Annotated in this window: 54 protein-coding genes (2 of these 54 running past the window's edge); 32 read left to right on the top strand and 22 right to left on the bottom strand. The window is 34.2% G+C overall.

Annotation, left to right across the window (positions count from 1 at the left end):
- The 3 genes from AC1DVP_RS11430 to AC1DVP_RS11420 all read right to left on the bottom strand — a co-directional run.
- On the bottom strand, positions 1–366 hold the start of the coding sequence (locus tag AC1DVP_RS11430; protein WP_477183601.1) for an FAD-dependent oxidoreductase. 801 nt of this gene lie to the left of the window's left edge; only the first 366 of its 1,167 coding nucleotides appear in the window; its start codon is at positions 364–366; the stop codon falls past the left edge of the window.
- Positions 367–397: 31 nt separating this feature from the next.
- On the bottom strand, positions 398–1,165 hold the full coding sequence (locus AC1DVP_RS11425; RefSeq protein ID WP_477183600.1) for a helix-turn-helix domain-containing protein: 768 nt from the start codon (positions 1,163–1,165) through the stop codon (positions 398–400).
- 200 nt (positions 1,166–1,365) lie between these two features.
- A complete protein-coding gene (locus tag AC1DVP_RS11420; protein ID WP_477183599.1) occupies positions 1,366–1,815 on the bottom strand; it encodes a hypothetical protein in 450 nt (149 codons plus the stop codon).
- A 632-nt stretch (positions 1,816–2,447) separates the two neighbouring features.
- Between AC1DVP_RS11420 and AC1DVP_RS11415 the strand changes: the two genes are divergently transcribed.
- The 7 genes from AC1DVP_RS11415 to AC1DVP_RS11385 all read left to right on the top strand — a co-directional run bounded on the left by AC1DVP_RS11415 (position 2,448) and on the right by AC1DVP_RS11385 (position 8,732).
- The gene (locus AC1DVP_RS11415) at positions 2,448–3,368 is read left to right on the top strand and encodes an ABC transporter ATP-binding protein (protein ID WP_477183598.1); all 921 of its coding nucleotides are present in this window, start codon (positions 2,448–2,450) and stop codon (positions 3,366–3,368) included.
- A gap of 94 nt (positions 3,369–3,462) precedes the next feature.
- Positions 3,463–4,779: an ABC transporter permease gene (locus AC1DVP_RS11410; RefSeq protein WP_477183597.1), complete on the top strand. Its 1,317-nt coding sequence runs from the start codon at positions 3,463–3,465 to the stop codon at positions 4,777–4,779.
- 86 nt (positions 4,780–4,865) lie between these two features.
- Positions 4,866–6,029: a sigma-54-dependent transcriptional regulator gene (locus AC1DVP_RS11405; RefSeq protein WP_477183596.1), complete on the top strand. Its 1,164-nt coding sequence runs from the start codon at positions 4,866–4,868 to the stop codon at positions 6,027–6,029.
- Positions 6,030–6,117: 88 nt separating this feature from the next.
- Positions 6,118–6,837 carry a DEAD/DEAH box helicase gene (locus tag AC1DVP_RS11400; RefSeq protein WP_477183595.1) on the top strand — a complete coding sequence of 240 codons (720 nt, stop codon included), beginning with the start codon at positions 6,118–6,120 and terminating at the stop codon, positions 6,835–6,837.
- Positions 6,838–6,925: 88 nt separating this feature from the next.
- Complete coding sequence (locus tag AC1DVP_RS11395; RefSeq protein WP_477183594.1) at positions 6,926–7,444, top strand: N-acetyltransferase family protein; 519 nt, start codon at positions 6,926–6,928, stop codon at positions 7,442–7,444.
- A 171-nt stretch (positions 7,445–7,615) separates the two neighbouring features.
- Positions 7,616–7,834 carry a putative signal transducing protein gene (locus AC1DVP_RS11390; RefSeq protein WP_477183593.1) on the top strand — a complete coding sequence of 73 codons (219 nt, stop codon included), beginning with the start codon at positions 7,616–7,618 and terminating at the stop codon, positions 7,832–7,834.
- Positions 7,835–7,919: 85 nt separating this feature from the next.
- Positions 7,920–8,732 carry a Cof-type HAD-IIB family hydrolase gene (locus tag AC1DVP_RS11385; protein ID WP_477183592.1) on the top strand — a complete coding sequence of 271 codons (813 nt, stop codon included), beginning with the start codon at positions 7,920–7,922 and terminating at the stop codon, positions 8,730–8,732.
- A gap of 76 nt (positions 8,733–8,808) precedes the next feature.
- On the opposite strand, the gene AC1DVP_RS11380 is transcribed toward AC1DVP_RS11385, so the two are convergent.
- Complete coding sequence (locus tag AC1DVP_RS11380; protein WP_477183591.1) at positions 8,809–9,330, bottom strand: hypothetical protein; 522 nt, start codon at positions 9,328–9,330, stop codon at positions 8,809–8,811.
- A gap of 492 nt (positions 9,331–9,822) precedes the next feature.
- Here AC1DVP_RS11380 and mtaB point away from each other — a divergent pair, with 492 nt between their 5' ends.
- Entirely contained in the window at positions 9,823–11,151 is a 1,329-nt protein-coding gene (mtaB, locus tag AC1DVP_RS11375; RefSeq protein WP_477183590.1) for a tRNA (N(6)-L-threonylcarbamoyladenosine(37)-C(2))-methylthiotransferase MtaB, read from the top strand.
- A gap of 130 nt (positions 11,152–11,281) precedes the next feature.
- Here mtaB and AC1DVP_RS11370 read toward each other — a convergent pair whose 3' ends face one another.
- Both AC1DVP_RS11370 and AC1DVP_RS11365 read right to left on the bottom strand, forming a co-directional pair.
- Positions 11,282–11,998 carry a 3-ketoacyl-ACP reductase gene (locus AC1DVP_RS11370; protein WP_477183589.1) on the bottom strand — a complete coding sequence of 239 codons (717 nt, stop codon included), beginning with the start codon at positions 11,996–11,998 and terminating at the stop codon, positions 11,282–11,284.
- Between the two features lie 10 nt (positions 11,999–12,008).
- Positions 12,009–12,845 carry a DUF6929 family protein gene (locus AC1DVP_RS11365; RefSeq protein WP_477183588.1) on the bottom strand — a complete coding sequence of 279 codons (837 nt, stop codon included), beginning with the start codon at positions 12,843–12,845 and terminating at the stop codon, positions 12,009–12,011.
- Between AC1DVP_RS11365 and AC1DVP_RS11360 the strand changes: the two genes are divergently transcribed.
- From AC1DVP_RS11360 to AC1DVP_RS11350, 3 genes are all read left to right on the top strand, one after another.
- Positions 12,844–13,029, top strand: coding sequence for a hypothetical protein (locus AC1DVP_RS11360; RefSeq protein WP_477183587.1), 186 nt, complete (start codon positions 12,844–12,846; stop codon positions 13,027–13,029). The two genes, AC1DVP_RS11365 and AC1DVP_RS11360, sit on opposite strands and share 2 nt — an antisense overlap.
- Before the next feature lie 222 nt (positions 13,030–13,251).
- Complete coding sequence (locus AC1DVP_RS11355; RefSeq protein WP_477183586.1) at positions 13,252–14,721, top strand: PhoX family protein; 1,470 nt, start codon at positions 13,252–13,254, stop codon at positions 14,719–14,721.
- A 90-nt stretch (positions 14,722–14,811) separates the two neighbouring features.
- Positions 14,812–16,575: a cytochrome c peroxidase gene (locus tag AC1DVP_RS11350; protein ID WP_477183585.1), complete on the top strand. Its 1,764-nt coding sequence runs from the start codon at positions 14,812–14,814 to the stop codon at positions 16,573–16,575.
- 77 nt (positions 16,576–16,652) lie between these two features.
- On the opposite strand, the gene AC1DVP_RS11345 is transcribed toward AC1DVP_RS11350, so the two are convergent.
- On the bottom strand, positions 16,653–17,204 hold the full coding sequence (locus AC1DVP_RS11345) for a hypothetical protein (RefSeq protein ID WP_477183584.1): 552 nt from the start codon (positions 17,202–17,204) through the stop codon (positions 16,653–16,655).
- 216 nt (positions 17,205–17,420) lie between these two features.
- Here AC1DVP_RS11345 and AC1DVP_RS11340 point away from each other — a divergent pair, with 216 nt between their 5' ends.
- The 3 genes from AC1DVP_RS11340 (at position 17,421) to AC1DVP_RS11330 (ending at position 20,090) form a co-directional block, all read left to right on the top strand.
- Entirely contained in the window at positions 17,421–18,803 is a 1,383-nt protein-coding gene (locus AC1DVP_RS11340; RefSeq protein ID WP_477183583.1) for an MATE family efflux transporter, read from the top strand.
- A 69-nt stretch (positions 18,804–18,872) separates the two neighbouring features.
- Positions 18,873–19,781, top strand: a complete 909-nt coding sequence (locus AC1DVP_RS11335) for a prohibitin family protein (protein WP_477183582.1) — start codon at positions 18,873–18,875, stop codon at positions 19,779–19,781.
- Between the two features lie 81 nt (positions 19,782–19,862).
- Positions 19,863–20,090, top strand: a complete 228-nt coding sequence (locus tag AC1DVP_RS11330; protein ID WP_326402991.1) for a hypothetical protein — start codon at positions 19,863–19,865, stop codon at positions 20,088–20,090.
- On the opposite strand, the gene AC1DVP_RS11325 is transcribed toward AC1DVP_RS11330, so the two are convergent.
- The 3 genes from AC1DVP_RS11325 to AC1DVP_RS11315 are packed head-to-tail and all read right to left on the bottom strand — an operon-like array spanning position 20,091 to position 23,051.
- Positions 20,091–21,725 carry an ArnT family glycosyltransferase gene (locus AC1DVP_RS11325; protein WP_477183581.1) on the bottom strand — a complete coding sequence of 545 codons (1,635 nt, stop codon included), beginning with the start codon at positions 21,723–21,725 and terminating at the stop codon, positions 20,091–20,093.
- Positions 21,706–22,338: a lipid-A-disaccharide synthase N-terminal domain-containing protein gene (locus tag AC1DVP_RS11320; protein ID WP_477183580.1), complete on the bottom strand. Its 633-nt coding sequence runs from the start codon at positions 22,336–22,338 to the stop codon at positions 21,706–21,708. Before AC1DVP_RS11320 ends, AC1DVP_RS11325 begins: the two co-directional genes overlap by 20 nt.
- A complete protein-coding gene (locus AC1DVP_RS11315) occupies positions 22,338–23,051 on the bottom strand; it encodes a glycosyltransferase family 2 protein (RefSeq protein ID WP_477183579.1) in 714 nt (237 codons plus the stop codon). The genes AC1DVP_RS11320 and AC1DVP_RS11315 overlap by 1 nt, the downstream gene beginning before the upstream one ends.
- 132 nt (positions 23,052–23,183) lie before the next feature.
- Between AC1DVP_RS11315 and AC1DVP_RS11310 the strand changes: the two genes are divergently transcribed.
- Together AC1DVP_RS11310 and AC1DVP_RS11305 are read left to right on the top strand one after the other, a co-directional pair.
- Positions 23,184–24,125, top strand: coding sequence for an NAD-dependent epimerase/dehydratase family protein (locus AC1DVP_RS11310; protein ID WP_477183578.1), 942 nt, complete (start codon positions 23,184–23,186; stop codon positions 24,123–24,125).
- 220 nt (positions 24,126–24,345) lie between these two features.
- Positions 24,346–25,140: a hypothetical protein gene (locus tag AC1DVP_RS11305; protein ID WP_477183577.1), complete on the top strand. Its 795-nt coding sequence runs from the start codon at positions 24,346–24,348 to the stop codon at positions 25,138–25,140.
- A 55-nt stretch (positions 25,141–25,195) separates the two neighbouring features.
- On the opposite strand, the gene meaB is transcribed toward AC1DVP_RS11305, so the two are convergent.
- The 3 genes from meaB to AC1DVP_RS11290 all read right to left on the bottom strand — a co-directional run bounded on the left by meaB (position 25,196) and on the right by AC1DVP_RS11290 (position 27,541).
- A complete protein-coding gene (gene meaB / locus AC1DVP_RS11300; RefSeq protein WP_477183576.1) occupies positions 25,196–26,284 on the bottom strand; it encodes a methylmalonyl Co-A mutase-associated GTPase MeaB in 1,089 nt (362 codons plus the stop codon).
- 150 nt (positions 26,285–26,434) lie between these two features.
- Entirely contained in the window at positions 26,435–27,076 is a 642-nt protein-coding gene (locus AC1DVP_RS11295; protein ID WP_477183575.1) for an NAD(P)-dependent oxidoreductase, read from the bottom strand.
- A gap of 57 nt (positions 27,077–27,133) precedes the next feature.
- A complete protein-coding gene (locus AC1DVP_RS11290) occupies positions 27,134–27,541 on the bottom strand; it encodes an Rrf2 family transcriptional regulator (RefSeq protein ID WP_477183574.1) in 408 nt (135 codons plus the stop codon).
- A gap of 128 nt (positions 27,542–27,669) precedes the next feature.
- Between AC1DVP_RS11290 and AC1DVP_RS11285 the strand changes: the two genes are divergently transcribed.
- Positions 27,670–28,581 (top strand): AEC family transporter, encoded by a 912-nt coding sequence (locus AC1DVP_RS11285; RefSeq protein ID WP_477183573.1) that lies wholly within the window; start codon positions 27,670–27,672, stop codon positions 28,579–28,581.
- Between the two features lie 76 nt (positions 28,582–28,657).
- Here AC1DVP_RS11285 and AC1DVP_RS11280 read toward each other — a convergent pair whose 3' ends face one another.
- From AC1DVP_RS11280 to AC1DVP_RS11255, 6 genes are all read right to left on the bottom strand, one after another.
- Positions 28,658–29,242, bottom strand: a complete 585-nt coding sequence (locus tag AC1DVP_RS11280) for an NUDIX domain-containing protein (RefSeq protein WP_477183572.1) — start codon at positions 29,240–29,242, stop codon at positions 28,658–28,660.
- Positions 29,243–29,298: 56 nt separating this feature from the next.
- Positions 29,299–30,570, bottom strand: a complete 1,272-nt coding sequence (locus AC1DVP_RS11275) for an adenylosuccinate synthase (RefSeq protein ID WP_477183571.1) — start codon at positions 30,568–30,570, stop codon at positions 29,299–29,301.
- Positions 30,571–30,588: 18 nt separating this feature from the next.
- Positions 30,589–31,068, bottom strand: coding sequence for a transcriptional repressor (locus AC1DVP_RS11270; RefSeq protein WP_315150324.1), 480 nt, complete (start codon positions 31,066–31,068; stop codon positions 30,589–30,591).
- Between the two features lie 335 nt (positions 31,069–31,403).
- Positions 31,404–33,623, bottom strand: a complete 2,220-nt coding sequence (locus AC1DVP_RS11265; RefSeq protein WP_477183570.1) for a RelA/SpoT family protein — start codon at positions 33,621–33,623, stop codon at positions 31,404–31,406.
- A gap of 191 nt (positions 33,624–33,814) precedes the next feature.
- Positions 33,815–35,284: a serine hydrolase gene (locus AC1DVP_RS11260; protein WP_477183569.1), complete on the bottom strand. Its 1,470-nt coding sequence runs from the start codon at positions 35,282–35,284 to the stop codon at positions 33,815–33,817.
- Positions 35,285–35,438: 154 nt separating this feature from the next.
- A complete protein-coding gene (locus AC1DVP_RS11255) occupies positions 35,439–36,224 on the bottom strand; it encodes a TrmH family RNA methyltransferase (RefSeq protein WP_477183568.1) in 786 nt (261 codons plus the stop codon).
- 142 nt (positions 36,225–36,366) lie between these two features.
- Here AC1DVP_RS11255 and AC1DVP_RS11250 point away from each other — a divergent pair, with 142 nt between their 5' ends.
- The 5 genes from AC1DVP_RS11250 to AC1DVP_RS11230 all read left to right on the top strand — a co-directional run bounded on the left by AC1DVP_RS11250 (position 36,367) and on the right by AC1DVP_RS11230 (position 41,571).
- The gene (locus AC1DVP_RS11250; protein ID WP_477183567.1) at positions 36,367–36,969 is read left to right on the top strand and encodes a trimeric intracellular cation channel family protein; all 603 of its coding nucleotides are present in this window, start codon (positions 36,367–36,369) and stop codon (positions 36,967–36,969) included.
- 308 nt (positions 36,970–37,277) lie between these two features.
- Positions 37,278–38,255: a GNAT family N-acetyltransferase gene (locus AC1DVP_RS11245; protein ID WP_477183566.1), complete on the top strand. Its 978-nt coding sequence runs from the start codon at positions 37,278–37,280 to the stop codon at positions 38,253–38,255.
- Positions 38,252–39,331 (top strand): DegT/DnrJ/EryC1/StrS family aminotransferase, encoded by a 1,080-nt coding sequence (locus tag AC1DVP_RS11240; protein ID WP_477183565.1) that lies wholly within the window; start codon positions 38,252–38,254, stop codon positions 39,329–39,331. Before AC1DVP_RS11245 ends, AC1DVP_RS11240 begins: the two co-directional genes overlap by 4 nt.
- A gap of 3 nt (positions 39,332–39,334) precedes the next feature.
- Positions 39,335–40,819 carry an oligosaccharide flippase family protein gene (locus AC1DVP_RS11235; protein WP_477183564.1) on the top strand — a complete coding sequence of 495 codons (1,485 nt, stop codon included), beginning with the start codon at positions 39,335–39,337 and terminating at the stop codon, positions 40,817–40,819.
- Positions 40,820–40,950: 131 nt separating this feature from the next.
- Positions 40,951–41,571, top strand: a complete 621-nt coding sequence (locus AC1DVP_RS11230) for an acyltransferase (RefSeq protein WP_477183563.1) — start codon at positions 40,951–40,953, stop codon at positions 41,569–41,571.
- A 15-nt stretch (positions 41,572–41,586) separates the two neighbouring features.
- Here AC1DVP_RS11230 and AC1DVP_RS11225 read toward each other — a convergent pair whose 3' ends face one another.
- Positions 41,587–42,723, bottom strand: a complete 1,137-nt coding sequence (locus tag AC1DVP_RS11225) for a glycosyltransferase (protein WP_477183562.1) — start codon at positions 42,721–42,723, stop codon at positions 41,587–41,589.
- A 30-nt stretch (positions 42,724–42,753) separates the two neighbouring features.
- Between AC1DVP_RS11225 and AC1DVP_RS11220 the strand changes: the two genes are divergently transcribed.
- The 3 genes from AC1DVP_RS11220 to AC1DVP_RS11210 are packed head-to-tail and all read left to right on the top strand — an operon-like array spanning position 42,754 to position 45,354.
- Positions 42,754–43,878, top strand: coding sequence for a glycosyltransferase (locus AC1DVP_RS11220; protein ID WP_477183561.1), 1,125 nt, complete (start codon positions 42,754–42,756; stop codon positions 43,876–43,878).
- The gene (locus AC1DVP_RS11215) at positions 43,871–44,269 is read left to right on the top strand and encodes a sugar 3,4-ketoisomerase (protein WP_477183560.1); all 399 of its coding nucleotides are present in this window, start codon (positions 43,871–43,873) and stop codon (positions 44,267–44,269) included. The genes AC1DVP_RS11220 and AC1DVP_RS11215 overlap by 8 nt, the downstream gene beginning before the upstream one ends.
- Positions 44,266–45,354, top strand: coding sequence for a glycosyltransferase family 4 protein (locus AC1DVP_RS11210; protein ID WP_477183559.1), 1,089 nt, complete (start codon positions 44,266–44,268; stop codon positions 45,352–45,354). The genes AC1DVP_RS11215 and AC1DVP_RS11210 overlap by 4 nt, the downstream gene beginning before the upstream one ends.
- Before the next feature lie 6 nt (positions 45,355–45,360).
- On the opposite strand, the gene AC1DVP_RS11205 is transcribed toward AC1DVP_RS11210, so the two are convergent.
- Both AC1DVP_RS11205 and AC1DVP_RS11200 read right to left on the bottom strand, forming a co-directional pair.
- A complete protein-coding gene (locus AC1DVP_RS11205; RefSeq protein ID WP_477183558.1) occupies positions 45,361–46,254 on the bottom strand; it encodes a glycosyltransferase in 894 nt (297 codons plus the stop codon).
- Positions 46,254–46,937: a cell division ATP-binding protein FtsE gene (locus tag AC1DVP_RS11200; protein WP_477183557.1), complete on the bottom strand. Its 684-nt coding sequence runs from the start codon at positions 46,935–46,937 to the stop codon at positions 46,254–46,256. The genes AC1DVP_RS11205 and AC1DVP_RS11200 overlap by 1 nt, the downstream gene beginning before the upstream one ends.
- 268 nt (positions 46,938–47,205) lie before the next feature.
- Between AC1DVP_RS11200 and AC1DVP_RS11195 the strand changes: the two genes are divergently transcribed.
- The 7 genes from AC1DVP_RS11195 to gatB/aspS all read left to right on the top strand — a co-directional run.
- On the top strand, positions 47,206–50,220 hold the full coding sequence (locus AC1DVP_RS11195; protein ID WP_477183556.1) for a tetratricopeptide repeat protein: 3,015 nt from the start codon (positions 47,206–47,208) through the stop codon (positions 50,218–50,220).
- Between the two features lie 6 nt (positions 50,221–50,226).
- Positions 50,227–51,090, top strand: a complete 864-nt coding sequence (locus tag AC1DVP_RS11190; RefSeq protein WP_477183555.1) for a PhzF family phenazine biosynthesis protein — start codon at positions 50,227–50,229, stop codon at positions 51,088–51,090.
- A 53-nt stretch (positions 51,091–51,143) separates the two neighbouring features.
- Complete coding sequence (locus AC1DVP_RS11185; RefSeq protein ID WP_477183554.1) at positions 51,144–52,955, top strand: TonB-dependent receptor; 1,812 nt, start codon at positions 51,144–51,146, stop codon at positions 52,953–52,955.
- Between the two features lie 148 nt (positions 52,956–53,103).
- Complete coding sequence (locus AC1DVP_RS11180; RefSeq protein ID WP_477183553.1) at positions 53,104–53,553, top strand: hypothetical protein; 450 nt, start codon at positions 53,104–53,106, stop codon at positions 53,551–53,553.
- A gap of 261 nt (positions 53,554–53,814) precedes the next feature.
- The gene (locus tag AC1DVP_RS11175) at positions 53,815–54,084 is read left to right on the top strand and encodes an Asp-tRNA(Asn)/Glu-tRNA(Gln) amidotransferase subunit GatC (RefSeq protein WP_477183552.1); all 270 of its coding nucleotides are present in this window, start codon (positions 53,815–53,817) and stop codon (positions 54,082–54,084) included.
- 1 nt (position 54,085) lies between these two features.
- Positions 54,086–55,483, top strand: a complete 1,398-nt coding sequence (locus AC1DVP_RS11170) for an amidase (RefSeq protein ID WP_477183551.1) — start codon at positions 54,086–54,088, stop codon at positions 55,481–55,483.
- Positions 55,483–57,671: the 5' portion of a bifunctional amidotransferase subunit GatB/aspartate--tRNA ligase AspS gene (gene gatB/aspS / locus AC1DVP_RS11165; RefSeq protein WP_477183550.1), read on the top strand. The gene runs 1,141 nt beyond the window's last position; 2,189 of the gene's 3,330 nt are visible here — the first part of the coding sequence; it begins with the start codon at positions 55,483–55,485; its stop codon lies off the right edge, out of view. The genes AC1DVP_RS11170 and gatB/aspS overlap by 1 nt, the downstream gene beginning before the upstream one ends.

Here is a 57,671-nt window from a genome sequence, read left to right as displayed (position 1 = left end):
TTCCAGCAATATTTTCCTTAATGCCCCACGGTCTATTTCAGGACGAAAATACTTATTGTCAAAATCTTCATTCCGATTGGTTTCGTGGTCGCTGAAAAATATTTCTGCACATTCATTTACAATAAGCATTTTATGGGCGCCTGGGAGAAAATTAGTTTTAAAATCTTCAAATAAGCCTGTTTTGTGGATTGCCGCTAATCCCGATTTTTCATGCAGATCAAGCGGTGAACCCTGCACACGGGCATTTTCATCAAAATCTCTTTCATATACTTTTACATTGGCACCTTTAAGCTGTAAAAGTTTGGTTAATGTTAGTCCGCCTGGACCGCCTCCAACGATGGCTATTGATTTATTTTCTAACAGCATTTGTTTTAAATTTAGTTTTACAACAGCAAAACTACTTCTGTTTTAAAACGGATAATAGTATAAATCGGTCGTTTTCATTTTTGGATAATTCTTTCGGTATTGAGCCTGAAATTTTTTTTATTTTTTTTATGAAATGGTTTTGATCGGTGAAGTTGAGTTCTGGAAAAAGCTGTCCTTGGGCAATGTGATTTAAGGATGCTCTGAAACGCAAAATATCACAATATGTTTTTAATGAAAGTCCGAATTGCTGATTGAAATAACGGTTGATCTGCCTGCTGCTCCAAACTGCTTTTTCTGAAAGTTCTTTGACGCCCATTTCGCCATTGGATGAATAAATCAACTCGGAAAGTCTGCGTTTTCTTTCGTCAATTGCAGCAGGTAAAAGGGAGGCAATTTTTTTTGATGCTTTTTTGCAAAACGCATCAAAATCATTCAAATCATTCAAATCATCAGCATTGAAATTCCAAAAATCTGCCGGTAACATTTTTCCGTTATTCAGAATGTCTGCAATTGGTTCATGAAAAATATATTCCACGGCAAGCAGCTTAAAACTAATTGCAAACCTCAGACTGTTAGCAGATAGTAGGCCCTGTTCATATTGTTGCGTGCCCAGACCAATAAGCTGTATAGAGAAAGGTTCAGTATCTGATTTTATAAGGAATAAATCAATATGGCCATCGGGTAATCCTATAGTTTTCTTGTCACTGCCGGATTGATTGTGCAACGACCAAAAACTTGCTACAAAGTCAGCAAGCAGTGGCTCTGGTTCGATGAATTTGAAGTCAAGTCCGTTGTCCATTTTTTAATCGTTACTAAGTAAAAAAATAATTATTGAAACAATAAAAATGTTTATGCAGAACCAAATCGTAACGATAATTTGGATAAAAATTATAAAACTATGTTCTGTTATTTTTTAGATTTCAATTAAGCTGTTTGATGAATACAATGCCATATGGTGGCGTGGAGGCTTAAGAAAGCTTAAGTTTTAGGTTAATCTGCTTACAAAATTACGGTTGTCAAAAATATTTGAAGAGAAAGAATAAGCCCAATTATAATTACGGCAAAATTTATCCCAAGCCACCATCTGCGCATACTTATCCACTCTACGTTATCTATTTCTTTTTCTTCGGAAACTTGTTTTTCATTAAAAAAGGAATAAAGTAAACTTCGATATTTATAAGCATTATTTATATGTTTCTGTAATTTATGTGAATGTCTCAGTAAAAATCCGACACCAAAAATTCCAATAAATATTAAAAAGACAGACAGATACAAATCATTTTTAGCAAAAGGATTTTTATGAGTTATAATGCCTATAATTGCTCCCGAAATTGCGATTATAGTTGTAGTTACTGTTGAACGCTGCAGTTCATAATGCCTGATTTGTGATAACTGTTCCTGATACATTTTAAAATAAAAATCAAAATGATTTATTTCTTTATTATCCATGTTTAGTATTGTTTATTAGTCAAGTTTGGATTGCTGGCGTACAACTAATTATACTGTAATTAAATTGCGATAATTTCCCCAAATTTATAGGTTTTGTATAATAGAGCAGCGTTTATCTTTCAAATATAATATTTTAAATTAGTTTTTATTTAAACCAACAGCAATAATTATTTTTGAATTTATACAGTTTTATTTTAGAAAGCAAAATTTTTATATTTTTTTGATTAATCGAAAACTGTAATAGCACAAAGTTTATAGGATATCTGTTAAGTATTAGGCTTAATAGCATAATCTTTAATTCCAGATATTTTACCTCACTGCCTGCATATAAAAGAGGTGCGTTTAGTCCTGAATAAAAAACACTGCATGTTTCTTTTATTTCAAATGGAGTAATATTCTGTGTAGTAGCGGTTCGTAGGTACAGATTCAGTGGACGGGTGAAGTATGAAGAGTTCCAAAAAAAAGCAGTTTTGAATTCTATAAGCTTTGAAACGTCTGGAAACGGTTATTGTTTTTTTGTTGTCTTTTATCCTTAATGGCCTACGCAAGGCTCAGACTAGTGGGTTTTTTGTGTAATAATCCTGCCATAATCATTGCGAATTAACTACTTTTGCAATTCTAAAAAATTATCGGTGAGCAATATTCTTGAAGTAAATAAAGTCGTAAAGCAATATGGTGATTATGTTGCGCTTAACGAAGTGTCATTAACCGTACCCAAAGGAAGTATATATGGGCTTCTAGGGCCTAACGGAGCTGGGAAAACTTCCCTAATCCGAATTATCAATCAGATAACAATGCCCGATGGTGGCGAAGTTATCCTAGATGGAGAAAAGCTTCAGTCTAAACACATACAGCATATTGGATATCTTCCTGAGGAAAGAGGATTATATAGTTCTATGAAAGTGGGGGAGCAGTGTTTGTATTTGGCACAAATGAAAGGATTATCCAAAGCTGAAGCCAAAAAACAGCTCGAATATTGGTTTGACCGTCTGGGAATTCAAGGCTGGTGGAATAAGAAAATTCAGGAATTATCTAAAGGGATGGCACAAAAAATTCAATTTGTGGTCTGCGTTTTGCATAAGCCCAAATTATTGATTTTTGATGAGCCCTTTTCTGGATTTGATCCTGTAAATGCCAATGTGATCAAAGATGAAATTTTAGCATTAAGAGAGGATGGAGCAACCATTATTTTTTCGACTCACCGAATGGAAAGCGTAGAGGAATTGTGTGATCATATTGCATTGATTCACAAATCGAATAAGCTGATAGAAGGCAAATTAATTGATGTAAAAAGACAATTCAAGACAAATAGTTTTGAAGTAGGGATATTGTCAGACAATGTAGAAGGTTTGATGTTTGACATTACTCAGAAATTTAAAGTTGGCCAGGCTAATTTCAAATCTTTAAACGATGAAATAAAATTAGAGATTCAAATTGGAAATGCTTCCCCAAATGAATTATTGCATGTTTTAACGCAGCGTGGACAAGTAACCCATTTTGTTGAAAAAATTCCAAGCGTGAATGATATTTTTATCCAAACTGTAACAGATTAGAGTTTAGATGTTAAAGTTTAGAATTTAGATTGAAAAAATCCTAAGTTCTTATTCACAAATCTAAAATCTCATGTCTAAAATCTAAAATTTAAAAATGAGTATTATATCATTAATCATAAAAAGAGAGTTTGTAGCCAAGGTTCGTAATAAGTCATTTATTGTGATGACTTTTTTAAGTCCGCTGCTATTTGTTGCTATTACTGGATTTATTGTGTATTTAAGTTCCATGAAACCAGATACTAAGCTTATTGCCATTCATGACGAATCGGGTTTGTTTGTTAATGAGTTCATGGCTTTAAATAATGAGAACAGTGATTACAGATACTTGGATTATTCAGGAATCGATCTTCAGATTTTAAAAGACAGTATTACCAGAGAAAACTACGAAGCACTGCTGTATATTCCTAAAACGGATTCTAATAAAGAGTTAGAAACAAAAATTCAGTTGGTTTCCAACGAAAGTCCGAGTATTGGTTTTATCGAAAAAACACAAGGGATTATTGCTGATAAATTAACTAAGAATAATCTGGAATTGGCACATTTAGATACTTTGGCCATTAAAAAAGCTAAAGCGGAAGTGGTTTTTAAATTATCCAAAGCTTCTGGTGAAGAAAGTCTCAGAGGTTTGAATGAAATAAAAATTGGAATAGGCGGCGCTTTTGGTTACCTCATTATGATGTTTATTATTATCTATGGCAATATGGTGATGCGAAGCGTGATTGAAGAGAAAACCAATCGTATTGTTGAGATTATTATTTCTTCGGTAAAACCTTTCCAACTGATGATGGGAAAAATAATAGGAACTTCATTGGCTGGATTGCTGCAGTTTTTAATTTGGACTGTAATAGGTTTGACGTTAATGTTTGCAGCTTCTGCATTTTTTGGGGTTAATATTGGTCCAGCTGCTAGGGTTTCTCCTGAAATGATGCATGTAGCACAACAGGAATTATCGGGTACTGCCCAAATGTATATCAAAGAAATATGGAACCTTCCTATTGCGAGTATCTTGATTGGTTTTGTTGTATATTTTATTGGAGGTTATTTTTTATACAGCTCTTTTTATGCGGCTATTGGAGCAGCGGTAGATAATCAAACGGATTCGCAACAATTTCTTCTGCCTATTATCATGCCTTTGATGCTGAGTGTTTATATTGGTTTTTTTACAGTAATAAATAACCCGCATGGAACTGTAGCCGTAGTTTTTTCTATGATTCCTTTAACCTCTCCGATAGTGATGCTAATGCGTATTCCTTTTGGAGTGCCATGGTGGCAAATTGCAATTTCCGTATCTTTGTTATTCGGAACATTTTTTGGCGTAGTTTGGTTCGCCGCCAAAATTTACCGTGTGGGAATTTTGATGTATGGCAAAAAACCAAGTTGGAGAGAGTTATATAAATGGCTTAAATATTAGAATCTTAAGAATTTTAGTATCTCAAAAACTTAAAAAAAAACTTAGAATCTTAGTAACTTAGATTCTCAGACTCTTAAAATAAAAATATGAGCAAAATTCTAATTATTGAAGACGAAGAAGCGATTAGGAGAGTATTGGCTAAAATACTTTGCGAAGAAAATGAATCCTATGAAGTCGATGTAGCAGAAGATGGTGTTATTGGATTTGAAAAAATTAAAGAAAACGACTATGATTTGGTTTTATGTGACATAAAAATGCCAAAAATGGATGGCGTAGAATTACTTGAAGCCGTAAAAAAGATTGATACTGAAATTCCTATTGTAATGATTTCCGGTCACGGTGATATGGAAACTGCGATTAATACGATGCGCCTGGGAGCTTTTGATTATATTTCAAAACCACCTGATTTAAATCGGCTGCTGAATACGGTTCGAAATGCATTGGACAGAAAAAAACTGGCAGTTGAGAATAAAATCCTAAAGAAAAAAGTTAGCAAAAAATACGAAATAATAGGAGATTGCGAACCTATCAATTTAGTAAAGATAATGATTGATAAAGTAGCTCCAACCGATGCGAGAGTTTTGATTACAGGTCCAAATGGAACTGGAAAAGAATTAGTAGCTCATCAATTGCATGACAAAAGTGAACGCTCTGCTGCTCCAATGGTTGAAGTGAATTGTGCAGCGATACCAAGTGAATTGATTGAAAGCGAATTGTTTGGTCATGTAAAAGGCGCTTTTACTTCGGCAGTGAAAGACCGTGCCGGGAAATTTGAAGCAGCAAATAAAGGAACGATTTTCTTAGACGAAATTGGCGATATGAGTTTGTCGGCTCAAGCCAAAGTCTTAAGAGCTTTGCAGGAAGGAATAATTACAAGAGTAGGTGCAGATAATGATATAAAAGTAGATGTTAGAGTGATTGCCGCTACTAATAAAGATTTAAAAAAAGAAATTGCTGAAGGTCGTTTTAGAGAGGATTTATATCATCGTTTGGCAGTTATCCTGATTAGTGTTCCTTCTTTGAATGAGAGGAGAAGTGATATTCCAGCGCTGATAAGGCATTTTACGGTAAAAATAGCTAATGAGCATGGGAATGCTGTTAAACATTTTTCGGAACGGGCAATCAGCTTACTGCAGGAATACGATTGGACAGGAAATATTAGAGAATTACGAAATGTGGTAGAGCGCTTGATTATTCTTGGAGGAAATGAAATTTCCGAGAGTGACGTGAAGGCTTTTGCAAGCAAATAAAAGAAATTTAATGATTTAAAAATGGTATGATTTAAAGATTTGACAATTGTTAATCTTTTAATTATTTTAATTTTTTCAATAATAAAAAATGAAACTAAAGAAAATAAATCAAGTATTGCAGGAAGCCTTAATTGATAGCGGGTTAACTGAAGCTAATGAAATGCAAAAAGAAACTTTTTCGACTATAAAAAGCGGAGCTGATGCAATTGTTGTTTCTCCAAAAGGTTCAGGAAAATCAACAACTATTGTGATGAATGTCATTCAGCAATTGGTTTGTGAAGGCGAAGAATCACCACGAGCCTTAATTATTGTTGAAGACAAAACCAAGGTTCTTGAAATGGAAGAACTTTTCGAAAAATTTGGAAAATTCACCAACTTGAGAGTGTATGGCGTTCATGACAAAGGGGATATGGATTATGATAAAAATTATATTTCGACGGGCATTGATGTGCTTATTGGAACTCCAAATAAATTAAGTGACATGTTTTCTACGGCAGGGTATAATGTAAACCGATTGAGAATGTTTATTCTTGATGATGCCGACCCGATTTTGAAACTGCGCCATGAAACAAAAATTATGCGGATCTCAAATAGTATTGCCAAAACGCAGCGCATTATTTTTACCGACCAATTTACTGAACGGATTGAAATCTTGGCAGAAAAAATGTTGCTGGAGCCTTATATTTTTGATTTTGACGAAGAATATGATGAAGATGAAGAGGATTTAGATGAGGAAGAATCTGTAAATCCTGATGTAGATGATTTTGAAGAAGAAGACGAGGAAATTGATGATAATGAGGAAGAATAGTTTTTCGAAATAGAATAAGAGAGTATTAATTAGCTAGAAAACAAAATACGAAGTCAGCAACAGCTTTTGAGCAAGAATATTTTAAAAAATGACAAATATTGAAATCAGAAAAGTAACGCTAAACGATATTGACCTGCTGCAGAAAATTGGCAGAAAAACTTTTCAGGACACATTTTCAGAATCAAATTCCGAAGAGAATATGAAAAGCTATTTAGAAGAGGGGTTTTCTAACGAAAAGCTCACTGCGGAACTTAATGACGTAAATTCTGAATTTTATTTTGCTACAGCTGATAATGAAGTAATAGCATATTTAAAACTCAATTTTGGAGACTCACAAACCGAATTAAAGGATAACAAATCTCTTGAAATTGAGCGAATCTATGTTTCAAAAGAATTTCATGGGAAAAGTGTTGGACAATTGCTTTATGATAAAGCAATTCAAATAGCAAAAGAGAAAAATTCAGAATATGTTTGGCTTGGTGTTTGGGAAGAAAATATCAGGGCGATAAGCTTTTATAAGAAGAATGGTTTCGTTGAGTTTGATAAACACATTTTTAAGTTAGGAGATGATGAACAGACAGATATAATGATGAAACTCAAATTGTAGTTAGCCAAATTTAACTTTTTTAGGTATAATTTAATATTGGTTTTGTTAAAGCTTAAATTTAGACAACCCCTTTTTTAAATCTCTTGAAGAGTGGGAACGATAAACAGGATTTAATTCGCTTTTTAGTTTAAAGATTTGATATAGTAATAATTTTAAAAAAAATAAAACATCATGGGATTAATGAAAGTATTTTCGGGAAGTGAAATTTTGGCATTGGCTTTGCAGGAAAAAATAGAGGCTGCAGGAGTGGAAACTACAGTTAAAAATAATATTCAATCGGCTAGAATGTCAGGTTTTCCAAATTCGGACTCAGCTGTTGAGGTGTTTATTCAAGAAACTGATTTTGCAAAAGCAAATCCGATTATTGAAGAATTTAGGTTGAGTATCTAGTTAAATTAAATTGATTTTAATTTTTTTGAAAAACCTTGAAACTTATTCCAGTATCAAGGTTTTTTTATAATATAATAATTTTATAATGAAAGAAGTACAATACAAAATGATTGTTTTAGATATGGATGACACGTTGCTAACAGACGATCACATCATATCTGAAGAGAATAAAGAAATGATTTTTAAAGCCCAAGAAATGGGAATTTATGTGGTTTTGGCTTCAGGGAGACCAACTTCGGCGATGACGGCTTATGCCAAAGAATTGAAAATGGATTATTATAATTCTTATATGATTTCCTTTAATGGTTCTACGATTACTGACTTGAAAGAGGATAAAGTGCTTTTTGAGCACGCCTTGACCAAAGAGCAGATTCATTCTCTGTATGATTTTAGCCAGCAGAATAATACTCATATTATTACTTATTTGGGCGAACAAATTATCAGCGAAAGACATTCGGAATATATCGATATTGAAAGTACTATTACAGGTTTAGAACTTTTAATTGTTCCAAGTTTTAAAGATGCGGTAACGACTTCGGCTGTAAAATGTTTATTACTGGAAGAGCCAAGCTATCTCAAAAGCGTGGAAACTGTATTGAAAGATGCCATGCCGGATTTGAGTGTGTGCATGTCGAAACCCTTTTTTCTGGAAGCGGCACCAAATGGAATTGACAAAGGAGCTGCGATTCAGGTTTTGGCCGAAAAACTCAACATTCATCAAAGTGAAATCATTGCCGTTGGAAATGCAGGAAATGATTTAACAATGATACAATATGCAGGATTGGGTGTTTGGGTTGATAATGTTGATGCTGAATTAAGAGAATTTGGCGATGTTATTGTGGCTTCCAATAATGATCATGGTGTCGCGGAAGTTATCAAGCGATATGTTTTGAATTAAAAATATTAAAAAATACTGTCCATAAAAAATCCGTCTCATTTTTGAATGAGACGGATTTTTTGTGAAATTGAAAATACTATTTCTTCGCAACCGAAATAAAATAATTATTTCCGTCACCCATTGTCAGTTTTACCCTTTCGTCACAAACATCGATTACGAATTTGTCATTGTTGTAACATGTACAGGTCGTTTTTTTGTCTTTTGACATTTCATTATCACATTTTCCTGTTTTATAACCGGCTAATTGCGGCGTGTAAAAAGAAACCAAATCAGTCGATGCGGTAACCAATGAAATAATGCTTGCGGAGTTGTCATTGGCAATTCTGTAAACGATTCTATCTGTATAGTTGATGTTGTCAACAGAAACTTTTCTGATATAAGTATAGGCTGTTGAAGCTGTTTCAACTGATTTTTCTTCAAATTTAAAACCAAGGCTTCTGATGTCTAGGTTGAATTTTTCCTGTGAATTATAGCTAGCCCAAGCTGTCAGAGTACTGATCGTCGGAAATGGGTTTTTAGTTGCTATTGTTGGTGCATTTTGAGCTTGTGAGCAAAGTGTAATTAATAGTAGGGAGATTGTGAGGCAGAATGATTTCATTTTTTTATTTTAATTTATTGTTGACCTACTCTTTATGGTTTTCGGCGATCCCATTTATTGTATTTAAAAGATTTATGTTTCTCAAAGTGTATTTTTTCTAAAATCAAAACAGCACCGACAAAAATCGAATATAGTAAACAGATAAAATCATGTAATATTTTACTCTCTCTGAATTATTTTAAAAAATAACTTAGATTTTCAATTTTCGAAATAAGCAGTGGCTTTATTTAGTATGCGTTAAACTCAGTGCTACTGTATTGTTTTTGGAAATGTGAAATTAATATTTAAATGAATATGAACAAAGCCCTGAAGGGAAAAATAAAGGTTTTGATGTGTAAGTTCTGTAAGTTTAAATAATGAAAAGATAAAATTACATTTAACGACTCAAAAACAGCTAAATATAAATAATCATCAGCTTTATAGTGTAGATTTTTGTTCGTAAATTTGCGCACTTAAATTTTTTGACAACGATTTCATTAATTTAAGCTAATTATGGAGAATAGAAAAAAAGTAGCTTTTTACACGCTTGGGTGCAAACTGAATTTTTCGGAAACATCTACAATTGCACGTAATTTGGAAGATGAAGGTTTTGACCGAGTTGATTTTGAGGAAGTAGCCGATATGTACGTAATCAATACCTGTTCGGTTACGGAGAATGCCGATAAGCAATTCAAACAAGTGGTGCGCAAGGCGATGAAATTAAACGATAAGGCTTTTGTTGCTGCGGTAGGCTGTTATGCACAATTAAAACCCGAGGAATTGGCTAATGTTGATGGAGTGGATCTTGTTCTTGGAGCTACTGAGAAATTCAAACTTGCCGATTATATCAATGATTTATCGAAGAATGATTTTGGCGAGGTGCATTCCTGTGAAATAGCCGAAGCTGATTTCTATGTAGGCAGTTATTCTATCGGGGATAGAACCCGAGCTTTCCTGAAAGTGCAGGACGGCTGCGATTATAAATGTACCTATTGTACAATTCCTTTGGCTCGTGGTATTTCCCGAAGCGATGAATTAGAAAATGTCTTGAAAAATGCCTACGAAATTTCGAAACAAAATATCAAAGAAATTGTCCTGACAGGAGTTAATATTGGAGACTACGGAAAAGGGGAATTCGGGAATAAAAAGCACGAACATACTTTTTTGGAATTAGTTCAGGCTTTGGACAAAGTGGAAGGCATTGAAAGACTGCGCATTTCTTCGATTGAACCTAATTTGCTGAAGAATGAAACGATAGAATTTGTGTCGAAAAGCAGAACGTTTGTACCGCATTTCCATATTCCGTTGCAATCGGGAAGCAATGCTATTTTGAAATTGATGAAACGCCGTTATCTGCGGGAAGTCTATACGGAACGAGTGAATACCATTCGTGAAGTCATGCCGCACGCTTGTATAGGTGTGGATGTGATTGTTGGATTTCCTGGAGAGACCGATGAGCATTTCTTGGAAACCTATCATTTTCTGAATGAAATGGATATTTCGTATCTGCATGTTTTTACCTATTCGGAGCGAGATAATACGGAAGCAGCTTCAATGGAAGGTGTTGTTCCTGCGAATGTTCGCGCCAAACGAAGCAAAATGCTAAGAGGTTTATCTGTTAAAAAGCGCCGTGCTTTTTATGAAAGCCAATTGGGAAGCAACAGAACCGTGCTTTTTGAAAGTGAAAATAAAGAAGGATATATTCACGGCTTTACAGAGAATTACGTAAAAGTAAAAACGCCTTGGAATCCAGAATTGGTAAACACTTTACACGAAATCAATTTGACAAGAATTGATGAGGATGGCAGTGTGAGAATGGAATTTTTGAATGTTGAGGTTTAAAATATAAAGAACAAATTAGTAGTACAGATAGAAACATTTTAAAATTTAGAATGTTTTTTGAACCATTAAGAGATTAAGAAAATTAAGAGCAAAATCTTAATGAAACTTAATCTCTTAGTGGTTTTGTTTTTTAAGGATTTGTTGACCAAATACTGCTGTTCTTGATAAAAACGCGTCGGTTTAATTTAAGTTGGGCTATGATTAATTCAGCCATATCTTCAGACTGCATTACTTTTTCAGGATTACCATCTGTAAGGTTCAGCTCTTTTGCCATATCGGTTGCAACAGTACTTGGAGTTAAAGCTGTAACACGGATATTGTGTTTGCGGACTTCCTGCATCAAAGAATCAGTTAGTCCCAAAACTGCAAACTTAGAAGCACTGTATGCGCTGGTTAATGCATTTCCGTTTAATCCGGCTGTTGATGAAATATTGATAATATCACCAGTTTGCCTTTCAATCATATTTGGCAAAACGGCTCGGGTTACATAATATGTTCCCATTAAATTAACCTGAATGATGCGTTCCCAATCGGTTGGCTCTAATTCTAAAAAATTACCGAAAGCAGCAATTCCAGCGTTATTGATTAAAATGTCAATGGTTTTAAATTCGGATAAAGCTTTTTCTACAGCGGTGTTTACTGAGTTGATATCGGCTACATCAGCTGTTATTGCTAGAGCTTTCACCCTTAATGAGCGTGCTTTTGCAGCCACATTTTCGATTTCATCTTGTGTTCGTGCCAATAAAATTACATTTACGCCTTCTTTGGCCAAAGCAATAGCTATGGCTTTTCCAATTCCTTTTCCTGCACCTGTAATTAGGGCATTTTTATTTTTTAAGTCACTCATTATTTAGTTTTTAATGGTTTTTATTTAATGCTAATTTAAAAATATTGGTTTCCAATAGTTCAGTGTCGTTATCTTCACAAAGAAGAAATTCGATGGTGTCGGCGGCGTTTTTATAAACGGTTAGTCCTTCAAATTTGTGGGTGTCACTGATTTTTTTGGTGAAATCTATTTTCATGGTTTTGGTGTCAATACAGCCGATGAAGCTTCCCAGAATTTCACCATCGTTATAAGTGGAATCGGTGTCTTCGGCGGTGGACAAAAAGTAAATTTTATTATCTAGTGCAACGGCATCGGTAAAACTGCTTCGGACTCCTTTTATTTTGGGTAGTTTATAGCTGTTGGAAAGTATGTTGAATTCGTTAACCAAGTTTTTGCCCTGAATGGTAAACATTACATTTTTTGCCGATTTCCCGTTGCCACGGTTGAATAAATACCATTCTTCTCCAGTGTAAATTGCTCCTTCGATGTTGAAATCTTCGGGTTTTATTTCTGCAAAGCTTTGCATTATGGAGTATAAATCTGTTAAATCATTGGTGTGTACTTCTTTTTCAGCCGTGTTGATTTCAACCATGTTATTCCTTTTTTTGGTTGAACCTGAGCCAAAAACATAGAGATTATCTCCAAAATGGGTAATAGCCTCAAAATCGGGTTTGTTACTTTTTATAATATTTGCCGTAGCGTTTTCTATGATTTCATGTTGTTGCAGCGTTTGGGTGGGAATTGTGTACTCGTACAGAAATCCGCTGTTGTCACCAATGATAAATAAGCTGTTGTCTTTGTAAATGAGTCCGGAGGCAGAACCTATTCCGATAATGTGAAAAAGAATTTCGAGTGTAAATTTTTCCATGAAAAGTTGTTTTGAAAATGAATGCCCTAGCCCAGATGGAAGTGAAAATCCTTTTGAAAAGAGCGGCTATTTTTTTTCTTGTACTGGCAGAGCGACCAGAGAAAGCTCCTGCAAGTGCTTAGAAAAAAAAGCAGTTCTTGAAAAAGATTGTAACGAACAGCTGGATTTAGCTCCCCAAAAATAGTCTTTTTTGGTGGGAAGGAAACCCGGAATTTTAATTTGAATTGAAATTAGTAAAGAGATGTTTTGTGGAATTATGTTTTATCAGATACTATGGGGAATTAGTGAGTAATTATTGGGTTTTTAGGAGTAATGTTTTGTTTTTGTTGAAGTTTTGTTAATACTGAGTTCATCTTTAGTTTAAAATATGGGGGTTTCTTTGTGATGAATTTAAACAAATAACCAAATGAAAAAAATTATTTTACCGATGCTTGCAGTAGTGTCATTACTATCATGCAACAATGATAAAAATGAAGAAGTAAATCCAATAAACAGTGTTGTTTTAGCTTCAAATCAATCTGTGACACCTGTTTTATTGAAAAAACAAGCTGGTTTTGAGAAACTGGAATTGTTTTCTCTTATAAGTTCTGACGATGTATTGCCAGAGAGTCCAAATTTCGTTTTAGGTGGTTCTGCTGACGGATCAGGATTATTGAAAAATGCGGACGGGACTTTTACTTTTTTAGTAAATAATGAAGATAATTTTGCCGTGTCAAGAATTACATTAGACAAAACATTTAAACCAGTAAAAGGGGAATATTTGTTGAATTCTAATGGAGGGTTCTCAAGGTTATGCGGTGCTACAATGGCAACTGTTGCAGAACATGGTTTTGGTCCCCTTTATTTAACCTGCGGAGAATCTAATGAAGAATCTCAAATCCAAGGTGTAGATCCATATGGAGATGTTAGTACCGCTTCTACTGTAAAAGCATTGCCAGCTTTTGGAAGATTAAGTGCGGAGAATGCTTTGCCATTAAGAAAAACGGCTTTTGCAGGAAAAACAGTAATTGTAATTGGAGATGATGATTCAGGTACTTATGGAGGTCAGGTATTTATGTATGTATCGAATACTATTGGTGATCTTACTAACGGTTCCTTGTACATGATGAAAAGAACGGATGATAACCAAAGAGAAAAAGATATGGTTACAGGGGGTACCTATAATGTTTCGTTTGTGAAAATCGAAAATCAAAAAGATTTAACAGGTGCCCAAATTAATGCATCAGTAAATACTTTGAAAGCCATAAAATTTGGACGAGTTGAAGATCTGGATTACAGAAAAGGAGGAGGAGCTGCAGATCGTGAAATCTACTTTAATGCGACAGGGTTACCTACTACAGGTAATAATGCGGATGCTTCAAGAACCAAATATGGCAGAGTTTATAAATTGAATTTAGATGCCGCAAATCCATTAACCGGAACATTACAGGTAATTCTTGATGGTGATGATCGTACTGGAATTGCTGGAAAATTTCAAAATCCGGATAATATTTGCGTGACTAAAAACTACGTGTATGTAGAGGAAGATGCAAATGGATATGGAGATGAAACTCATGATGCTTACATTTATCAATATAATATAGCTACTAAAGAATTAAAAGTGGTCGTAGAACTAGATCATCGTCGTACTGCTACTGATGCTGCAAAGTATAATGTAGTGTCATCTGCTGTACCAGATCCAAGTAAAAAAGGAGTTTGGGAGTATGGTGCTTTAATCGATGTTTCTGAACAATTGGGAATTGAGGATACTTTTATGTTAAGCGTTCAACCTCATTCTTGGACAGGCGATAAATATAAAGGGGTTGACGGTGGTACAAAACGCCCTACTGAAAATCAGGCTAGTCAAATTGTTTTAATTAAAGGGTTAGCTAGATAGTTTTTTTATTTTTTTCAGAAGTCCACGATTTCTTTTCTGGGAATCGTGGTTTCTGTTTTTTATAATTTTCTTAATAATTCATAACATAGCATGAAGAATTTTTTCCTTTTTTTAATTCTAATTACACTTTTCTCCTGTAATGAAAACGTCCCAAAGCATGAAAAAATAAATGATTTATTCAAATCAGATATTAAAACATTAGCTCAAAAAGTGTCTCGATTAGAAAAATTAATTCAAAATAACGCAGCATTACCACAAATTCAAACGCAATTTCTAGAAGCGCATCAAAGCTATAAACAAGTAGAAGCGATTAGTGCATATTATTTTCCGACAGTTTCTAAAGAAATTAATGGTCCTGCAATAGATGAATTTGAAGAAGATGAGGGGAAAACAGTTCCGCCTGAAGGATTTCAAGTAATTGAAGAATTTATTTTTCCGAAATATGACATGGAATCTAAAGCCAAACTTTTACAAGAAATGGGGATACTTTCTGCTAATTTAAAAAGGCTGGATTATCTTTCGCAAAGTAATCAATTAACAGATTCTTCTGTTTTTGATGCTATGCGTTTGCAGGTTTTTAGAATAATTACATTAGGAATTACGGGATTTGATTCTCCAATTGCACAAAATTCTTTGCCAGAAGCAATAACTTCATTGAAAACTATCGAAAAACAGCTTGTAATTTATGGAGAGAATGCTCAAAATTTAGCAGCTCTGAAAATACTAAAAGAAGGAAAGGATTATTTGAATAAAAATTTAAATTTTAATGAATTTGACCGAGCTTATTTTATCAAAAAGTATTTGAATCCTTTGAGTAAAGCAATTTATCAATCGCAATTGGTTTTGAAAATTCCTTTTTTTAAAGAAAGTCGGGGATTGAAAGTGACAGCTCAGACCTTATTTGATAAAAATGCTTTTGATGCTGAAGCTTTTTCGGGATTTCCGGATTATAAAACGACAAAAGGAAAAATTGAACTGGGCAAAATGCTGTTTAATGACCCCGTTTTATCGGGCAATAATTCCCGTTCCTGTGCCTCTTGCCATCATGCTGATAAAGCTTTTACAGATGGTTTGGAGAAAGCGGTTTCGCTGGATGGAACAATGATGGTGAAAAGAAATACTCCTACACTTTCCAATATCGCTTTTCAGCGCAGTTTTTTTTATGATTCGAGAGTAAGTTATCTCGAAGATCAGGCGGTTGCCGTAATAACAAATGAGAATGAAATGCACGGGTCTTTGGAGAAATCTGTTTCGGATTTAAAAAAGAGCAAAAAATATACTGCCTATTTTAAAAAAGCATTTCCAAACAAAGAAATCACTGCTTTTGCGATTAAAAATACTTTGGCATCCTACATTCGGTCTTTGAGCAATTATGATTCCAAATTTGATGGTTTTATGAGAGGTGAGGAAAAGTTCAATCTAGATGAAATAGCCGGTTTTAATTTATTTGCGGGCAAAGCCAAATGCGCCACCTGTCATTTTATTCCTTTGACAAGCGGTACCGTTCCTCCCAATTTTGACAGATCGGAAAGTGAAGTTTTGGGTGTTCCCGGAATAAACAAAAAATTAGATATTGATTTTGGCAAATATGATTTGACACATGCTGAAGTAAACCGCTATTCTTTTAAGACACCAACAATTCGTAACATTGTACTAACAGCGCCATATATGCACAACGGTGTTTACAAAACGTTGGAAGAAGTTGTGGATTTTTATGACTGCGGTGGAGGAAGCGGTTTAGGTTTCAATCTGCCTAATCAGACTTTGCCGATAGATAAATTAAAATTAACCCCTTTGGAGAAAAAACAATTGATAGCTTTTATGAAGACTTTGACAGATAAAAATCTGTATTAAAGTTTACACCGAATTAATTTTCAGGCATAAAAAAAATGCCATGGAATCCATGGCATTTTTTTAAGATTCTAATGTTTTTATAAATCAAAACCATAGGCCACACGAATGCCTACTTGACCAACGCCTTTCCCAGCACTTCCATTATTATTCCATCTTTCAAAGTCATTATAATGTTCATAGCGTAAGGAAATGTCAATGTATTTTGTGGCATAACCAATACTTGGAGCCAATAGCAATGAGGTTTTGTGATAATGAGAGTCAGTTACAAAAGCACCACCACCTTCGCCCATTATATAAAACTGATCATTCCAAATGAAAGCTTTAAAACCTATTTTTGCTGGAACAAACCCAAGATCATCTCCATCAGCTTTACTCACAAATAGACGGCTGTATCCAGTTGTTAAAGTTAATGAGTATCTTTTGGATAAATCATATTGTAATCTGGCATCGGCTCCTAATGCTAGTTTGTAAGGATCATGTACGGCATATCCGCCGGTGATACCGATTCCCAAACGAAATCCTTGGTCATAATTTTGCGTGCTTGATGATTCTTGTGCAGTGGAATAATTAGCGAATAGTATTGCGATTGCCGATACCATAACGATTTTGATTCTTTCTGTAACTTTCATGATTTTAATTTTTAGTTTGTAATAAAATATAATTAGGAACCCATGTAAAGGGTGCTTGACAAATGTATAGCTGATAACCTCCGGATGCATTACAGAATTATCTGGGATTCTTATATAATTTAAAGATTATGTGCGGTTAACTTTTTTTTATAATTGAAATAATATTGGCAGAATCAGGTTTGTTCTAATTACCTTTGCCGACTCAATAAATTTAAGATGAAGGTTAAACAGTACACCAAAGAATTTGCATATAATATTAAATTAGCTTATCCTGTTATTTTAGGGATGCTGGGACATACTTTGATAGGTATTGTGGATAATTATATGATAGGGAATTTGGGTTCGACTGAGTTAGCCGCCGTTTCCTTGGGTAATAGTTTTATTTTTCTGGCTATGGCTGTTGGGATTGGATTTTCTACGGCGATTACCCCTTTGGTGGCAGAAGCCGATGCTGAGAAAAATGATAAAAAAATCCGGACTACATTTCATCATGGCTTGTTGTTATGCACTGTTTTGGGAGTTTCACTGTTTATGCTGACAGTATTTTCTAAGCAATTGATGTATTTTATGGATCAGCCAAAGGCAGTAGTGTTATTAGCGGCTCCTTATATTGATTGGGTCGCTTTTTCTTTGATTCCTGTTGTGATGTATCAGGGTTATAAACAGTTTGCCGATGGGTTGTCTTTTACTAAATATTCGATGTATTCTATTATTTTGACCAATGTCGTGCATGTGTTTTTTAATTACGTATTGATTTACGGGTTTTGGATTTTTCCGAAACTGGGAGTTACAGGAGCCGCTTTGGGAACAGTGATTTCCAGAATTTTTATGGTAGCTTTTATGCATTATCTGATGATGCACAATCCAGTTATGAAAAAGTATTTTAAAAATTTCACCTTCAAAGAAATTAAACAATCCATAATCAAAAAAATTGTTGATCTTGGAATTCCTTCGGCTATGCAAATGCTGTTTGAGGTGACTTTGTTTACAGCGGCAATATGGCTTTCGGGGTCTTTGGGCAAAAATAGTCAGGCGGCCAATCAGATTGCGCTTATACTGGCTTCATCAACCTTTATGGTAGCCATGGGGCTGAGCGTTACTGCGATGATTAGGGTAGGATATTCAAGGGGAACGGCAGATTATAAAAATTTAATTATTGTGGCTCGTTCTATCTTTTTATTGGCAGTAATTACCGAGGCTTTTTTTGCATTAATCTTTGTCGTTTTTCATAATCTGCTGCCGCATTTATTTCTAAATATGCATGATCCGGCACAGGTTCTGGACAATAAGGAAATCATTATGATTACGTCAAAATTGTTACTGATAGCTGCAATTTTTCAAATTTCTGACGGAATACAGGTTGTTGTTTTGGGCGCTTTGAGAGGCCTGCAGGATGTAAAAGTCCCAATGTACATTACATTTGTGGCGTACTGGGTGATAGGTTTTCCTATTTCTTTTTATTTAGGAAAATATACTGACTTGAAAGCGGTTGGAGTTTGGATTGGTCTTTTGGCAGGCTTGACCTCGGCTGCAGTGTTCTTATATATCCGATTTGCCTATTTGACAAAAAAGCTGGTGATAGAACATGATGATAAATAATCTATTTGTAAGAATGTAACTTATAATTGGTTTTAGCGTATAATCAGAGTACCAATTAAAACTATAAAAATGATACTACTTATTATTCTTGGAATAATTTTACTGATTGTTGGGTTTGCATTAAGCCATAAAGTGAATGTGTTTTCTAAATTTGGTGGCTTATTAAGAGTTATTGGATTTGTCTTAATTGCTTTGGGAATTTTTTCTTCGATGTTTAAGCAAATTGATGCTGGGGAAGTAGGAGTGAAGTCTTTATATGGGAGTGTAGAATCTGATGTGCTGGAAAGCGGTCTGCATATCATAAATCCGCTTTTGGATATAACGGAATTTGATATTCAGACTCAAAATTACACAATGTCTGCGGTTCACGGCGAAGGTGCTCAGGAAGGAGACGATGCCATTCGTGTTTTGTCCAATGACGGACTGGAAGTGGTTATTGATTTGACTGTTTTGTATCGCGTTGTTCCTGGTGATGCTCCAAAGATTTTTAAGAATATTGGGGTGGATTATACCGATAAAATTGTGAGACCAATCACTAGAACCAGAATTAGGGACAATGCTGTTTTTTATGATGCTGTTGCTTTATATTCGACTAAAAGAAATGAATTTCAGGCACGAATTTTTAAAAGCATCGAATCTGATTTTAAAACCAGAGGTTTGGTTCTAGAACAATTGTTGATTCGAAATATTGATCTTCCGATTTCGGTCAAAAAATCGATAGAAAGTAAAATTAATGCCGAGCAAGATGCCCAAAAAATGACATTCGTGCTTCAAAAAGAAAAACAGGAAGCCGAACGCAAAAGAGTAGAAGCACAGGGTATTGCCGATTATCAAAGAATTATTTCTCTAGGATTGACGGATAAGCAACTGCAATACGAACAAATTAAAGCGCAAAAAGAGCTAGCCGCTTCACCAAATTCCAAAATTATTTTTATGAATGGAAGAGGAAGTGCCCCAGTTATTTTGTCGGATAAATAAAATTTTAAAAGTGTAATCGGTTAATCGTCTATTCGTTTAACCGATTAGACATATAAATAATAACAGATTAAACATTAAAATATGGAATTACCAAAATTTTTACTGGGAGACAACACTGATTTTCCTGATGATATTTTTATCATTCACTTAGATTACCCAAGATTCATTATCAATCTGAAAGACGATGAAGTAGAATTCATGGAAGAAGCCGAAGATCTTGATGAAGCCGAATTGAATGCCGAAATGGAAGGGCTTATTGTTCTTGCCAATGAATTTTATGATAGAGAAATAGCCCGTTACGAAGAATAATTATTTCTTTGTAACGATATAGTATATTCTCGTCAATCGGTCGTTATGTTTCTTTGAATCTTTTGGAACGTGATTTAAATCTATATAAGAAGACTCTTTGAAATTGTAATTGCTAAATTCTTTTTTAGCAGTAACACTATCAGTTTTAAAAGCCAATAAGCCAAATTTATCCTGAATAGGTAAGTTTAGTTTTTTGGTTTTTTCATTTAACAGTATAGGCATGCTAAATCCGTAATCCCAAATTATTTCGGGAGTAAATGCATTTAATTCATAGGTTTTAATTCCCAGATTTTTTTCATTGTCCCTTATTGCTTTAGCACTGGCATAATCTGGATTTTTTAAAATAAGGTTAGTGAACGGAATTCCAAAGGCAACCACTCCCGCTTGTACAGCTATTACGCCATAAAATACTTTTGTGAAATTTTTGTTTTTCAGATTGGCAAACAATAAATAGCCTATTGTAAATAATGAAACAGTTAGTCCAATCAGCCAAAATTCATAACCGGAAAAATCTTTTTTTACTTTGATAAAAATCACAATAGGAATAGCGAAGCAGATAAAAGTGATAAGTCCAAAAGCAAAATAAATAATTCCTTTTTCTTTTTTTGCACTGATGTTTTTGAAATTATTTATCAAGTATTCAATATAGAACCCAGTGTTTAAAGCCATCGGGATTAAAACAGGCAATAAATATCTTGATTTTTTTTCGGGTACAATTGAAAGTAAAACTACTGAGGCTAATGTCCATATCAGTGTAAACTGATAGGTTTTTAAATTACTGACTTTGTTCTTTAAATACGGATAAAGTAAGGCAATAAAGGCTGGAACTGTCCAGATGCCGCTTTGGGTAAAAAAGCTCCAGTAATAATAAAAAGGTCTGGTGTTGTAATTTCCCCATCGGCTGCTTTCAAGTTTGGTAACTTTTAAGTAGGTGGCTGGATCAGCCCATTTTACATATAAAGGCCATGACAAGCCAATAATTATGCCTATAAGAAGAACGAGTATGAGATATTTTTTTTTATCTTTTAATTGAAACTTATAAGTAAATCCGTAAGCAATTAAAAACGGTATTAATAGTGCATAGACAGAAATTGGTCCTTTGCTTAAAAAGGAGAAACCAAAAAATATTCCTGCCATTACAGAATTGAAAAGAAGCATCTTGGAATCATTCAGTAAATTCCATAAAAACAATATGCAGATTATCATAAAACTATGAGTATACATATCCCATTGATTGTCTCTTCCTGCAAAATAAATGTAAAAAGAAGTAATTAATATAAGCCCGTTGTGGAAACTTTGTTTTTGGGATAAACCCATTTTTTCAGAAAGTTTAAAAGTGCCGAAAACAAGCAGCAATGTTATCAAAACTACCGGCAAACGCATTCCGTAAGTACTGTCAAAACCAAAAATCATACCCGAAATTGCAGTTAGCCAAGTTGGTAATGGTGGTTTTTCATAACGGGGCAAATCATTTAAAGTTGTTAGTATCCAATGATTATGAGTTACCATTTCTCTGGCTGTAATAAAATTACGGGATTCCATGATGTTGGTTTCAATAACATCTAAATGAGGGAAAAGCATCAAAGAGGCTACTATGAAAAGCCAAAAAGTGTAATTATGAATTAATTTTGACATCCTTTTTTATGATTATTATATTTCTGGAATAAATGACTAAACCTATGGCATGGCCTGCTAATAATACAGGGTCTTTGCGAATTATTGCATAAATAAAAATAATAAGTGATCCTGACAGACTGATAATCCAAAAGCCTAATGGCAAGACAGAATCTTTTATCTTTTCAGAATAAATCCATTGATAAATAAACCGTAATGTAAACAATACCTGACCAATAATACCTGTCCAAAGCAGCCCTTTTGGTATTGCTTCATTTTTTAATAAATTATCTAAATCGTAGATATTATTGTTATAAGAATACCAAACAATAATAGCAGGAAATAAAAGTATGAACCATCGAAGAATAACATGAATTTTTTTCCAGTCATTTTGCAATTGAATGTTTCTGATATAAATGTAATAGGTGATGGTCTGTCCTAACATAATCGAGAAATCATGTCTGAAATAACCATAAACAAATAGTAAAAAGGAAGCAAATAAACTGATTTCCCAAAATAAAACGGGAGTCAATACTTTTTTGTTTTTTTCAGAAATAATCCATTGCAGTATCATTCTGCTGGAAAACAAAATTTGAGCAATGAACCCTATCGAATAAATGATAATTTTATTCATTAGCCTTGTTTTGCTACACTATAATTAATGTATTTTTTCTTCATCCACAAATAGGCAAAACAATCTTGAAGAGGCCCTAATAACCGATTCCATAGATTGAATTTGGAAACACCAGCAATTCTTTGAAAATGCCTTACTGGAGTTTGTTTGATTTTTCCGTTTTGAAGCAAAATCATAGCTGGTAAAAAACGGTGCAAGCCATTAAACATTGGGATTTTTTTTGCCATATCTGTACGGATGATTTTTAAAGGACAGCCAGTGTCGTCCATGCCGTCATCTGTAAAGGTTCTTCGAATGCCATTGGCAATTTTTGAAGACATATTTTTTGTAAAAGAATCTTTTCGGTTGGATCTTACTCCTGTAACCAAATCAAATTCACCTGTATATTCCATTAATATATTAAAATCTTCGGGAGCAGTCTGCAAATCGGCATCTATGTAGCCAACCCAAGGAGTATCTGTATAGTCAAAACCAGCTTTTATGGCAGCGCTTAAGCCTGCATTCTTTTCAAAAGAAATAAAGGTAAACTCTTCATTGTCTTTACAGATTTTTTCAATTAGGTTTTGACTATTGTCTTTGGAGCCATCATTGACAAACAGGATTTTTGTCTTTTTTTTGGAAATGCTCAAAAACTGTTTCATTTCTTGATGGACACGGTCGAGGTTATCCTCTTCGTTATAAACTGGTATAATAATCGTTAATTCAAAACTCATAGCTGATGGTGATGGGATTTAGACAAAAGTATTTCATTTTGTAAAAAAGCAGATTAAATTTTCATTAAAATTTATAGGCTTTGGTAAAGATAGTAATGTTTATTCTTACTTTTATATGTAAATTTTTTTGATATGAAAATATTAGTTACTGGTGCGGCAGGATATATTGCTTCACACACCGCAGAGAGGCTGCAATTTTTTGGGCATGAAGTAGTTGGTTTGGATAATTTTTCTGATTATTATGATGTCTCTTTGAAGCAATTGAATGCTAAAGCTTTGAATGCTAAAGGTATTATGATTGAGAAAATTGATTTGAGATTTCCTGAACAGCTGCAAAGATTACCAACAGATTTTAATTATATTTTTCATTTTGCCGCACAGCCAGGGATTTCTGCAACTTCCAGTTTTGAAGATTACTTAGGAAACAATGTTGTCGGAACCAAAAATTTACTTGATTTTGCTTTAAAAAATAAAAATTTAAATCTTTTTGTAAATATAGCCACATCCTCTATTTATGGAATTCATGCAACTTTTGATGAAGCTGTGGTTCCATTGCCAGCTTCATTTTATGGAGTTACAAAATTAGCAGGCGAACAATTAATTTTGGCAAGCAGCAGACTTGGACAATTAAAAGCCTGTTCATTGCGGCTGTATTCGGTTTACGGACCAAGAGAAAGACCTGAAAAGTTATATACCAAGCTAATAGCAAATGCATTACATGATATTTCCTTTCCTTTGTTTAAGGGGAGTGAAAATCATTTACGGAGTTTTACGTATGTCCAGGATATTGTGGATGGTGTTGTGAGCGTCATTGGTAAGGAAGATATAATTAATAATGAAATTATCAATCTGGGGACAGAAGAAGAAAATACAACGCAGCACGGTATTGAAATTGTAGAGCAAATTTTAAATAAAAAAATAGATATTCAAATTGTAGAAGCTAGGAGCGGCGATCAGTTAAGAACTAAGGCAGTGATTGATAAAGCTAGAAAATTATTGGGATACAATCCAAAAACCAGTCTGTACGAAGGTTTGAAAGAACAAGTGCAATGGTATCAGGATAATTTTTTATAGTAACTTGTTTTCTATATAAGCTGCAAAAGTTGGATAAACAGCTTCTGCAGTTTTTTTCTTTTTTTAAGATGCTAGACATTAAAGCAACTGTCTGATGAAATAGTTGTAACTTTAATGTCTTATTTTTTAGTTTTTTGTAATAATGTTGGTTTTAAAAGTAAAAGAGGGTAACAAAAATTAGACTTTGTTTATCTATAATAAATCTTTAAAGTAAAGCGATATGAAAAATCTTAAAACAACTTTTTTTGCAACAGCAATGGCATTGTTTTGTTTGGCAAATGTAAAAGGACAAGATACCAAAATAGTGAAGGAAAAAATTAATAAATCCAGTTCCGGTTTGGAAAGCACTTTAGGTGATTCTGCTCAAAAAAGTAATATAAATGGCATAAACAGTAACGGAATGCCAAATAGAATTTCGATGAATGTTACTGTTGCAAAGCAGACACAAGGAGCTACTTTTGGTGAAAAAGTAAATTCTGGAAAAATAAATGTGATATTAGCTGAAGGTGGCTGTATTGTTTTATTCCCTTCCAATGAAGGCTATAGAGTCAATACAACGGATAAGAGTATTAAGGAATTGAATAGTAATGAATGCGTTGCTTTTGGAGAAAAAGTGAATCAAGGTTTACATGCCGCAGGTGGCGCTTTGGCACAAGGGGCATCTTTATTGGGTGGTGCTTTGCCTGGCGGATCGATTATTTCGGCGGCGGTTTCAAGTGTGGGTAATTTAGCTGGCGGTGGCAGTGGAGCTGCAGCTGCTTCGTATGCCGCTACTGGACGAACTGTAAATCCAGATTCAGAAAAAAAAGTTTTGAAAATTAATGATAACGAAAATAATGCAGTATTAGATTTACTTGATGGCGAATATCAATTAACATTTGTGATAGCTGAAAAAGCAAATTCGGGTTTAAAAGACACATTAAAAACTCAAGTCCGCATTGGTTTTACTATTGAGCAAGGAGTACTGAAAACAAAACATGATACTGCTAAAAATTCAGTAGGCAACATTCGTTAAGTGAAAATTTATTCGATTGAGAAAAGTTTGTTATTAAATGTATTACAAGAGAGAATTAAAATTTAAAATATTTTTTCAATAATAATTGAGCGGCTGCAAAAGGTGAAATTTCATCGGTTGAAACCGCTTTTTTAGTTGAAGTTAAGAGTTTTTGAATTTCAGGATGATTGTAAAAATTGTCTTTTAATTGTTCGTTAATAGTTTCCATCATCCAAAATAGGTTTTGTTCTTTGCGCTTTTCTTCGAAATAATGATTAGAATTGACCAATTCAAGATAATCCAGAATAGTTTGCCAAACGGCTCCAATGCCTTCGTGAGTAAGTGCGCTGCAGGTAGCCACAGTAGGAATCCATCCTGATTTTTTTGGGTGAAATAGATGTAATGCCCTGTTGAATTCGACCTTTGCCAATTGCGCTTTTTTTATGTTATCGCCATCGGCTTTATTGATAACCACTGCATCTGCCATTTCCATAATACCGCGTTTAATGCCTTGAAGCTCATCGCCGGCACCGGCAATTTTTAGCAGTAAAAAGAAATCGGTCATGCTGTGAACGGCTGTTTCGCTTTGTCCCACGCCTACAGTCTCAATTAATATGATGTCAAAACCGCATGCTTCGCAAAGGGTTATTGTTTCTCGTGTTTTTCGGGCAACGCCTCCCAAAGTTTCTCCAGATGCAGAGGGTCGGATGAATGCATTTTCATCTTTTACTAATTCTTCCATTCGGGTTTTGTCTCCGAGTATACTTCCATGTGAAATGGTACTGCTTGGATCTACAGCAAGAACCGCAACTTTTTTATCTAAGCGGGTTAAATGTTTGCCAAAAGCTTCGATAAAAGTACTTTTGCCAACACCAGGAACACCTGTGATTCCTATCCGGACTGATTTGTTGGCATGCGGCAAGCAACCATTGATAACTTCAGTTGCTTTTTCCAGATGAGCGGGGTTAGTGCTTTCAATTAATGTGATTGCACGGCTGAGAGCCGTTATGTTTCCTTTCAAAATGCCATCAATTAATTCTTTTGCAGAAGGTTGCTTTTTTCTGGATTCCTTAATTTGGCGTATAGCATCTGAGCTGATTGTTTCTTGAAGAGAAACACCGGCTTTTTCATTCAAAGCGCTTGGATTTTTTTTTTTGTTAGTCAAAATACTTTTTCTTTTTGAAGAGTAAAAGTAGTGAAAACAAAAACAGTTTCAAAAACGCAATTGTTTTGAAACTGTTTTTATTTATCCTCATCCCACCTCTCCTTTGGAGGGGGGATATGGAATTGGATTGTTTTATATTTTTAAACGGTATTAATAGGCCGCTGTAAAACGAACTTGATGATGTTTTGGTGTTTCTGCTTCATCTGCAATAACAACAGCTAAATCTTCTACCGAAAGTATGCTTCTTTGTTCTTCATTAAAAACCGGATTTTCTAAGCCTAAACGATACTTGCCTGTTCTTCCTGTTTTTGTTCCTTGATGCATTTCGATAGCTGGACTAAAAAAGGCCCAATCTAATTCCTTTTCTTCTTTAATTGTTTCAAGATAATGTCTTGCTGCATTTGCTCCGTCAAATATCTCTTTTGGAAATTCTGGCGTGTCAACTAATTGTACATTTGGCGCTATGTATAAGCTTCCTGCCCCACCAATGGTTATAAACCGTTTTACTCCCGATTTTTTTACAGCTTCCTGAATAGCTTTTGACCCAGCAATAGAGTCATTGTAAATGTTGGGGTTTGTCCAGCCTGGGTTGTAAGCATTAACAACAAGGTCATGGCCTTGTAAAGTTTCTGCTAACGAATCAATATCAAAGATGTCAGTTGCTACCCATTTAGCTCCGGAAGTATCTTTTGGGTTTCTGGCAATAGCAGTGATTTCATGATTTCTGCCTGCTAATTCATTTAAAATTGCTGAGCCTACAAATCCTGTGGCTCCGATAATTGCGATTTTCATAATTATATGTATTTAAAAGTAATAAAAAAAGTTACAGTTTTGAGTAAAAAAATAGAATTAAAATTTATTTGAAAAATCTTCCAAAGTAATGTCGCTTAATTGCAAGTTGATTGTTCGATTAATATCTTCATATAAATTTTCTAAGTTTTTATTGATTTGTTTGCCTACTGGGCAATCTGGATTTGGTTTATTCTTTGAAAAACCTAATGTTACCGTATCAAAAGTCATTTTGAATATGGCATCCAAAGTTATGTTTGAAGCGGATTTCAGTAAACGAGTTCCTCCATTWTTTCCTTCTTTGCTTTCTACAATATTATTTTTTTTCAGGTTTGCTATTTCTTTTCTGACCAAAACAGGATGCAGATTCATACTTCCTGCAATAAAATCAGATGATAGATATTCATCTGGAAATTTTGAAAGCAATGTAAGAATGTGTAATGTAATGGCAAATTTACCTGAAATCATACTGTAATAAAATTTATTGCAAAAATAAAAATTAAATTCACTTCTTCAGCTTTTTTTATTAATAATTTCAAAGCTTACATTTTATTAAATCAGATTATTAATGGTATTTTTGCATTCAATTCTGTTTTATGTACAACATTATTTTAATTTTTGTCAGCTTATTGATTGGCATCCTTTTGCAAAAAGCAAAACGCTTACCAGCCAATACATACAAGATATTGAACTATATTGTTATCTATTTTTGTCTTCCTTCATTAGCTTTGTTTTATATTCCAAAGGTTCAATTAGATACTCATTTACTGTATCCAATAGCTGTGACCTGGATTGGTTTTACAATAGCAATTTTGTTTTTTAGTTTTTTAGGAGCGAGATTGAAATGGTCTAGAAAACTTACTGGCTGCCTGATTATGACTGCTGGTTTTAGTAATACTTCTTTTTTAGGATTTCCTATTGTTCAGGCTTTGTATGGTGAAGAGGGATTGAAAATGGCTATTTTGGTTGATCAGCCAGGAACATTTGTAGTACTTTCAACTTTAGGTGTTTTTGTTGCCACTTTATATTCTAAGGGGAGTTCAGATGGGGTTGAAATTGCTAAAAAAATAATCTTTTTTCCGCCTTTTATAGCTTTTCTTTTGGCTTGTTTTATGAATGTGTTTCATTTTGATTTTCATCAATACATTCAGTTTGGTCTGCAAAAGATAGGAAGTGTGATGACTCCGTTGGCAATGCTCTCGGTAGGCTTGCAATTGAGTTTTGACAGAAGAAGCAAGCACTTTAAATTTTTAGGTTTGGGACTTTTTTATAAATTAATATTGACTCCTGCCATAATTTATTTATTGTATGTTGTGGTTTTTGATCAGCATTCCAAAATGATTCAAGTGTCCCTTATGGAAGCGGCAATGGCACCTATGATTTCGTCCAGTATTATTGCGGCTTCTTATGGTTTAAAACCTAGATTATGCAGTATGATGATTGGTTTTGGAATTCCTCTTTCTTTTATCACTTTGCTGTTTTGGTATTTTGTGGCGAATTCCATTTGATGAAATAACCAGCAGATAACATGAATTAAACAGATGAAAATAGAATTTTTATCTTCTTTATGTCATCTGCTAATTTTTATGAAACTAAATTATGAATTTTGGCATATTGCAGAAGCATGACTGTTTTGGCATCTTTTATCTCTCCTGATTCGATCATAAGATAAGCTTGATCAAAAGGAATTTCTAGAACATCAATTTCTTCATGTTCCTGCTCAAGTCCGCCGCCAGCGCTTACTTTCATACTATTGTCATATTCTCCTACGAAGCAATATAGAATTTCGGTTAATGCGCCTGGAGACATGTAGGTTTCAAAAACTTTTTTAACAGACGGTAAACGGTAGCCTGTTTCTTCTTCAGTTTCTCGAATGATGCAGGCTTCGGGATCATCTTTATCAAGTAATCCAGCGCATACTTCAATCATTAGGCCGCTTTTGTTTCCGTTTAAATACGTTGGAAGCCTAAACTGTCGGGTTAGTATCACTGTTCCTATTGAATTATTGTATAAAAGTATGGCGGCTCCATTGCCTCTGTCATATACTTCGCGTTCTTGAGTGTCCCAAGTATCGTCTTTTTTTTGATAGTCTACAGTGACTTTGTTTAGGATATACCAATTGTCTGACAGCAGTTCTGTTTTTTGTATTTTATATTTTGGATTGTTCATGAGAGCTGTGTTTTGAATATAAAAAAACGTCCCGATTTATCGGGACGTTATCTGTATTATTTAAGAATTGTTTGTTTTCTGTCTGGTCCAACAGAAACAATTTTTATTGGAACTTCAACTTCTTTTTCAATAAATTCGATGTATTCTTTTAATTCTGCAGGTAATTGTTCATAAGTGGTTAAGCCCGTTAAGTCTTGGTGCCATCCTTTGAATTCTTTGAATACAGGAGTTACATTTTCCGGTTCGATATTATAAGGGAAATGTGAAATGTTTTTTCCTTTATAGTTATATTCTGTACATACTTTTAAAGTTTCGAAACCAGAAAGTACATCACCTTTCATCATCATTAACTGTGTCACTCCGTTGATTTGAACAGCATATTTTAAGGCTACTAAATCCAACCAGCCACAACGTCTTTGTCTTCCGGTAACTGATCCAAATTCGTTTCCAACTTTGGCCATTGTAGCTCCATCTCCATCAAAAAGTTCAGTTGGGAAAGGCCCGCTTCCTACGCGTGTTACGTAAGCTTTGAAAATCCCGTATACTTCTTTGATTTTGTTTGGGGCAATTCCTAAACCTGTACAGGCACCAGCGGCTGTAGTGTTTGATGATGTTACAAATGGATATGTTCCAAAATCAACGTCTAGTAATGAACCTTGAGCTCCTTCGCAAAGGATTGATTTTCCAGCTTTTTGAGCCTGCGCTAAATATTCTTCACTATCAATAAAATCTAATGTTTTTAAAACTTCGATAGATTCGAAGAATTCTTTTTCCATTTCGGCCAGATTGTACTGAATGTTAACATCGTAGAATTTAATCATTTCTTCGTGCTTGTCGGCCAATGCTCTGTAACGCTCTCCAAAATCTTCTAATTCAGTGTCGCCAACACGCAATCCGTTTCTGCCGGTTTTGTCCATGTAAGTCGGTCCGATTCCTTTAAGCGTAGAACCGATTTTGGCTTTCCCTTTTGATGCTTCAGAAGCGGCATCAAGTAAGCGGTGTGTTGGTAAAATTAAATGTGCTTTTCTTGAAATGATTAATTTGCTTTTGATGTCCAAATTAAATTTTTCAAGACCTTCGATTTCTTTTTGAAATACAACTGGGTCAATTACTACTCCGTTTCCAATAATATTGATAGCTGTTTTATGGAAAATTCCAGATGGAATAGTTCTAAGAACGTGTTTTATTCCGTCAAATTCTAAAGTATGCCCTGCATTTGGCCCTCCTTGAAAACGAGCAATTATATCATAATTTGAAGTAAGAACGTCAACAATTTTTCCTTTTCCTTCATCTCCCCATTGTAATCCTAATAATAAATCTACAGTCATTCTATGTTTTATTTGCAGTTAATTTTCTATTGTGTCTTCTGTATTTGTTTTTTTTCTGTTTCCGTATAAGTATAGGGAATGATTGGTGATTTCTATATCAAAAATTTCTTCGATTGTTTTTTTGATGGTCTGAATTCGAGGGTCGCAAAACTCAATCACTTCGCCTGTGTCTGTCATAATGATATGATCGTGCTGTTTGTCGAAATAAGATTTTTCGTAGTGCGCTTGATTCTGCCCAAACTGATGTTTGCGGACCAAGGCGCAGTCCAGCAATAATTCGATTGTATTGTAAAGGGTAGCTCTACTGACACGGTAGTTTTTGTTTTTCATTTTGAGATATAGGTTTTCTATATCAAAATGTTCTTCACTTTCGTATATTTCCTGAAGGATGGCATAACGTTCGGGTGTTTTGCGGTGTCCTTTGTTTTCAAGATACATTGTAAAAACGTTTTTTACAATCTCTTGATTTTTGTTGTTATCTGTAGAAATGAGTGTCATATCCTGCAAAGATAAATTATTATTTTAAAAGTATAAAAAAATAGGGTTTTAATTCTAAGCGATTTACTTTATTTTTTGGTGTTTGAGGTTGTTTTTTTGAGATGCATCCTGATAAAAATTAAGGTTGTGGTTTTTTTCCGTGAGGGATAGAAACAAACTACCGAAGTAGCGCGTATAGCCCGACATCATTAGGGAAAGAGACTGTATATGTGGTATTGTGAGCAAGTCTCTTTTCCTAATGGTGGCACGCCCTAATTGTTTTTGGAATTATTTGGTTTTGGTTTTTGGTTTTGATTATAACAATTTTTATTCTTAAAGTTTGTTTTTGTGAATTGTTAGTTTTTGTATACTCGCGTTACTTTGTCAATTCCGTCAATTTTTTTGATGTTGTCCATTAATTTCTTCAAAATGGTGATATTGGGTACAATTACGGATATTTGTCCTTTGAAAATACCTGCTTCTCCGTTGAGTGAAATGCTTTGTATGTTAACATTCATATTGTTTGAAATCACTTTTGTCAGTTCGTTTGTAAGTCCTAAACTGTCCATTCCCATAATATTGATGGTAGCTTTGAAATCTTGCTGGGTGGAGTCGATCCACTTGGCCTGCATGATGCGGTAAGCATAATTGGACTGTAAAGCAATAGCGTTTGGGCAGTCTTTTTTGTGAATTTTAATGCCTTCGTTTATGGTTACAAAACCAAATACTTCATCTCCTGGAATTGGGTTGCAGCAACTGGATAATTTGTAATCGAGTTTGTCCTGCGTTTTGCCAAAAACCAGCATGTCATAATTGCTGCTGATGACCTGTTTATGGATATCCTCGTTGGGAGTATTGTTACTGCGCTTGATTTTATTTTTGAAAAAATTGATTAAAGAGTTGCTTTTTTGGCTTGCATAATCTTTTAATTGTTGGTTATCAATAGATCCAACACCAACTCTGTAAAATAAATCCAGACTGGTTTTTAGTTTAAAAAAGTTTACTAACTCATTGGTAGTTTGTTCGTTTAGAGCTACTTTGAGGTGTTTTAGTTTGCGGGTAAGCAGTTCTTTTCCGTCTTCGGCAATTTTTTTGGTATTCTCGTTGAGAACGTTTCTGATTTTGTTTTTTGCTCTCGATGTGGTAACAAAATCCAGCCAGTTGATGGTTGGTTTTTGATTAGGTGAGGTGATGATTTCAACTTGGTCGCCGCTTTTTAATTCGTAATTTAAAGGTACTAATTTTCCGTTGACTCTTGTTCCTCTTGTTTTTATTCCAATCTCGGAGTGGATGCTGAAAGCAAAATCCAGTGATGTGGCTCCTTTTGGAAGTGATTTGATTTCTCCTTTTGGTGTAAAAATATAAATTTCTTTGGAGTACAGGTTCATTTTGAAATCTTCTACAAAATCGACGGCACTGGTCTCGGAGTTTTCCAGCGCTTCTTTCAGAAGATTTAACCAAACATCAAGCCCGTTTTCTTCGGTGGCTCCGTTTTTATATTTATAATGGGCTGCGTATCCTTTTTCGGCAATTTCATCCATACGTTCGCTTCGAACCTGTACTTCTACCCAACGGCCTTTTGGTCCCATTACGGTGATGTGCAGGGCTTCGTAACCAGTTGATTTTGGAGATGATATCCAGTCACGTAAACGGCTTGGGCTGGGTCTGTAATGATCTGTTACGATGGAATAAATTTTCCAAGCTAGGAATTTCTCGTCGTGCGGATTTGATTTGTAAACAATGCGTAATGCAAATTTGTCATAGACTTCGTCAAAGCTTACATTTTGCGCAAGCATCTTTCTATTGATTGAATAAATAGATTTTGGCCGGCCTTTAATGATGTAGTCTATATTTTCTTCGTCTAAAGCTTTTTGGAGCACTTCGGAAATATCTTTGATGTAAAGATCCTGTTCTTCTTTGGTTTCTCTTATTCTGCTGACAATGTTGTTGTATCTTTCTGGTTCGGTATATTTTAAACCTAAATCTTCGAGTTTGTTTTTTATTTTATAAAGTCCCAATCGATGTGCCAATGGGGCATAAATGTATAAGGTTTCGGAAGCTAATTTGACTTGTTTGTAGTCCTCCATAGAGTCCATAGTGAGCATATTATGCAGTCTGTCGGCTATTTTGATGAGGATTACCCTAACATCGTCATTGAGGGTTAGCAGCATTCTGCGAAAATTCTCCGCCTGCATCGATACATTGAGGTCTTTTTGGACCAATGATATTTTTGTTAAGCCTTCGACCAGTTGGGCAATTTTGGGACCAAACATTTTGTCGATGTCTTTGACAGTGATTGGTGTGTCTTCGACAACGTCGTGCATGAGGGCAGCTGCAATAGAAGTTGCTCCCAAACCGATGTCTGAGGCTACGATTTTGGCAACTGCAATAGGATGGAATATATAGGCTTCGCCAGATTTTCTGCGCTGATCTTTATGTGCGTCCACAGCAACATCAAACGCCTTGCGTATCACCTTTTTATCCTCTGTTGTTAAGGTTTGGTAGCTGATGCGAAGCAGCTCTTTGTATTCGTGAGCAATTGCTTTGTTTTCTTTTTCTATATCGATTTCTATCATAACGGCATGGTTCAATTCTTAAAAATAAGAAAATTTTAGTTGATGTGCAAGGGGAAGAGAAGGGATTTTAGAATTTAGACTGCAGATTTAAGAATAAAGGACATAGAGAATAGAATAAAGAATTGTCCGAATTTCTCTAATGTCTATTCTCCATTTTCTATCATTTATGATCTGTGTTCTTTTTCTATCCTTTACATTCGCTTAAAATCCAAATCCTGAAAGTCATAACTGAAATCAGTTGATTCTGAAATAGGCTTCATTTTGATTCCAGTTGCTTTTCCAGTTGCATCAAATTCAAAAAACAAATGAGCATCAGCATGAAAATAGGCATTGTTCCATTTTACAACCAGATTTTTGTCTTTATGAAGAAACAGCTCTCCCGCAAGCTGTGGTGATCGTTTGGAGGCAAAAAATAGTTTTCCTTTCTTTTCGCTGATTACAATTTCGCCAAACCATATGTCTTTGTAAGTGCCTACATAATTGTTGAAGTCAATTTTTATATTCTCTTTTTTATTTTTGGCAACTAATGCCCAAACTTCATCTGAGCTTTTATCACCAGCTTCCTCATCGGCTTTTTCTAAATTTCGGTAAAGGGTTACATAATCCTCTGATTTGATTCCCAGATAGCTGTCTTTTATTGTATTGGTTATTGCAGAGAATGCATCACCTGATTGCTGGTTAGTCAAAACTATAATTCCTAAATTGAGTTCAGGAATAAGAGTTACTTGTGTGACAATCCCTTCTAAACCTCCCGTATGTGAAACTTGTTTGTACCCTTTTGGGTCGTTTAAAAACCATCCTAAACCGTAAGCAGAAAAATGAACGTTGTAAGGAGGTCTTGTTCTTGCTGGAATTATAGTTTGCGGCGTCCACATCTCATTGTGTTCTTTCTCCGAGAATAACTGTTTGTTTTCAATTCCGTATTTTCCATTGTTCAATTGCATGATCACCCATTTGCTCATTTCGTTTACATTTGAGTAGATACCGCCGGCCGGATCCATTACCTGGCCTTTGCTTCTTGCTATTACTTTTAGTTTTCCATTGATGGGTACGTGGGGAACGATCACGTTGCTGGTGTCTTTTAATCGGACAAATGAAGCCGCACTATTTTTCATCTCCAATGGTTTCATAATTCGGCTTTCAACAAAATCGCACCAGCTCATACCGCTTACTTTATGAACAACTTCTCCAGCAACCATATATAATAAATTGTCGTAATCAAATTTTGTCCTAAAACCTGATACCGGTTTCAAGTATTGTAAATTCCCTATGATATCCTGTGCGGTAAAATTGCTTCCGTCAGGCCAAATCATCAAATCACCCGCGCCAAGTCCTAAACCGCTTCTGTGAGTCAACAAATCCCGAATAGTAAATTCATTGGTTACATAATCGTTATACATTTTGAAATTTGGCAGATAAGTAATGACTTTATCATCCCATTTCAGTTTGCCCTCGTCTATTAAGATTGCCAAAGCTGCACTAGTAAAAGCCTTACTGTTGGAAGCAATTGCATAAAGGGTATTTGCATCTGTCTTTTCATTAGTAAGGATCGATTTTACTCCGTAGCCTTTCGCCAAAACTACTTTTCCGTCTTTTACTATTGCTACCGCAATTCCGGGTACATTAAAAGCAGTTAAAGTTCGATTGACTAAATTGTCCACTTCTTGCTCCGTTATTTGAGCAAAAGAATGAAAGCTAAATGCGAGAAGGATTAAAAGGGTGAAGCTAATTTTTTTTATATTATTCGATTTAATTGTTTTCTAATCTGTAATCGGAATTCTATTTTCTATGCTCTTTATTCTAAAAATCGGCAATCTAAAAACCTCTCTGCCTCTTTGCTTCAAATATCAAAATCGCTGCAGCAACTGAAACATTCATGCTGTCTATTTCTCCCTGCATTGGGATAATAATATTTTGGGTGGCAGCATCACGCCATTCCTGTGTCAGTCCCGTGGCTTCAGTTCCTACAACTAGAGCTGTTGGCGAAGTATAATCTTGGGTATGGTAAGACGTGGAATTTTGTAAAGTAGCGCAATAAAAATTGATATTTCTTTCTTTCAAAAAAGCAATAATTTCGGCAGTAGTTCCTGTAGCAATCTGATTGGTAAACAAACAGCCTACGCTTGACCGAACTACATTAGGATTGTATAAATCACTTTTTGGATTGGCAATAATCACGGCGTCAAGATTTGCAGCATCGGCAGTGCGCAATAATGCACCTATGTTTCCAGGTTTTTCTGGAGCTTCGGCAATAAGGATCAATGGGTTTTCGGATAATTGTAAATCGGATAACTGCATTGATTTGGTTTTGGCTACAGCCAAAATTCCTTCGGTAGTATCTCTGTATGCCAGTTTTTGATACACTTCTTTGTTGATTTCAATTAATTCAGCCTTACCTGATAATTTTTGGGTTTCAGTTTCAGAGCAGACTTCGGGCAAAAACAAAATCGTTTCTATTTCGTATCCGCCTTTCATGGCTAGTGAAATTTCACGTTTTCCTTCAATCAAGAATGTTCCCGACTGTTTGCGGGCTTTTGCTTTTTCCTGTAATAACACTAAGGATTTTATAAAAGGATTTTGGATGGAAGTGATTTGTTTCAAGTCTGTCGGAGATTGGTTTCTATGGTGCTAAGGTACTACCATTTTTTAAATTCTTAAAATGACTGGCAGTAAGCAGTTTTTATTTAATTTTGAAATATTAAGCAGAATCTGAAATCTGCCGTCTAAAACCTAAATTTCAAAAATGTTTCACCTACTCGACATCATCGGAACCATGGCTTTTGCAATGTCTGGTGCATTAGCGGCAATGAGCAAAAAGCTTGATCCATTTGGTGTTTTTATCATTGCATTTGTAACGGCTGTTGGTGGCGGAACCCTGCGTGATGTCATGATTGGCCGAACCCCGGTAGGCTGGATGCAAGACCCAACTTATGTGTATGTAATTGTTTGGGGTTTTATTTTGGCAATTATATTCAGAAAAAAATTAGACAGACTCCGAACTTCACTAGCATTATTTGACACCATTGGATTGGGTGTTTTTACCTTAATCGGAATCCAAAAAGGAATTGATTACCACCTGCATCCCGTTATTTGCATCGCCCTAGGAACCATGACTGCCTGTTTTGGAGGCGTTACTCGTGATATTTTATGCGTTGAAATTCCCGTTATTTTTCGCCGGGAAGTCTATGCAACCATTTGTATAATTGGAGGCATCGTATTTTTTGCCCTTCGAAAAATGAATGTAGAAAATGATGTTTTATATCTGGCAACTTCATCCATAATTATTGTGATTCGCCTGATGGCCGTAAAATATAAATGGCATCTCGCTCCTTTAGAACATAAATAATTAATCTGAATTTATTCGTCGTTTGATAAAGATCGTTTGGGCGAGACCCCATACCGAAAAAAGGGCAAATTTTCTTTGCGGTTATACGCCCTTTTATCGGTATGCGGTCGGGCTATCCATGCTACTTTGGTAGCTTATTTCTATCCCTCTCGCGGGCAATCCGGAAACAAAGTGCTAGAAATTGGTATTTGGGTTTTATTTCCAAGAAAGTTTTATCAGAATGCATTACCGGCAGTTTAGAATTTTTTGCAATTCCTATTTAGAATATTAGCCTAATTGTGTACTTTTCCAGTCTTTAATACTCTATTGTGAAAAACTACGGTGTAAAACGATATCAGGAAAGTGACTATGACAGTTGGAATACATTTGTAAACCAAGCCAAAAATGCTACGTTCCTTTTTCATCGTGATTTTATGGAATATCACAAAGACCGATTTGAAGATTTTTCTCTAATGGTTCTTGAAGGTAAAAAGACAGTTGCCGTTTTACCAGCTAATAGAACAGGAGAGCGTATTTGTTCACATCATGGGTTGACTTACGGAGGTTTAGTTTATAAAGAGAATCTAAAGTTAGCTTCAGTAATTCTAGTTTTTAAGGCTGTATTATTTTATTTGAGCGAGAATAAAATTACCAAAATTCAACTAAAAACACTTCCGTCTATTTATCATAACAAACCCGCCGAAGAATTGAATTATGCACTGTTTTTGGCGGAAGCCCAATTAATTAGGAGAGACACGCTGGCAATAATTGATTTGTCAAAGCCATTTCAATTTTCAAAAATAAGAAAACGGGGCATTCAAAAAGGAATGAGCAATGGATTAACCATAAAAGAAGAAAGTAATTTTGAATCTTTTTGGAATCAAGTTTTAATTCCCAACTTAGAATTAAAATACAATGCAGAACCCGTTCATACTCTCTTTGAAATTCAATTATTAAAAAAGCATTTTGATAAAAACATACGGCAGTTCAATGTGTATTTTAATAATCAGATTGTAGCAGGAACAACCATATTTGAATCCGAAAATGTGGCGCATTGCCAATATATTTCAAAATATGATGAACAGGAAAATCTCGGGAGTTTAGATTTTTTATTTGAGTATTTAATAAACAATGTATTTGCTCATAAACGTTTTTTTGATTTTGGAATATCCAATGAAAATCAAGGAAAAATACTCAATAGCGGATTATCATATTGGAAAGAAAGTTTTGGAGCAAACATCGTAGTCCATGATTTTTACGAAGTGGAAACTGCTCATTTTTCTAAACTAGAAAGCGTTTTAAAATGATCAAATTCTTAGACTTAAAAAAAATAAACGAACCTTATGAAACCGCTTTTCAAGAGAAATTGAAATCGGTATTAGATTTGGGCTGGTATATTTTAGGGAAAGAAGTTCAGGTGTTTGAATCCAATTTTGCAAACTATTGCGGAGCCAAGCACTGCGTTGGTGTCGGGAATGGTTTAGATGCCTTAGTCTTGATTTTTAAAGGCTACATCCAGCTTGGAAAATTACAAAAAGGTGACGAAGTAATCGTGCCGGCTAATACTTATATTGCCAGTATACTTGCCATTCTTCAAGCTGATTTAGTGCCTGTTTTAGTAGAACCAAAATTAGAAACCTACAATATTGATTCTAGTTTAATTCAAGAAAAAATAACATCTAAAACCAAAGCTGTTCTTGCTGTCCACCTTTACGGTCAATTGGCCGAAATGGATGCGATAAATACCATTGCAAAGCAAAATAACCTTTTAGTTATTGAAGATGCCGCACAATCGGCAGGGGCAATCAGTAACCCGCAATCGGCTGTAGCTTACAGTTTTTACCCAGGAAAAAACCTTGGTGCACTTGGAGACGGTGGAGCTGTAGTGACGAATGATGAACTGCTCGCCAAAACTATCAAATCTCTCAGAAATTATGGTTCTCAAACAAAATATCAGAATGATTTTATAGGAGTTAACTCGAGATTAGACGAATTGCAAGCAGCTTTCCTAAACTTAAAATTAACCAACTTAGATGCCGATAATGAAAAGCGAAGAATCATCGTTAAACGTTATTTGTCTGAAATAAAAAACGATAAAATCATTTTGCCTTTTTGGGATTTAAGTGATAATCATGTTTTTCATTTGTTTGTCATTCGAACCAAAAATAGAGATGATTTACAAAATTATTTATTGGAAAACGGAATCCAAACGATGATTCATTACCCGATTCCGCCCCATAAGCAAAAAGCTTTTGAATCGTGGAATAATTTGTCTTTCCTTATCACTGAAAAAATACATAACGAAGTATTGAGCCTGCCTATAAGTCCTGTAATGACAATAGATGAGGTAGATTATGTTGTCGAAATTTTAAATAGATATTAATTAGTGTCTGTTACCGAAAAATCATATCAGCAGATTTTAAAAACGGCTTCTCTTTTTGGAGGAGTACAATTTTTTACAATCATTTTTTCTATCATACGGACTAAATTGATTGCTATATTTATTGGTCCGGCTGGGATGGGAATTATTTCATTATTAAATTCTACTTTAGCGATAATTAGCAGTTTTACAGGTTTAGGAATTGAAACAAGTTCTGTAAAACACATTTCTGAAAATTATAAAAACGAAGATTTAGATTCGGTAGGAACTACAGTTACTGTCATAAAAAAGTTAGCGATAATTACTGGGATTTTTGGGGCTGTAATTACTGTTATTTTTTCAAAATGGCTAAGTGTTTTAACATTTGGAAATTCAAATCACACTTTTCCGTTTGTTTTTCTTTCGGTGACTTTACTGCTGAAACAGCTCATGATGGGAGAGCTTGTAATTTTGCAGGGATTACGCCGAATGAGACTTTTGGCGCAGGCTAATTTTTATGGAAATTTATTCGGATTGTTATTCTCGATCCCTTTTTATTACTATTTGGGTATTGATGCTATTGTTCCTACTATTATCGTTGCATCATTGTCGGCATTGTTTTTTGCTTTTTTTTATTCCAAAAAGATAAAATTTAAAAAGGCTGTTATGCCAAATAATCAATTGACAGCAGAAGGGAAAAGTATTGTCAGGCTAGGAATAATGCTGACTATAAGCGGTTTGTTTACGTTAGTGACTGCCTATTTAATTCAGGTTTACATCGGGAAATATGGAGGTTTGGAACAAGTGGGGTATTACAATGCCGGCTTCACGCTGTTGAATTCTTATGTAGGGATTATTTTTACGGTCATGAGTACTGATTATTTTCCGAAACTGTCTGCTATAAATGATGATAATACAAAAGTTAGAATTAGTGTAACAGAACAATCATTTGTGTCAATTCTTATAATTACACCAATAATAATTTTATTTTTGATGATGATTCCGCTGATTGTGAGAACTATTTATACGCCAAAATTTAATGCCATCATACCGATGGTTTGTTTCGGGATATTAGCGATGCTGTTTAGAGCTGTTTCATGGTCTATGGGATTTGTTCTGCTTGCCAAGGGAGATTCTAAAATGTTTATTAAAACCGCAGTTGGATTTAGTATTTTGTCTTTGGTTTTAAATATTTTGGGTTATTATTTTTATGGTTTGGAGGGTGTCGGTTTTAGTTTTTTTGTCTATTATATTATTCATTTTATTAGCCTTAAAATAATTACAAAAAAAAGATATAATTTTTATTTTGACTCCGACTTTTATCTCGTTTATTTTATTTGTCTTGTGATGTGTGTGGTAACTTTTTTGCTTAGATATCTGACCAATCCAATTGTAAAGTATAGTTTAATGTCGTTTATGGTAATCATTTCACTGATTTTTGTATTGTTTCAAATGAATAAAAAAGTGGAATTAAAGTTGGTCTTAAATTCAATACTGAAAAGAAAAAAATGATTGGAATTTTGAAAAATTATTATCGAAATCTAAAAAAAGTTTTCAAGAAACTGAAGCTTTATTATTCAGTAAACTGGACAAAGACATTGTATTTTAATTTTAAAAAATTTCCTTTCAGCATTGCTAAAAAAATGCCGGTCTTTTTTTATGGGAGCGTAAAATTTAAATCTATTGCAGGTCAGATTGAAATTATAGGAAATATTAAAACAGGAATGATCGGTTTTGGCCAGCCTTATGAAATGAATACGCGTCATAAAGGAATTGCCGAAATTAATATTGAAGGAAATGTCATTTTTAAAGGACATGTACAATTTGGCAAAGATTATTTTATCTTTATTGGAGATGAGGGATATTGTGAATTTGGGCACATGGCATCGTTGGGTTCAAATTCAAAATTAGTTTGTTTAGACAAGGTGATCTTGGGTAATTATGCTCGTTTTGGTTCGGAATCACAGATAATTGATACCAATTTTCATCCGATGTTCGATACCGAAACACAAGAAAAATTCGACATGAATGGTTCAATTTTGATTGGGAATTACAACTATATCGGAAGCCGGGTTTCTGTAATGAAAAATACTAAAACACCTAATTATTGTACAATTGCATCTAATAGTTTATGCAATAAAGACTATACTTTGTATGGAAATAATATCCTTATCGGAGGGATTCCGTCAAGTTTGATCCGAAATAATATTTCGAGAGATTGGGAGGGAGAAAGAGAAATTTTAGATCAATCTTTGATTGTTTAATCTAGTGGTTTCAAGTCAGCTTTTCCATACTTCCAAATACTTTTTTGCAATTTGTATATAATCATGCTCCTTTTCGATAAAAGCCCTGGCCCGTTTACCGATTGCAATAATTTCTTCGGGATTTTCAATTAAAAAAGAAAGTTTTTTTACCAAATAATCAACATCAGGAATTGCATTGATACACACTCTTTCGGTAATGTTATAATGCTCTGTAAATTCAGTTTCGGCACCAGTAAAAACCACCTTTCCTTTTGCCATAGCTTCGAGTGCATTGTAGCCTTGGTCACAGCAGTATAACTGATCCAGCAGAATATGTGCCTTGTTGTACAGTTCAATGTAAACAGGATATGGGATTGTATTGGCGGTAATAATTTCTACTTTATCTTGAAATTTTTCTTTGATAATTTCTAATGCTTTTTCAAAAAACAAAATACCTTTCTGATGATAACTCCATTTGCTGATGCCAAGAAAAATAACGACTTTATCTTTTATAATTAATTCATTAAAGACTAATTTTTTGGTATTTACCGGACAGGGAATAAAACCGGAATAGTTCGTGTTAACTTTGTTTGCTTCCACATAATCAAAATCGGAAGCAATGATTCCGCTGAATTTTTCTTTTATAAAATGGTGTATTTTGATATGATTTTCATCAAAATAGTCAAAAAATGGTTTGAATTCTTTATCTTGTTTCGGGTTTTGAAAATAGGGCTGAAGGATTGATTTTTTTGATTTATTTTCGATGTAAAACTTTAAAGTAGAATAGTCAATTCCGGTAGATAGCAGATATAATTTTTTGTTCGTTTTATATATTTTATTCATCAGGAAAAGTTCAAACTTTTTGGGCGTTTTTATTGAAGCTTCGTTGATAAACTGTACTACATCAAAATTTTTTAATTTTGGAAGAAAAAAATAAAAACGGATACCGGTTTCTATACTCGCAAAATCAAAATTGAAAATACGGTAAATGGCTTTTCTAGGGATATCAAAAAACTTGATTGTCAGCCATTTGGCTTCGTAGTTGTAATCTGTTGCATATTGCTTAAAACCATCTCTATTGGCTGCCAAAATAACTTCATGACCAAGTTCAATTAATCCTTCTTTTAAAGAATTATGCAAAAGACTGTATTCGCCAATAAGTAGAATCCGCATTAGTGTTATATTTGAAACGAAAATAAGAAAATGAAAATGATATTACCCGAAAAAAAATATAAAATAGCTTTAGTAGGGTATCGGTTGAGCGAAGGCGGCGGTGATAAAGTAATGGCAAATTTGTCCCTTTTTTTTGAAAAAAAGGGAATTGAAATTCATAATATAATTGTTTTAGATTGTGTAGGCTATCGCTATTCTGGAAAGCTTATTAATTTAGGACTGCTTAAAAACGATTCGAATGGATTTGGCAATAAGTTGAAACGGCTTCTTTTTTTGAGACAATATTTAAGTGAAAACAATTTCGATTTTATCATTGATTTTCGCCCTAGAAGAAAGACAATTCAAGAATTAATTATCGCCCGGTTTATTTATAAAGCAAAAACTATTTTTACAGTACATAGTTTCTTAATCGATTATTATATACCCAAAAATGCTTGGCTGGCCAGACTGATTTATGATAAAAGTTATGCTACTGTAACTGTTGTAAATCAAGTTCAGGAATTGATTGAGAGTCAATATCATTTGAAAAATGTAATAACGATTCCCAATCCAATTAATTTAGACGAAGTAAATGAAAGAAGCAATGAAACAATTGCTGTTGATTTTGAATATATAATTGCTGTTGGTCAGTATGAAAATTCCATAAAACAGTTTGATAAATTGATTTTGAGTTATGCAGATTCTATTTTGCCAAAAAAAGAAATTCATCTTATCATTTTAGGAAATGGAAATAAAGAAGTGCTGGAAAAAATAGCGAAAGACAATAACGTTTTTGAATATGTGCATTTTCTAGGTTTTCAGGATAATCCATATAAATATTTAAAAAAAGCTATTTTTTTGATTTTGAGCAGTTTGAATGAAGGATTTCCCAATGTGATTCTTGAAGCATTGGCCTGCCAGACTCCTGTTGTAGCTTTTGATTGCCAAACTGGGCCAAGAGAAATGATTACAGATAAAGTAAATGGTATTTTGGTAGAAAATCAAAATTTGAAAAAACTAACCGAAGCTATGAATCTGTTTATTGAAGATGAGGTTTTATATAATTATTGCAAAAAAAATACTTTAGGAAGCATTCAGCATTTTTCTTTAGACAGAATTGGAGAACAATGGTTAGATTTGATGCAGATTGATAAAAATAATAAAGGAAATGATTAAAGAAATACAGTTGCTTGAAATTCCGGTTGTTGAAGATTTCAGAGGGAATTTAGGAGTTATAGAAAGCGGTTTCCTGCCATTCGAATTCAAACGTGTTTATTATCTTTTTGATGTGCCAAGCAATGCTTTTAGAGGCGGGCATTCTCATATCCTGCAGCAGGAAGTTCTTGTTGCTTTGAGCGGCAGTTTTGAAGTTACAATTCATGATGGCAACAATAAAAAAAGTTATCTGTTGAATAAACCTAATATAGGCTTGCTGATTCCAAATGGTTTTTGGAGAGAGCTTGAGAATTTTTCTTCGGGGGCGGTTTGTCTTGTTTTGGCATCAGATGTTTTTGATGAAGAGGACTATATTAGGGATTTTGATGGATTTTTGGAGTCAAAAAGATGAAAATCCTATACATAGCACCTGATATAACGGACTCTGGCGGAATTTCTCGAGTTGTTTCCCTGAAAACAAATTATTTTGCAGCCAATTTGAATTACAAAATTGTTATTCTTTCTGTAAATGATGGTTCTTCTAATTGTTTTTATAATTTTAATTCAGAAATAAAATGGTATAACATTCAAAAAACAAAAAATGCTTTCTTGTTTTTAAGAGACTATATCCATTTGATTAAAAAAATAGTCTTCAATGAAAAACCAGATGTAATAGTAGTCTGTGATGCTGTATTGTGGCTGTTTATTCCTTGGTTTATAAAAACAGACATCCCCATAGTTTTTGAAACCCATTTTTCAGCTTCTTTTGAAAAAGTAAAAAATAAAAATTTCTACACTAAGTTTCGGTCTAAATTGGTTCGTTTTTTTAAGCAGAAAACAATAAAAAAATTCACTTGTTTTGTGACGATGACGAATGAAGAGAGTAAGGAGTGGAATGCTAAAAATAAAGTAGTTATCCCTAATCCTGTAAGCTTCGCCGTAACAGAAAAAGCAGATTTAATCAATAAAAAAGCAATGTCCGTTTGTATGAATCCCTATATAAAAGGCCTTGACAGATTGCTATTGGTTTGGAGCAGAATAGTTGAAAAACATTCTGATTGGATACTGGATATTTATGGACAATGGAATGTTAATTCGGAATACCAAAAAATGGCTAATACTTTGAAGATTTCAAGTAATGTAAATTTTATTTTTCCAACCAAGGATATTCAGAGCAGCTATAATCAAGCTTCTCTTTTTTTAATGACTTCTCGTTCGGAAGCTTTTCCTATGGTATTGCTTGAAGCAATGACATATGGTGTGCCCTGCCTTGCTTATGATTGCCCATCTGGCCCCAGATCAATTATAAAACAGGGAATAAACGGTTTTTTAATAGAAGATGGAAATTCAGATTCTTTTGTTGAAAAATTAGAATTACTAATTGAAGATGAAAATTTGAGATTCCAAATGGGGAAAAATGCTTCTGAAAGTGCTACTGTTTATGATTTGGGAATAATCATGAAAAAATGGCAAAATCTTTTTGAAAGTTTGCTCTAAATACTTCTATTGTTTTGACTGTAATTTGCTAAAATGCCCTAATTTATATAAGTCAAATAACAAAAGTGATGGTTTGTTCGAAATTAATTGGGCAGCAATTTTATCTTCGAATAAATTAAATATATAAACGGTAAGGCGTGTCAGTTTTAGTTTCTTCAGCAAGGAATATGCAGTAATTATTTTACTGTCTTTCAAATCTATTTTTTTAGAATTCACAATATAAACTAAGTTTTCCAGAGCTGTTTTTGTTTTGTCCAAAAATAAGGCAGAGGTCTCTAAATTTAAATGAAAAGCTGGATTTTCTATATGGGTTACCTTGATTTTATTTGCTTCTAATGTTTTCATAAAGCATAGATCTTCGTAGCCGTATTTTGTAATATTTTCATCAAAAGGATATTGCGAAAAAAGTTCTTTTTTTAGCAATAAATTAGAACTTAATGCGCTGCTATTAGGCTTTGTTTTTCTTTTTTCTACAGAAAGGGACTCTCTTCGATGGCCGTAATTCCAGCGCAATAACTGATCTTTATCCGGTTTTTTTGGTTCATAAAGTATTCCGCCAAAAATAATCGAGTTATCGTTTTCCTGGATTCCAATATGATATTTTTTTATAAAATCGGAGCCTTGAGGAAGAGTATCGCAGTCTAAAATGAGCAACCAATCATAGTTTGCTTTTCTAGCCATTTTGTTAATGTTTTTTCCTCTTCCTAAATTAGTTTCATTAGAGGAAAAACAACATTTTTCTAAAGTATTTATTTCGTTATTTTCAACTAAAAAAACATTCGAAGCATCATCCTGACAGATTATTTCATATTCCAAATTACATTCTGAACATTGTTTGTATAATTCCAAAACTAATGGGAAAGCATTGTAATTGTAAACTGGAATAAGAATAGAAAGCATTATACCGTTCTTTGAACTACTTCAAAAATAGTTGCGTCCTCACATTTTAAGGTTTTGTTTGGGAATTTCATCAATAGCGCATAATCATGCGTTGCCATGATAACTGTTTTGCCTAAGGCATTGATTTGTCTTAAAACTTCAAGTACTTCGGCGCTGGTTTGAGGATCAAGATTTCCTGTTGGCTCATCTGCAAGAATAAATTCGGGATCATTCAATAAAGCTCTTGCTATAGCAATACTTTGTTGTTCTCCGCCAGAAAGCTGATGTGGCATTTTGTCTGCAAAATCTTTCATGTTTACTTTAGACAAAACTTCTTCGATTTTAGCATCCATTTCATCTTTGTCTTTCCAGCCGGTTGCTTTCAAAACAAATAACATATTGTCTTTTACAGTACGGTCTGGCAATAATTTGAAATCCTGAAAAACGATACCGATTTTTCTTCTCAAAAAAGGAATATCATCTTCTTTTAAAGTGGCTAAATCAAATTCTACAATCTTGCCTTCGCCTTCCGTTAAAGGTAAATCAGCATATAATGTTTTTAATAAACTGCTTTTTCCAGAACCAGTTTTCCCAATGATATATATAAATTCGCCGTGATTGACTTCCAGATTAACATCGGATAAAATAGCTTTTCCTTCTTGATATATGTTTACGTTTTTTAAAGACAGTACAGATTGTGACATAATAGAAATTGTTTATTGGGTAAAAGTAAAAAGATAAAATCCAAATACAAAAGTAAAAGGTGAAAAATAAAAGGCAAAAGGAAAAAAGCAAATCCCAAAAGACAAAATTTCAAAAAAAAGCAAATTTCAACTCCTTGTTTAGTTCCCTCTTCTTTGAAAGGAGTTTGGGGTGAGGTTTTCTGTTTAAAAATAGTTTATAATAAAAGCGATCTGCCTTTCGTTATAGAAACAGAATTAAATATCTTTGATTGACTAAATAAAAACTACAATGCGTAAACATATCAGGCTTTTTTTATTCCTTTTTTTTGTTCAAATAACCTCCCTGTTTTCTCAACAATCGACAATTAGCACTTATTCATTAAAGGACTTCGACAAAGCGGTTTCTTTATATGAGGATAAACAATATACTTCGGCACAAATTATTTTTAAGCAAGTTCAAAAAACTGCCAAAACAGAAGGTTTACAGTCAGATTGTGCTTATTATATTGCTAACTGCGCTATTCGCACCGATCAGGATAATGCTGAGGAACTAATTAATCGTTTTGTAGAGGAATATCCTGCAAGCCGAAAACAAAACCAGGCTTTTATAGATGTGGCTTACTATTATTTTGATCATCATGAATATAAAGAAGCAATGCATTGGTTTGAAAGAGTTGATGAAAGTGTTTTAAAAGACAGTGAACGGAACAAGTTTAATTTTGAAAAAGGTTATACTTATTTTGATGCTAAAAATTCAAAAAAAGCCAAAAGTTATTTTAGCAGAGTAGCCAGTTCTGATGAATACGGTACGCAAAGTAAATATTATATGGGTTTCATGGCATATGAATCTGATGATTATGCTGAAGCGAATAAGCAATTTGATCAGGTTTCCGGAAATGAAAAATATGCAGAGAAATTATCCTACTACAAATCGGATATGAGTTTTAAATCAGGGGATTTTCAAAAAGCCATCGATTTGGGAATTAAAGCGATGCCAAATTCTACTGCTGAAGAAAAATCTGAATTGAATAAAATTATTGGCGAAAGCTATTTTAACCTAAAACAATACGACAAAGCAATTCCTTATCTGGTGGGGTATAAAGGAAAAAATGGAAAATGGAATAACACCGATTTTTATCAGTTAGGTTATGCCTATTATGTGCAAAAGGATTATGAAAACGCAGTTTCCCAATTCAATAAAATTATCGACGGAAATGATTTTATAGCTCAAAACGCGTATTATCATTTAGGGGAAAGTTATTTGGAATCCAATAAAAAACAACAGGCTTTGAATGCTTTCAAGAATGCATCCGAAATGAATTTTAATTTAAAACTGCAGGAAGATGCTAGTTTTAATTATGCCAAATTGAGTTATGAAATTGGAAATTCATATCAAAGCGTTCCCGAAGTTTTGCTGGGTTTTATGAGTAAATATCCAACCAATTCAAATAATGGTGTTATTGAAAAACTGTTGATTGATTCTTATATTTCATCGAAGAATTACAAGGAAGCATTGGTTTTATTAGAAAAAAATAAATCATCAGAAAACAGAGGTGTTTATCAAAAAGTAGTTTTCTACAGAGGATTGGAATTGTACACAAACAGTGATTATTTTGGTTCTTTATCTATGTTTGAAAAAGGTTTGAAAGAACCAAAAGACGCAATAATTACAGCCCGATGCGCTTTTTGGAAGGCTGAATCCGAATATAATTTGGAAAATTTCAAAGAAGCTTTATTGAGTTATCAGCAGTTTTTGGATTTGCCAAAAGCCAAAGAAACTGTTGAATTCAAAAACGTTAATTATAATATTGCCTACGCTAATTTCAAACTGAAAGAGTATGAAACTGCTGGGAACTATTTTCAGAATCAGATTGATAGCAATAAGGCGGATAAATTTCGTCTGAATGATTCTTATTTACGCTTGGCAGACTGCCGATTTGTAACGACTAAATATCAGGCTGCATTAGATGCCTATAATAAGGTAATAGAATCTAAAAGCGTTGATGCAGATTATGCTTATTTCCAAAAAGCGCTTTGCTATGGATTTCTTTCGAAAAACAGTAAAAAAATAGAAGAGCTGAATGCATTTTTGACCTTATACCCAAAATCAGATTATCAGGACGATGCTTTGTTTGAATTGGGGAATACGTATGTTGCTGATAATAAACAGGATTTGGCTATAAAAGCTTATGATAGATTAATCTCAAATTACAAAAGCAGTTCTTATACTTCGAGATCTATTTTGCGTCAGGGATTGATTTATTATAATTCGGATAAGGATGATTTGGCTATTGCCAAATTTAAAAAAGTAGCTTCCGAATTTCCTAAAACTCCCGAAGCTTACGAAGCGGTTTCTACAGCTCGTTTGATTTATGTCGATAACGGAAAAGTAGATGAGTATGCTACTTGGGTTCGCACATTGGATTTTGTAGCTGTAACCGATTTGGATTTGGATAATGATACTTTTGAGGCTTCTCAAAAACAATTGGAACAAGGCAATACTAAGCAGGCTATTTCTGGTTTTAGTAATTATGTGGCTAAGTTTCCTAATGGAGTGCATATTCTGCAGGCCAATTTCCAATTGGCACAAATGTATTATGCTGAAGGTTCAGAAAGTAAATCAGTTCCTAATTATGAGTTTGTGATAAGCCAGCCTAGATGTGAATATACGGAGCAGTCTTTGGTTCGTTTGGCTCAAATATTTTTAAAAGATAAAAATTGTGATAAAGGAATTCCAGTTTTGGCTCGTATAGAAAAAGAAGCTGATTTTCCGCAGAATAAAACTTTTGCGCAAGCGAATTTGATGAAGTGTTATTATGAAACAAAGGATTATTCAAATTCCGTTGTGTATGCTGATAAGGTTTTAACGAATCCAAAAACAGAGGAAAATGTAAAAAGCGATGCTCAGATTATCGTTGCTCGTTCTGCGATGCAGTCTGGTGATGAAGCCAAAGCCAAAACCGCTTATGCAAAATTGCTGACGGTAAGCAAAGGCGAATTGGCAGCAGAAGCTTTATATTATGATGCCTATTTTAAAAACAAAGACGGGAAATTTGAGCTTTCTAACACCGTCATTCAAAAATTAGCCAAGAATTATTCAAGTTACCGTTATTATGGAGCCAAAGGTTTGGTTCTAATGGCAAAGAATTATTATGGTTTGAAAGACAGTTACCAAGCGACCTACGTTTTAGACAATGTAATCGAAAATTTTACAGATTATTCAGATGTGGTTGAAGAAGCCAAAACTGAACTGGACAGAATAAAAACAGAAGAAGCCAAAACAAATTCATCAATAACTAAATAAAGCAGAATGAAATTACCTTTTTATATAGTGGATGTTTTTGCTGAGGAAAAATATGCCGGAAATCAGTTGGCCGTTTTCTTGGAAGCTGATGGTTTGAGTACAGAAGAAATGCAGAAAATAGCAAACGAAATTAACTTTGCCGAAAGCACTTTTATAACTAAGATTGAACCACAAAATAATAGTGCGACAATTAGAATTTTTACTGCAGAATACGAAATGAAGTTTGCAGGTCATCCGGTTATTGGGACTTCATGGGTACTGATGAATAAAATAGTTAGTACGAATCCTCAAAATTTTAAATTGACAGTGCCAATTGGAGAGATTCCAATTCAGCAGTCGGGAGATTTGGTTTGGCTGCAGGCAGCACAACCACAATTTTGGGATGTTTTCGCAAAAGAAGGTTTTTTGTCTTTCAGTAATTTGAACACTGCTGATTTTGATGATGAATTTCCCATTCAGGAAGTGACTACAGGAAGTGCGTTTGTTATTATTCCGCTTAAAAATATAAAAGCACTTCAGAATTTAAATCTGGATTTGCTTAAAATGAAAGATTGGTTACTTGTTAATTGCAGAACAGATCACAGAGCCTTGTATTTCTATTGTTTTGACGAAGGAAAATTGTACAGCAGAATGTTATATGTGGAAAATAATCAGATTCGGGAAGATGCTGCGACAGGCAGTGCCAGTACATGTCTGCAGGCTTTTCTTTTGAAATACCAGTCACAGGAAATTAAAATAGTCAATCGACAAGGTGATTTTATGAACAGACCTTCGCGAATCCATTTTGACGGAAAATTTGCTGGAGATAAATTTGATATAAAAATTGGAGGAAGAACACAATTTATCGCAAAGGGTGAGTGGGAAGTATAGTCCAGATAGCAGAAATTAGAGCGCAGAAGTCAGAAAACAGAAAAAAAAGAAAGATGATAATCAAAAATATACAAACATTCATAAATAAGCAATCAACGTTCTCTACTCCTTTTCCTTTGGTGAGGTTAGGGTTGGGGATTTTTCTCCTGTTACTTTCCCAATTTTCATTTGCTCAAAACAAACAGGATAATATTGGAACAGAAGTAGTAAATGTGGTAAAACCATACACGCCGACAATTTCTGATGCGTTCAAAGTAAAAGAAGTTCCTGTGAATACAAATGATGAAAATGCTAAGAAAGAAAGTGTTAGCTATTCTATTTTGCCTTTTCCGGTAGCATCTACGTTTTCTCCTTCCAAAGGAAATGCGCAAGGAGTGGAAAAAGGAAAGCAAGAACGTTTGTTTAAAAATTATGCGACCCTGGGTATTGGAAATTATGGCTCTTTGAATGCTGAATTATATGTGAATGAAGATCTTAATAATAATGAATATGTAAGCGGTATGTTTCGCCACAATTCATCTCAAGGTGGCATAAAAGATGTTCAGCTTGATGATTTCTTTTATGATACTAAAATCGATTTGCTGTATGGCAGCAATAAACAGGAAATCGCTTGGAATTTAAAAGCAGGATATCGAAACCAAATTTATAACTGGTATGGATTACCAGCTGATTTTGGAAATACTCTAACACTTCCGGAAAGTATGGGCTTGGTGTATGGTATTAATCCGCAACAGTCTTATAATACATTTTCGATTGGCGGTTCTATGGCTTTTGAGGATGGAATTGTGAATGATGTAACTCTTGATTTTGCTCATTTTACAGATGCATTTAGTTCGGCAGAGAATAGTTTTTTGCTGGCGCCAACTTTTAAGTTTGATGTGATGGACGAAGCCATAAAAACTAAAATTTTTGTTGATTATGTTGATGGCAGTTTTAAGAAAAATTACTTGGAAACGAATACATCACCTATTAACTATGGATTTACAAACTTAGGAATAGAGCCAAGTTTTGTGATGACTAGAGAGGATTGGACTATAAATGTTGGTGCTGGATTAGTTTATAGTATGGGGAAAGAAAATGATACGAACAAATTCTATATATATCCTTCGATTAGCGCTTCTTATAAAGTAGTTGGTGATTTAATGATATTTTATACGAGTGCCATTGGGAATTTACAGCAAAACACCTATAAGAATTTTGTTGATGACAATCCATTTGTTTCGCCTACATTAAATATTAAGCCAACAAATGAACTGTATGATATTCAGGCAGGATTAAAAGGGAAATTGGCAAGCACGGTGAGTTATGATGTGAAAGCATCTTATATTTATGATGAAAATAAAGCGTTGTTTAGAAGTAATGACTATACCGAAAAGAATACGAATGCCAATTATGGTTTCGGAAATTCGTTTCAAGTGCTTTATGATGATTTGACGACAATGCGTTTTTATGGAGAAATAAAAGCAGACTTGACTAAAGGCGTAACAGTTGAAGCAGATGTAACAGTGAGCAGTTATACTAAAAAATCAGAACAGGAAGCATGGAATTTACCAGAACTTCAATTGAATTCCAAAGCAGATTTCATGATTACCGAGAAATGGTTTGCTGGTGTAAATTTGTTTTATGTAGGCGAACGTAAAGACCAGCAGCTGAATACCGATATTGTTTATGTTACAGCTCCTGGACCAATTACATTGGATGGTTATTTTGATTTGAATGCTAATGTTCGTTACAAACACAACGAAAGATTTACAGCCTTTTTAAAAGCCAATAATATTTTGAATAATGACTATCAAAAATGGCTGAATTATCAAGTTCAAGGTTTTCAGGTGATGGTAGGAGGAAATTATAAATTTGATTTTTAAAAAATTAATCGCAAGGTTCGCAAAAAATTTCGCAAAGGACGCTATGTTTTGCTTAACTAATAATATTCCGAAAAGCCTTTGCGAACCTTGTGTAATTCTTTGCGGGCTTTGTGTTTAAAACTTTTAACTTTGCGGTTAAATCTTCCTTATGACTTTTAAACAAAAAATATACAACCACTACAATCAATTAGTTCAAGATAAAATAGATGTTTTCAGAGATATGATTACAGCTTTGACTGAAGATTCTAAAAACGATGCCAAAGGTTCTGCAGGGGATAAGCACGAGACAGCTTTGTCTATGATGCATATTGAACAGGAAAAACTCAATACAAAACTCAAAGAAGTATTGACTCAAAAAGCAGTTTTGGATAAATTGGATCCCTCAATTGTAGCCGAAACTATTATTTTGGGAAGTTTGGTAAAAGCCAATGGAATTTATTTGTACCTCAGTCTTGCACTCCCAAAAATTAATATTGATGGGGTGAATGTTATTGCTTTGTCTCCGCAATCACCTCTTGGGAATAAATTGATGGGAAATAAAGTTGGGTTTACTTTTGAGATTAATGGAACGAAGTATTTGATTGAGAGTATTGGATGATAAGTCTGAGCTAATTCTTGTTGCTGGCAACTCCTTATAATCGTTTTTTAAGTTTTAACCACTCCCTACTGGTTTAATAGTTGTATTTTGTTATTTCTCTCTGATTATTTTGAAATAATACAAACATATTTAACATAATGTGTGATTATAGGACTTCTTTATGTTAAGAACGGCTGAAATCATTAAAAAAACCTGATTCCCTAATAAAACTTTTTGTAATTTCGCGAGCTTAAAAGTTTGACTTTAAAACTAAATAAAATTATGAGCAAAACAATGACAGTCGACATTTTGTCGAGTATTAAAGGCGCACAGCCCTCAGAGTCTGTGAACAAATTATTTGATGTAATTAAAAACGCAGTTCCATCTAATAATAATGCTGCAAATAATGTCAATTATAATTGTGTATCTGTGAGTAATTTGAGAGAAGATGTTGTGATAGAGAGTTCGGATATTGAGAAACAGCTCATTTTAGAAAACTTCCCGAACAAAAAAAATGGTTTTTTAGTTGTTGCTAAAGTTATAGAAGGATAAAATGGATTCTCAAATAAAAAAAATACACCAGCAATTGGTGTCAAAACAAATAACTTGTACCGCTTTGGTACAGGAAAAATTAGACTTACTGAAACAAAACACGTATAACTCTGTAAATTCTTTATTGGACACTTTAGCTTTGGAATTAGCTTCTAAAGTAGATGCTAAAATTGCAAACGGAGAAACGATAGGTTTGTTGGAAGGAATTCCTTTTGGAATTAAAGATGTATATATGCTGCAGGGGACTTACACCACTGCAAGTTCTGATTTACTGAAAAATTATAAATCTTCTTATACGGCCACAGCCATTCAGAAATTATTGGATGCAGGCGCTATTCCATTGGTAAAGGAAAATTGTGATAGTTTTGGTCACGGTTCTTCAAGTGAAAACACGATTTTTGGGGCTGTAAAAAATGCTATTGATCCAACATTAGTTGCTGGAGGTTCAAGCGGTGGATCTGCAGTTAACGTTGCAAAAGAATATACAGTTTTTTCCATTGGCGGTGATACTGGTGGTTCTATTCGTCAGCCTGCCGGGTACAACCATATTTATGGTTTGAAGCCAACTTACGGAAGAATTTCAAGATTTGGATTGATGGCTTACGCATCTTCTACGGATTGCGTTGGGCCATTGGCTAAATCAATTGAAGATATCCGAATTGTACTGAATGTAATGAGCGGAAAAGATCCAAAAGATCAAACTTCAATTATTTCAAACGAAATTAGTGAAGAAGCAATTGCAGTTTCAACTGTGAAAACGGTTGGTTATTTCAAGAACTTTATTGAAAGTGATGCTATTGATGCCCAAATAAAAGCTGATTTTTTAACAAGCATTGAAAAATTGAAAGCCAAAGGAATTGAAGTAAAAGAATTGGACTTTTTCAAATCGGATATCTTAGTTTCAACTTACTATACTTTGGCGATGGCTGAAACGGCTTCAAATTTGTCTCGTTTGGACGGAACTAATTATGGAAACCGCATAGAAGCTGAGAATTTAATTGAAACTTATGCAGTGACGCGTTCTGAAAATTTTTCAGAAGAAACAAAACGCAGAATTGTTGGTGGAAACCAAGTATTGTCACAAGGTTTCTCGGATGAAATATATTTAAAAGGATTGGCTTTAAGAGATCAGATTTCTGAAAACTTCAGCAAAGATTTTCAAGAAGTGGATATCATTTTATCGCCGGTTACGCCAAGTACTCCTCCTAAAATTGGAGACAGTTTAAAAGATCCGCTGGCTATGTATTTGTCGGATGCTTATACCGTTGGTTTTAGTTTAGGGCAATTGCCAACTTTGACCGTACCACAAGGAACTAGCACAGGACTGCAGATTACAGCTGCAAAAAATAATGATGAATTAGTGTTGAAGTTTGCAAACTTCTTAAAAGATACGATATAATGGAATTGGAGCAATTAACTGCGGCTTTAAAAGCCCACGATTTAGAATTGGTAATTGGACTGGAAACACACGTTCGATTAAATACCAAAACCAAGTTGTTTTGTTCTTGTCCCAACCAAGAAATTGAAACACCTAACGAAAATATATGTTCGGTTTGTACCGGACAAATGGGCGTTTTGCCTGCTATAAATAGAGAAGCAATAACAAAAGCGATTTATTTTGGAAAAGCGGTGGATTCGTCATTTAGTAATGAAGTGATATCTTGGGATAGAAAGCATTACGAATATCCAGATAATCCAAAAAATATTCAGATTACACAGTTTCATAACCCAATAATTCCTGACGGACACGTGTCTTGTTACCGAAATGATGGTACTCAATTTACGGTGAATTTAACTCAGGTTCATATTGAAGAGGATGCTGCGAAATTGATGCACGAAAAGAAGATTTCATTAGTCGATTTTAACAAAGCAGGTGTGCCATTGATTGAAATTGTTACTGAACCTTGTATTCGCAATATTGAAGACGCTTCAACTTATGCGCAATATATTCAGCGTATTGTTCAAAACTTAGGGATATCTGAAGCGAATCTTGAAAAAGGAGAATTTAAATCGGATGTTTCTGTGTCTTTGAGAAAAAAGCACAGTTATGAATTAAACCCAAGAACGGAAATCAAAAACTTGAACTCATTTAAGTTTATGGTGGAAGCTCTGAAGGAAGAAGTGGAAAAACAGTTTAATTACTTTATCGATCATAAAGAGTTTAGACCTGACCAAACGACTGTGTTATGGGATGCTGATTTAAAGCAGACCAAAGTAATGCGTAAAAAAGAATTTGAAGCGGATTACCGTTTTATTTCTGAGCCGGATCTGCCTTTTGTAACGATTAAAAAAGAAGTGGAAGCTATTAAAGTAGATACAAGTGCTTTGCCATTTGCAGTTGAATCTATTTTAATTAACGGTGGTGTTTTGCCGCAAGATGCCAAATTTTTTACTGCAGATAAGCTGCGTTCGCAAACATTTGTAGAAATAAATAACGAAATTAAAGATCCTTCGTTTGTTGCTAAAACTTTGGCAAACAATATAAAGGCCGAAGACTATGCTGAAATCCATAGCATTGCCCATTTGACGGATATTTTCAAATTATTTAAAGCTGAAAAAATTACGGCAGTTTTAGTTCAAAACGCGATTACGGGTTATTTAAAAGACCGAACTTTTGACTACAATAAGTACTTCGAGGAAAACACAATTTCTGAAGATAAAATTCAAGAAGTTATTGCTAAGATAATTTCAGAAAATGAGGCTGTTGCCAATGATATTAAAGCTGGAGATCAAGGAAAAGCTGGCATTTTAGTTGGTAAGGTTTTAGGTGTTATTGGAAAAGGTGCCAATGGGAAAGTAATTCGCCAGATTATTTTGGACAAATTAGGTGCCGACGCTATTTTGGAAAAGAAAGAAGCATCTGAAAAAGTTTCCAAAGAAACAATTGCCGAGAATAAAGAAAGCCAGGAAGAATCGTTTCCTGAAATTCCGATTATTATAAAAGATATTTACAGAACGCATAAAATTTCTCAATTATCAGAAGAAAATATCCAGCAAGAAGTGATATTATCTGGCTGGGTTGCAAGTGTTCGTGACCACGGTGAATTGATGTTTATCGATTTGCGTGATTCAAGCTATGAGATTTTTCAAATCCGTATTAGCAGAGAGTCTTTTCCTAATATCGATGAGTTAGTGAAATTGAAACCGGAATCTGTAATTTCGGTTACTGGTAAAGTTGTTGGGCGTAATGAAGATGATTATAATGCAGGATTGCGGACTGGTAAGATTGAATTGGAAACTTCGGTTTTAGAGATTTTGAATTTATCTAAAACATTACCTTTTGAAATTAAAAGAGCTGCCAAAACGAATGAAGCAATGCGTTTTCAATATAAGTTTTTGGATCACAGAAATGAAGAGGTAAGACGAGCTATCGTAAACCGTCATAAAGTAATTAAGTTATTGCGTGACATCTTGGATGAAGAAGAATTTTTAGAAATTGAAACCCCAATTTTAAGTGCAGGAACTGATGAAGGAGCACGTGAATTTATTGTTCCTACACGTAAACAGGCAGGTTTCTTCTATACATTGCCACAAGCGCCACAACAGTTCAAACAAATGCTGATGGTGAGCGGTTATGAAAAGTATTT

The sequence above is a fragment of the Flavobacterium sp. P3_A6 genome (genome assembly GCF_056403035.1).
The sequence above is the reverse complement of the archived record's forward strand: the minus strand, read 5'-3'. Positions and strand labels throughout refer to the sequence as shown.

Coding starts and splice junctions, on each gene's coding strand:
- AC1DVP_RS11320 (WP_477183580.1), bottom strand. CDS start 22,338: ATGAATAAAATTATCATTTATTCGATAGGGTTCATTGCTCAAATTTTG.
- AC1DVP_RS11400 (WP_477183595.1), top strand. CDS start 6,118: ATGAAACTAAAGAAAATAAATCAAGTATTGCAGGAAGCCTTAATTGAT.
- AC1DVP_RS11395 (WP_477183594.1), top strand. CDS start 6,926: ATGACAAATATTGAAATCAGAAAAGTAACGCTAAACGATATTGACCTG.
- AC1DVP_RS11325 (WP_477183581.1), bottom strand. CDS start 21,725: ATGTCAAAATTAATTCATAATTACACTTTTTGGCTTTTCATAGTAGCC.
- AC1DVP_RS11265 (WP_477183570.1), bottom strand. CDS start 33,623: ATGATAGAAATCGATATAGAAAAAGAAAACAAAGCAATTGCTCACGAA.
- AC1DVP_RS11335 (WP_477183582.1), top strand. CDS start 18,873: ATGATACTACTTATTATTCTTGGAATAATTTTACTGATTGTTGGGTTT.
- AC1DVP_RS11285 (WP_477183573.1), top strand. CDS start 27,670: ATGTACAACATTATTTTAATTTTTGTCAGCTTATTGATTGGCATCCTT.
- AC1DVP_RS11420 (WP_477183599.1), bottom strand. CDS start 1,815: ATGGATAATAAAGAAATAAATCATTTTGATTTTTATTTTAAAATGTAT.
- AC1DVP_RS11170 (WP_477183551.1), top strand. CDS start 54,086: ATGGATTCTCAAATAAAAAAAATACACCAGCAATTGGTGTCAAAACAA.
- mtaB (WP_477183590.1), top strand. CDS start 9,823: ATGGAGAATAGAAAAAAAGTAGCTTTTTACACGCTTGGGTGCAAACTG.
- AC1DVP_RS11350 (WP_477183585.1), top strand. CDS start 14,812: ATGAAGAATTTTTTCCTTTTTTTAATTCTAATTACACTTTTCTCCTGT.
- AC1DVP_RS11295 (WP_477183575.1), bottom strand. CDS start 27,076: ATGAAAATCGCAATTATCGGAGCCACAGGATTTGTAGGCTCAGCAATT.
- AC1DVP_RS11210 (WP_477183559.1), top strand. CDS start 44,266: ATGAAAATCCTATACATAGCACCTGATATAACGGACTCTGGCGGAATT.
- AC1DVP_RS11330 (WP_326402991.1), top strand. CDS start 19,863: ATGGAATTACCAAAATTTTTACTGGGAGACAACACTGATTTTCCTGAT.
- AC1DVP_RS11230 (WP_477183563.1), top strand. CDS start 40,951: ATGCCGGTCTTTTTTTATGGGAGCGTAAAATTTAAATCTATTGCAGGT.
- AC1DVP_RS11355 (WP_477183586.1), top strand. CDS start 13,252: ATGAAAAAAATTATTTTACCGATGCTTGCAGTAGTGTCATTACTATCA.
- AC1DVP_RS11175 (WP_477183552.1), top strand. CDS start 53,815: ATGAGCAAAACAATGACAGTCGACATTTTGTCGAGTATTAAAGGCGCA.
- AC1DVP_RS11315 (WP_477183579.1), bottom strand. CDS start 23,051: ATGAGTTTTGAATTAACGATTATTATACCAGTTTATAACGAAGAGGAT.
- AC1DVP_RS11270 (WP_315150324.1), bottom strand. CDS start 31,068: ATGACACTCATTTCTACAGATAACAACAAAAATCAAGAGATTGTAAAA.
- AC1DVP_RS11180 (WP_477183553.1), top strand. CDS start 53,104: ATGACTTTTAAACAAAAAATATACAACCACTACAATCAATTAGTTCAA.
- AC1DVP_RS11190 (WP_477183555.1), top strand. CDS start 50,227: ATGAAATTACCTTTTTATATAGTGGATGTTTTTGCTGAGGAAAAATAT.
- AC1DVP_RS11425 (WP_477183600.1), bottom strand. CDS start 1,165: ATGGACAACGGACTTGACTTCAAATTCATCGAACCAGAGCCACTGCTT.
- AC1DVP_RS11340 (WP_477183583.1), top strand. CDS start 17,421: ATGAAGGTTAAACAGTACACCAAAGAATTTGCATATAATATTAAATTA.
- AC1DVP_RS11390 (WP_477183593.1), top strand. CDS start 7,616: ATGGGATTAATGAAAGTATTTTCGGGAAGTGAAATTTTGGCATTGGCT.
- AC1DVP_RS11200 (WP_477183557.1), bottom strand. CDS start 46,937: ATGTCACAATCTGTACTGTCTTTAAAAAACGTAAACATATATCAAGAA.
- AC1DVP_RS11365 (WP_477183588.1), bottom strand. CDS start 12,845: ATGGAAAAATTTACACTCGAAATTCTTTTTCACATTATCGGAATAGGT.
- AC1DVP_RS11345 (WP_477183584.1), bottom strand. CDS start 17,204: ATGAAAGTTACAGAAAGAATCAAAATCGTTATGGTATCGGCAATCGCA.
- AC1DVP_RS11280 (WP_477183572.1), bottom strand. CDS start 29,242: ATGAACAATCCAAAATATAAAATACAAAAAACAGAACTGCTGTCAGAC.
- AC1DVP_RS11310 (WP_477183578.1), top strand. CDS start 23,184: ATGAAAATATTAGTTACTGGTGCGGCAGGATATATTGCTTCACACACC.
- AC1DVP_RS11225 (WP_477183562.1), bottom strand. CDS start 42,723: ATGCGGATTCTACTTATTGGCGAATACAGTCTTTTGCATAATTCTTTA.
- AC1DVP_RS11385 (WP_477183592.1), top strand. CDS start 7,920: ATGAAAGAAGTACAATACAAAATGATTGTTTTAGATATGGATGACACG.
- AC1DVP_RS11360 (WP_477183587.1), top strand. CDS start 12,844: ATGAAAAGTTGTTTTGAAAATGAATGCCCTAGCCCAGATGGAAGTGAA.
- AC1DVP_RS11275 (WP_477183571.1), bottom strand. CDS start 30,570: ATGACTGTAGATTTATTATTAGGATTACAATGGGGAGATGAAGGAAAA.
- AC1DVP_RS11220 (WP_477183561.1), top strand. CDS start 42,754: ATGAAAATGATATTACCCGAAAAAAAATATAAAATAGCTTTAGTAGGG.
- AC1DVP_RS11195 (WP_477183556.1), top strand. CDS start 47,206: ATGCGTAAACATATCAGGCTTTTTTTATTCCTTTTTTTTGTTCAAATA.
- AC1DVP_RS11380 (WP_477183591.1), bottom strand. CDS start 9,330: ATGAAATCATTCTGCCTCACAATCTCCCTACTATTAATTACACTTTGC.
- AC1DVP_RS11240 (WP_477183565.1), top strand. CDS start 38,252: ATGATCAAATTCTTAGACTTAAAAAAAATAAACGAACCTTATGAAACC.
- AC1DVP_RS11405 (WP_477183596.1), top strand. CDS start 4,866: ATGAGCAAAATTCTAATTATTGAAGACGAAGAAGCGATTAGGAGAGTA.
- AC1DVP_RS11305 (WP_477183577.1), top strand. CDS start 24,346: ATGAAAAATCTTAAAACAACTTTTTTTGCAACAGCAATGGCATTGTTT.
- AC1DVP_RS11205 (WP_477183558.1), bottom strand. CDS start 46,254: ATGCTTTCTATTCTTATTCCAGTTTACAATTACAATGCTTTCCCATTA.
- AC1DVP_RS11215 (WP_477183560.1), top strand. CDS start 43,871: ATGATTAAAGAAATACAGTTGCTTGAAATTCCGGTTGTTGAAGATTTC.
- AC1DVP_RS11185 (WP_477183554.1), top strand. CDS start 51,144: ATGATAATCAAAAATATACAAACATTCATAAATAAGCAATCAACGTTC.
- AC1DVP_RS11250 (WP_477183567.1), top strand. CDS start 36,367: ATGTTTCACCTACTCGACATCATCGGAACCATGGCTTTTGCAATGTCT.
- AC1DVP_RS11410 (WP_477183597.1), top strand. CDS start 3,463: ATGAGTATTATATCATTAATCATAAAAAGAGAGTTTGTAGCCAAGGTT.
- AC1DVP_RS11370 (WP_477183589.1), bottom strand. CDS start 11,998: ATGAGTGACTTAAAAAATAAAAATGCCCTAATTACAGGTGCAGGAAAA.